This is a genomic window from Lacinutrix sp. WUR7, from assembly GCF_016864015.1.
Taxonomy (GTDB): domain Bacteria; phylum Bacteroidota; class Bacteroidia; order Flavobacteriales; family Flavobacteriaceae; genus Oceanihabitans.
This window is the reverse complement of record NZ_CP045067.1, coordinates 2,111,171-2,168,841: the sequence shown is the minus strand read 5'-3', so window position 1 is coordinate 2,168,841 and position 57,671 is coordinate 2,111,171. Positions and strand designations below refer to the sequence as shown.

General features: G+C 32.9%; 53 protein-coding genes (2 of these 53 running past the window's edge). 28 read left to right on the top strand and 25 right to left on the bottom strand.

Features of this window, described 5'->3' with window-relative positions; translation table 11 throughout:
- Positions 1-1,632 carry the 5' portion of a putative porin gene (locus FG167_RS09460; RefSeq protein WP_203458072.1) on the bottom strand. Its footprint begins 345 nt before the window's first position, so 1,632 of the gene's 1,977 nt are visible here — the first part of the coding sequence; its start codon is at positions 1,630-1,632; the stop codon falls past the left edge of the window.
- Between the two features lie 131 nt (positions 1,633-1,763).
- On the opposite strand from FG167_RS09460, the gene FG167_RS09455 reads away from it, so the two are divergent.
- The 4 genes from FG167_RS09455 (at position 1,764) to FG167_RS09440 (ending at position 8,531) form a co-directional block, all read left to right on the top strand.
- The gene (locus tag FG167_RS09455; RefSeq protein ID WP_203458071.1) at positions 1,764-2,363 is read left to right on the top strand and encodes a ribonuclease HII; all 600 of its coding nucleotides are present in this window, start codon (positions 1,764-1,766) and stop codon (positions 2,361-2,363) included.
- A gap of 149 nt (positions 2,364-2,512) precedes the next feature.
- Positions 2,513-4,948 (top strand): ribonuclease HII, encoded by a 2,436-nt coding sequence (locus tag FG167_RS09450; RefSeq protein ID WP_203458070.1) that lies wholly within the window; start codon positions 2,513-2,515, stop codon positions 4,946-4,948.
- 118 nt (positions 4,949-5,066) lie between these two features.
- The gene (locus FG167_RS09445; protein WP_203458069.1) at positions 5,067-5,708 is read left to right on the top strand and encodes a hypothetical protein; all 642 of its coding nucleotides are present in this window, start codon (positions 5,067-5,069) and stop codon (positions 5,706-5,708) included.
- 60 nt (positions 5,709-5,768) lie between these two features.
- Entirely contained in the window at positions 5,769-8,531 is a 2,763-nt protein-coding gene (locus tag FG167_RS09440; RefSeq protein ID WP_203458068.1) for a CHAT domain-containing protein, read from the top strand.
- A gap of 124 nt (positions 8,532-8,655) precedes the next feature.
- On the opposite strand, the gene FG167_RS09435 is transcribed toward FG167_RS09440, so the two are convergent.
- Entirely contained in the window at positions 8,656-9,420 is a 765-nt protein-coding gene (locus FG167_RS09435; protein ID WP_203458067.1) for a tol-pal system YbgF family protein, read from the bottom strand.
- A 5-nt stretch (positions 9,421-9,425) separates the two neighbouring features.
- Positions 9,426-9,995, bottom strand: coding sequence for a sigma-70 family RNA polymerase sigma factor (locus FG167_RS09430; RefSeq protein ID WP_203458066.1), 570 nt, complete (start codon positions 9,993-9,995; stop codon positions 9,426-9,428).
- A 305-nt stretch (positions 9,996-10,300) separates the two neighbouring features.
- Between FG167_RS09430 and FG167_RS09425 the strand changes: the two genes are divergently transcribed.
- The 10 genes from FG167_RS09425 (at position 10,301) to FG167_RS09380 (ending at position 18,764) form a co-directional block, all read left to right on the top strand.
- Complete coding sequence (locus tag FG167_RS09425) at positions 10,301-10,513, top strand: hypothetical protein (RefSeq protein ID WP_203458065.1); 213 nt, start codon at positions 10,301-10,303, stop codon at positions 10,511-10,513.
- A 113-nt stretch (positions 10,514-10,626) separates the two neighbouring features.
- Positions 10,627-11,970, top strand: coding sequence for a C13 family peptidase (locus tag FG167_RS09420; protein WP_203458064.1), 1,344 nt, complete (start codon positions 10,627-10,629; stop codon positions 11,968-11,970).
- A gap of 111 nt (positions 11,971-12,081) precedes the next feature.
- The gene (locus FG167_RS09415; RefSeq protein ID WP_203458063.1) at positions 12,082-12,906 is read left to right on the top strand and encodes a DUF4412 domain-containing protein; all 825 of its coding nucleotides are present in this window, start codon (positions 12,082-12,084) and stop codon (positions 12,904-12,906) included.
- Positions 12,907-12,966: 60 nt separating this feature from the next.
- On the top strand, positions 12,967-13,566 hold the full coding sequence (locus FG167_RS09410) for a porin family protein (protein ID WP_239004366.1): 600 nt from the start codon (positions 12,967-12,969) through the stop codon (positions 13,564-13,566).
- Positions 13,567-13,910: 344 nt separating this feature from the next.
- Complete coding sequence (locus FG167_RS09405; protein ID WP_203458062.1) at positions 13,911-14,465, top strand: hypothetical protein; 555 nt, start codon at positions 13,911-13,913, stop codon at positions 14,463-14,465.
- Positions 14,466-14,597: 132 nt separating this feature from the next.
- Positions 14,598-15,236, top strand: coding sequence for a collagen-like protein (locus FG167_RS09400; protein ID WP_203458061.1), 639 nt, complete (start codon positions 14,598-14,600; stop codon positions 15,234-15,236).
- Positions 15,237-15,336: 100 nt separating this feature from the next.
- Complete coding sequence (locus tag FG167_RS09395; protein WP_203458060.1) at positions 15,337-16,386, top strand: nucleoid-associated protein; 1,050 nt, start codon at positions 15,337-15,339, stop codon at positions 16,384-16,386.
- A gap of 211 nt (positions 16,387-16,597) precedes the next feature.
- A complete protein-coding gene (locus tag FG167_RS09390; RefSeq protein ID WP_239004365.1) occupies positions 16,598-17,296 on the top strand; it encodes a hypothetical protein in 699 nt (232 codons plus the stop codon).
- Complete coding sequence (locus FG167_RS09385) at positions 17,296-17,415, top strand: T9SS type A sorting domain-containing protein (RefSeq protein WP_203458058.1); 120 nt, start codon at positions 17,296-17,298, stop codon at positions 17,413-17,415. The genes FG167_RS09390 and FG167_RS09385 overlap by 1 nt, the downstream gene beginning before the upstream one ends.
- A 113-nt stretch (positions 17,416-17,528) precedes the next feature.
- Entirely contained in the window at positions 17,529-18,764 is a 1,236-nt protein-coding gene (locus FG167_RS09380; RefSeq protein WP_203458057.1) for an ATP-binding cassette domain-containing protein, read from the top strand.
- A 25-nt stretch (positions 18,765-18,789) separates the two neighbouring features.
- Here FG167_RS09380 and FG167_RS09375 read toward each other — a convergent pair whose 3' ends face one another.
- The gene (locus tag FG167_RS09375) at positions 18,790-20,343 is read right to left on the bottom strand and encodes a M20/M25/M40 family metallo-hydrolase (protein ID WP_203458056.1); all 1,554 of its coding nucleotides are present in this window, start codon (positions 20,341-20,343) and stop codon (positions 18,790-18,792) included.
- Between the two features lie 153 nt (positions 20,344-20,496).
- Positions 20,497-21,015, bottom strand: coding sequence for a DUF664 domain-containing protein (locus FG167_RS09370; RefSeq protein ID WP_203458055.1), 519 nt, complete (start codon positions 21,013-21,015; stop codon positions 20,497-20,499).
- Positions 21,016-21,272: 257 nt separating this feature from the next.
- Between FG167_RS09370 and FG167_RS09365 the strand changes: the two genes are divergently transcribed.
- Positions 21,273-22,025 (top strand): hypothetical protein, encoded by a 753-nt coding sequence (locus tag FG167_RS09365; protein ID WP_203458054.1) that lies wholly within the window; start codon positions 21,273-21,275, stop codon positions 22,023-22,025.
- A 147-nt stretch (positions 22,026-22,172) separates the two neighbouring features.
- Positions 22,173-22,838: a spermidine synthase gene (locus FG167_RS09360; RefSeq protein WP_203458053.1), complete on the top strand. Its 666-nt coding sequence runs from the start codon at positions 22,173-22,175 to the stop codon at positions 22,836-22,838.
- 249 nt (positions 22,839-23,087) lie between these two features.
- Here FG167_RS09360 and FG167_RS09355 read toward each other — a convergent pair whose 3' ends face one another.
- From FG167_RS09355 to FG167_RS09335, 5 genes are all read right to left on the bottom strand, one after another.
- Entirely contained in the window at positions 23,088-24,056 is a 969-nt protein-coding gene (locus tag FG167_RS09355) for an RICIN domain-containing protein (protein WP_203458052.1), read from the bottom strand.
- Positions 24,057-24,723: 667 nt separating this feature from the next.
- Positions 24,724-25,170: a peptidylprolyl isomerase gene (locus FG167_RS09350; protein ID WP_203458051.1), complete on the bottom strand. Its 447-nt coding sequence runs from the start codon at positions 25,168-25,170 to the stop codon at positions 24,724-24,726.
- A gap of 380 nt (positions 25,171-25,550) precedes the next feature.
- Positions 25,551-26,267, bottom strand: a complete 717-nt coding sequence (gene lipB, locus FG167_RS09345) for a lipoyl(octanoyl) transferase LipB (protein WP_203458050.1) — start codon at positions 26,265-26,267, stop codon at positions 25,551-25,553.
- A gap of 16 nt (positions 26,268-26,283) precedes the next feature.
- Positions 26,284-27,069, bottom strand: coding sequence for a hypothetical protein (locus FG167_RS09340; RefSeq protein WP_203458049.1), 786 nt, complete (start codon positions 27,067-27,069; stop codon positions 26,284-26,286).
- A gap of 37 nt (positions 27,070-27,106) precedes the next feature.
- On the bottom strand, positions 27,107-27,265 hold the full coding sequence (locus tag FG167_RS09335) for a YqaE/Pmp3 family membrane protein (RefSeq protein ID WP_083478318.1): 159 nt from the start codon (positions 27,263-27,265) through the stop codon (positions 27,107-27,109).
- Between the two features lie 214 nt (positions 27,266-27,479).
- Here FG167_RS09335 and lysS point away from each other — a divergent pair, with 214 nt between their 5' ends.
- A complete protein-coding gene (gene lysS, locus FG167_RS09330) occupies positions 27,480-29,174 on the top strand; it encodes a lysine--tRNA ligase (RefSeq protein ID WP_203458048.1) in 1,695 nt (564 codons plus the stop codon).
- Positions 29,175-29,277: 103 nt separating this feature from the next.
- On the opposite strand, the gene FG167_RS09325 is transcribed toward lysS, so the two are convergent.
- Positions 29,278-30,144, bottom strand: a complete 867-nt coding sequence (locus tag FG167_RS09325) for a winged helix-turn-helix domain-containing protein (protein ID WP_203458047.1) — start codon at positions 30,142-30,144, stop codon at positions 29,278-29,280.
- Between the two features lie 156 nt (positions 30,145-30,300).
- On the opposite strand from FG167_RS09325, the gene FG167_RS09320 reads away from it, so the two are divergent.
- The 5 genes from FG167_RS09320 (at position 30,301) to FG167_RS09300 (ending at position 34,975) form a co-directional block, all read left to right on the top strand.
- On the top strand, positions 30,301-31,143 hold the full coding sequence (locus FG167_RS09320) for an energy transducer TonB (RefSeq protein ID WP_203458046.1): 843 nt from the start codon (positions 30,301-30,303) through the stop codon (positions 31,141-31,143).
- A 147-nt stretch (positions 31,144-31,290) separates the two neighbouring features.
- Positions 31,291-31,815, top strand: coding sequence for a YceI family protein (locus FG167_RS09315; protein ID WP_203458045.1), 525 nt, complete (start codon positions 31,291-31,293; stop codon positions 31,813-31,815).
- 69 nt (positions 31,816-31,884) lie between these two features.
- On the top strand, positions 31,885-32,415 hold the full coding sequence (locus tag FG167_RS09310) for a YceI family protein (protein WP_203458044.1): 531 nt from the start codon (positions 31,885-31,887) through the stop codon (positions 32,413-32,415).
- 43 nt (positions 32,416-32,458) lie between these two features.
- Positions 32,459-33,619 carry a M20/M25/M40 family metallo-hydrolase gene (locus tag FG167_RS09305; RefSeq protein ID WP_203458043.1) on the top strand — a complete coding sequence of 387 codons (1,161 nt, stop codon included), beginning with the start codon at positions 32,459-32,461 and terminating at the stop codon, positions 33,617-33,619.
- Positions 33,620-33,733: 114 nt separating this feature from the next.
- The gene (locus FG167_RS09300) at positions 33,734-34,975 is read left to right on the top strand and encodes a hypothetical protein (protein WP_239004364.1); all 1,242 of its coding nucleotides are present in this window, start codon (positions 33,734-33,736) and stop codon (positions 34,973-34,975) included.
- Positions 34,976-35,158: 183 nt separating this feature from the next.
- Here FG167_RS09300 and FG167_RS09295 read toward each other — a convergent pair whose 3' ends face one another.
- From FG167_RS09295 to yiaA, 3 genes are all read right to left on the bottom strand, one after another.
- Positions 35,159-35,716: a GDYXXLXY domain-containing protein gene (locus tag FG167_RS09295; protein WP_203458042.1), complete on the bottom strand. Its 558-nt coding sequence runs from the start codon at positions 35,714-35,716 to the stop codon at positions 35,159-35,161.
- A 7-nt stretch (positions 35,717-35,723) separates the two neighbouring features.
- Positions 35,724-37,007 carry a DUF2157 domain-containing protein gene (locus FG167_RS09290; protein WP_203458041.1) on the bottom strand — a complete coding sequence of 428 codons (1,284 nt, stop codon included), beginning with the start codon at positions 37,005-37,007 and terminating at the stop codon, positions 35,724-35,726.
- 108 nt (positions 37,008-37,115) lie between these two features.
- Positions 37,116-37,601, bottom strand: a complete 486-nt coding sequence (yiaA, locus tag FG167_RS09285; RefSeq protein ID WP_203458040.1) for an inner membrane protein YiaA — start codon at positions 37,599-37,601, stop codon at positions 37,116-37,118.
- Between the two features lie 153 nt (positions 37,602-37,754).
- On the opposite strand from yiaA, the gene FG167_RS09280 reads away from it, so the two are divergent.
- The gene (locus tag FG167_RS09280) at positions 37,755-39,266 is read left to right on the top strand and encodes a hypothetical protein (RefSeq protein WP_203458039.1); all 1,512 of its coding nucleotides are present in this window, start codon (positions 37,755-37,757) and stop codon (positions 39,264-39,266) included.
- A 79-nt stretch (positions 39,267-39,345) separates the two neighbouring features.
- Positions 39,346-39,795: a hypothetical protein gene (locus FG167_RS09275; protein WP_203458038.1), complete on the top strand. Its 450-nt coding sequence runs from the start codon at positions 39,346-39,348 to the stop codon at positions 39,793-39,795.
- Between the two features lie 65 nt (positions 39,796-39,860).
- Here the strand turns inward: FG167_RS09275 and hemL are convergent, their stop codons facing one another.
- The 3 genes from hemL to FG167_RS09260 are packed head-to-tail and all read right to left on the bottom strand — an operon-like array spanning position 39,861 to position 42,841.
- A complete protein-coding gene (gene hemL / locus FG167_RS09270; protein WP_203458037.1) occupies positions 39,861-41,147 on the bottom strand; it encodes a glutamate-1-semialdehyde 2,1-aminomutase in 1,287 nt (428 codons plus the stop codon).
- A gap of 5 nt (positions 41,148-41,152) precedes the next feature.
- Positions 41,153-41,950 (bottom strand): glucosaminidase domain-containing protein, encoded by a 798-nt coding sequence (locus FG167_RS09265; protein ID WP_203458036.1) that lies wholly within the window; start codon positions 41,948-41,950, stop codon positions 41,153-41,155.
- 3 nt (positions 41,951-41,953) lie between these two features.
- Positions 41,954-42,841 carry a 1-aminocyclopropane-1-carboxylate deaminase/D-cysteine desulfhydrase gene (locus tag FG167_RS09260; RefSeq protein WP_203458035.1) on the bottom strand — a complete coding sequence of 296 codons (888 nt, stop codon included), beginning with the start codon at positions 42,839-42,841 and terminating at the stop codon, positions 41,954-41,956.
- A gap of 194 nt (positions 42,842-43,035) precedes the next feature.
- On the opposite strand from FG167_RS09260, the gene FG167_RS09255 reads away from it, so the two are divergent.
- The 4 genes from FG167_RS09255 to FG167_RS09240 all read left to right on the top strand — a co-directional run bounded on the left by FG167_RS09255 (position 43,036) and on the right by FG167_RS09240 (position 50,864).
- Positions 43,036-47,775 (top strand): GEVED domain-containing protein, encoded by a 4,740-nt coding sequence (locus FG167_RS09255; protein WP_203458034.1) that lies wholly within the window; start codon positions 43,036-43,038, stop codon positions 47,773-47,775.
- A 367-nt stretch (positions 47,776-48,142) separates the two neighbouring features.
- Positions 48,143-48,316 carry a DUF5522 domain-containing protein gene (locus FG167_RS09250; protein ID WP_203458033.1) on the top strand — a complete coding sequence of 58 codons (174 nt, stop codon included), beginning with the start codon at positions 48,143-48,145 and terminating at the stop codon, positions 48,314-48,316.
- Between the two features lie 14 nt (positions 48,317-48,330).
- On the top strand, positions 48,331-50,310 hold the full coding sequence (locus tag FG167_RS09245) for a urocanate hydratase (protein ID WP_203458032.1): 1,980 nt from the start codon (positions 48,331-48,333) through the stop codon (positions 50,308-50,310).
- A gap of 20 nt (positions 50,311-50,330) precedes the next feature.
- Positions 50,331-50,864, top strand: coding sequence for a DUF4136 domain-containing protein (locus FG167_RS09240; protein WP_203458031.1), 534 nt, complete (start codon positions 50,331-50,333; stop codon positions 50,862-50,864).
- A gap of 59 nt (positions 50,865-50,923) precedes the next feature.
- On the opposite strand, the gene FG167_RS09235 is transcribed toward FG167_RS09240, so the two are convergent.
- From FG167_RS09235 to paaZ, 8 genes are all read right to left on the bottom strand, one after another.
- Complete coding sequence (locus FG167_RS09235) at positions 50,924-51,280, bottom strand: hypothetical protein (RefSeq protein WP_203458030.1); 357 nt, start codon at positions 51,278-51,280, stop codon at positions 50,924-50,926.
- Between the two features lie 77 nt (positions 51,281-51,357).
- Positions 51,358-53,409, bottom strand: a complete 2,052-nt coding sequence (locus FG167_RS09230; RefSeq protein ID WP_203458029.1) for a thiamine pyrophosphate-dependent enzyme — start codon at positions 53,407-53,409, stop codon at positions 51,358-51,360.
- A gap of 201 nt (positions 53,410-53,610) precedes the next feature.
- Positions 53,611-54,924 (bottom strand): dihydrolipoamide acetyltransferase family protein, encoded by a 1,314-nt coding sequence (locus tag FG167_RS09225; RefSeq protein WP_203458028.1) that lies wholly within the window; start codon positions 54,922-54,924, stop codon positions 53,611-53,613.
- Between the two features lie 258 nt (positions 54,925-55,182).
- Complete coding sequence (locus tag FG167_RS09220) at positions 55,183-55,779, bottom strand: transferase hexapeptide repeat family protein (protein WP_203458027.1); 597 nt, start codon at positions 55,777-55,779, stop codon at positions 55,183-55,185.
- A gap of 1 nt (position 55,780) precedes the next feature.
- Positions 55,781-56,119 (bottom strand): n-acetylglutamate synthase, encoded by a 339-nt coding sequence (locus FG167_RS09215; RefSeq protein ID WP_203458026.1) that lies wholly within the window; start codon positions 56,117-56,119, stop codon positions 55,781-55,783.
- Positions 56,120-56,872 carry an enoyl-CoA hydratase/isomerase family protein gene (locus FG167_RS09210; RefSeq protein WP_203458025.1) on the bottom strand — a complete coding sequence of 251 codons (753 nt, stop codon included), beginning with the start codon at positions 56,870-56,872 and terminating at the stop codon, positions 56,120-56,122.
- Positions 56,873-56,921: 49 nt separating this feature from the next.
- Positions 56,922-57,206, bottom strand: a complete 285-nt coding sequence (locus FG167_RS09205; RefSeq protein ID WP_203458024.1) for a GIY-YIG nuclease family protein — start codon at positions 57,204-57,206, stop codon at positions 56,922-56,924.
- Between the two features lie 60 nt (positions 57,207-57,266).
- A protein-coding gene (gene paaZ, locus FG167_RS09200) for a phenylacetic acid degradation bifunctional protein PaaZ (RefSeq protein ID WP_203458023.1) crosses the window boundary here: on the bottom strand, positions 57,267-57,671 show its end. Its footprint extends 2,097 nt past the window's final position; 405 of the gene's 2,502 nt are visible here — the last part of the coding sequence; the start codon falls outside the window, past its right edge — the gene reads right to left on this strand; the stop codon is at positions 57,267-57,269.

Genomic DNA, 57,671 nt, shown 5'->3' with positions numbered 1-57,671 from the left:
TAAGGTATTGTTTTCGTCTTTTACGTTTTGATATAATATGGTGTTGGCTAAGCCTAGCTTTTTATAGGTGATTTCTTTTTCTACTTTTAGCTTAAAGTAATTTATGGTAGCATTGTTTTGATACGGTTTAATTAAGCTATCTGTCGGGTTACTTTTAAAGTATGTATAATTATCTATAGAAGAGAAACTCAAAGAGACATCTGCTATTTTATTGGATTGTAATTGCAATTCGATTTCTTGGGTTTGGGTATTGTTGAATTTGTTTTCCCAATTATAGTTTACATAATCGTTTTGATATAATTGGAAATTGTAATTAGGTGCTTTAGAGTTGGTATTCAACTTTGCGCTAACTACCGCATCTTCATTAATAGGATAGATTGCTTTTGCTGTTAAGAAATTACCATTAAAATCTCCAGATATGTTGGCTCCTATTTCTGCATCTAATTTAAATTTTTTAAAGTTCTTATTATACGCACCTCCTATGGCTAGTACTTGCCCTTTTATTCTGTTTGTTATTCTGTTTTCGTTTAAGATTACTACATTATCATACCCGTAATTATAATCATTATGACTTACATTAAACTGTAAGGCTCCAAGGGTTTTATTAGTATAGTTTACATGTACTTGGTTATAAAAATTTTCTAGTGTAACACGTTTTCTTAAATCAGTTGCTCTAAAGGACTCACCAAAGTAATCGGTTTCTTTATCTTGATTAAACTCAAAGAACTTATCTTCAAAAGAAATAATATGTCCGACACTTAAAGTATTTGTTGCGATGGAGTCTTTAGCTTTTGTTATACTATATTTATGATCTAAGTGAAAACGTTTTCCTTTTAAGATACTTTCGGCATCTTCAAAATTAACCTCTAAAACACCTCTATCTGAAAATTCTGGATCACCTGCTTCAAAAAAGGCGATATTATCATCTTTCAATCCGCCATTTTCTTCATTCATTAAATCTTGGGCTACAATGTGCGCATTAGCAATATATCTTTGGTCTTTGGTATTGTAACTTGTAGTAAATCTAAAATTACCAGTACTGGTTAGTATATGTTGGTATTTACCTAAAGAACGCAAGCCTTTATACGCTATAGAAATATTTAATTGCGGAGAAGTATTTACGGTAAAAAACGCATCTACTTGTTGTCCTTGCGAAAAAGCAGTCTTATAATATAGTTCTGTAAATGGTGTTGGAACACGATAATAGTTTATGTCTTCAATTTCCATATAATTAAAGTGTCTTGCTCTTGCCCCAAATAAAGGCATGAGTTTATCACTATTAAAACTATATGCAAGTCTATTATAGGTCTGACCAACATTAGAAAATGGCAACAATTCAAAGTTATCTTTTCGTAGGTAATTAAATTTATATTCCTTTTTAATGGTTAGCGTAGTATCTACATGTACGCTATCTCTTTTATGTGAGATGATTACATAGTCTTGAATTTTAGCCTTCTGGTCCTTTACCGTCTTAGACTCTGTATTAGATCTAGTAGACAAAGTATCATTAGCATTGTTTTTTTTATCAATACTTTTATTTATACTTTTTTCTATTTGTGGTTTTGGTGAAACCTGCGAATACCCAAAATGGAAAACACTTAGTAAAAAGAATATCAGAATTTTTTGCTTCATAATTATTTTTTAGACCTTGCAACAACCTAAAGCCGACTTGTCTATTTTTTGCCAAAAATAGAAAATATCTAATAGGTATGAATTACAATATTACAATTTATAACAACTTGTTATTCTTAACAATTACTTAAATGCTGAAATTAAATTACTCGAAACTAAAATTAGAATGTGGCACAGACGAAGCTGGCAGAGGCTGTTTGGCTGGTCCTGTTACTGCTGCTGCTGTAATTTTACCTGACAATTTTAAGAACAAAATACTTAATGACTCGAAACAATTAAGTGAAAAAAAACGTGATTTATTACAACCAATTATAGAAACGGAGGCTATCTGTTTTGGTTTTGCACATGTTTTTCAAGAAGAAATAGACGAAATAAACATTCTAAACGCTTCCATTTTAGCCATGCACAAATCTATTGCGGGTTTAAAAGAAACTCCGAACTTCATAATTGTAGATGGAAATAGGTTTAAACCTTATCCCGATATTCCGCATGAAACCATTATAAAAGGAGACGGGAAATTTTTAAGTATTGCTGCAGCTTCGGTTTTAGCAAAAACGTATAGAGATGCTTATATGAATACAATTCATGAAGAATTCCCGATGTATAATTGGAAACAAAACAAAGGCTATCCTACCAAAGAACATAGAGAAGCGATTAGAAAATACGGAATTACAAAGTATCACAGAAAATCTTTCCGACTATTACCCGAACAATTACGCTTAAAGGTATAAGTATTTCAAGCGAAGTTGAAGTTAAAAAAAAGCTCCCTTAATATTAAAAGGTGAGTAAAAAACTATAATCAGCTGCAGCTTCAAATACTTTAGGCACTTTAAGCACTTTTTATAAACGCATTCTTATATTTGTATAAATCCCTTTTTACATGAAAAAAACCTGGAACCTTTTTCTTATTAGTCTAATACTTATTAGTTGTAATAATACGAATACACATATTAATACTATAGATTATATTCCAGAAGATGCTTCGGTAATTATTAAGGTCAACAATTTAGAAAGCTTAAAAAGCAATTTAGAGAATAATGATTTACTCCGCAGTCTATCAAATAGCAAAACGTATACTTCATTAAGTCAAAAACTAGAGAATCTTAAATACTTAAATACTACAAATCCGCTTTTAGTTTGTTTTAATTATGACGAAAAAGACAGTCTGCAATATACCGTTATTACCAAACAAACACCAGATTTGTTTGCTGTAGATTCTTTGCAAAACATTAGTGTGGAAGCCTATTTATATCAAAGTATATCTATTAACAAAACACAAATAGACAAAAGCATTACCTACAACACCTATAAAGACAGTATTTTTATTGCTTCCTCTAGCAAAGAAATTTTAGAGACCTCGCTTATTACCACGAATAAAGACGAAGATTTAAAAGCTATATTAAAAACTAGTGATACTAAAAAACCGTTTTCTATTCTTATTAATAATAAAAATAAGCAACGAATACAATCTGTATTTACTAATGATTCTATTTCTTTTACATCCTTTACAAACTACACACTTGTGGATGCTGATATTAGCCAAGATGCTATTATATTAAACGGAATTACCAAAGCAACAGACTCTACAAAAAGCCTAATTAACATTTTTAAAAATACGATAGCTAAAGAAAATAACATTGCATCGATTGCACCAAGTAATGCCGATGGGTTTATGAGTTTTACATTTAACGATTTTTCTATTTTAAATGAAAACCTAAAACAATTCCGAAGTACAGATTCTTTAACAACAGAAACTACGCTTTTTGATAATATTGTAGAAGTTGGTATTATTTACGAAGGAAAAAACCAAAGTATTTTATTAAACTCTTTAGATGTAATTGCTACTAAGGATGCATTACTAAACGACCAAAATTTAGTAGAAACCTACAGACAAATAGAAATTTACAATTTTAGTGAAGCAGGATTATTTCGCAATACATTCTCCCCTTTAATTACTTTTAAACAAGCGAATTATTACGCCAACATCGACGACTTTTTTGTTTTCACCAGTACCAAAGAAGCCTTAGAAAACATTATTGCGAATTACCAAAACAAGACCACGTATAGCGAAAAGGAATACTACCAAAGTACCAAAGTGCATCTTACCAATGCTTCGTCTTTATTATTGATTGCAAATCCTACAGGTTTAAAGCACATTATAAATACAAATTTTAAGGAAACCCTAAATCTGAAACTAGACGATTATAAAACTTCGGCTATACAATTTGTGTACGATACCAATTTCGCACATGTAAATGCAATCATAAAAAAGAACAAGACACGAGCAAGAGAGAACTCGGTAACCGAATTATACAATATTAAGTTAGATGCAGACTTGATTAACAATCCGCAATTAGTAACCAATCACATCACCAAGCAAAAGGAAATTATAGTTCAAGACATTAACAACCATATCTATCTTATTTCTAATAGAGGAAAAGTACTTTGGAAAAAACAACTTCAAGGTCCTGTTTTAGGAGAAGTACAACAAATAGACATGTACAAAAACGGCAGACTCCAATTAGCATTTGCTACTCCTAACCGCGTTTATGTTTTAGATAGAACCGGAAAAGACGTTGCTCCTTTTCCATTAAAGTATAACGATGCTATTACGCAGCCGCTTTCGGTTTTTGATTATGACAATAACAAAAAATATCGACTACTAGTAACGCAAGGTAAAAACGTTTTAATGTATGATGCAAAAGGAAAACCGGTAAAAGGATTTAAATTTAAAGCTGCAGAAAGTACCATTAATCACCAACCGCAACATTTTAGAATTGGCCGCAAAGATTACTTAACGTTTAAAACAGACAACAAACTATATATTGTAGATCGAGTTGGTAAAACAAGAGTTACACCAAAAGGTAAATACGTCTTTTCTGATCAAGCCGTATACCTATATTATAACAAATTTACAACCACAACCAAAGATGGTAAATTGGTTAGTTTTAGCACCAACGGAACGAGTAGTACAGAAAACCTAAATCTTAGTACAAAACATCATTTGGCCACTACAACAAAAACACTTGTTGCACAAACCGAAAACAAGTTAACTATAAAAAATAAAACGTTAGATTTAGATTTTGGTAATTATGATACACCAAAGCTCTTTTATATTAACGATAAAATTTACGTTTCTACTACAGACTTGCAAACGCAGAAGGTGTATTTATATGATAGTAATGGTGTTTTACAAAACAATTTCCCTGTGTATGGAAACTCTGCAATTGCATTAGACAATTTAGACAAAGACAACAACTTAGAGTTTGTAACTAAAGGAGAGAACAACACACTTATTATTTACCAAATAAACTAACAACCAAATAGTTAAATAAAATAACCTGCATTTTTATATGTTTTTTTTGAAAAATTGTTAACTTTAGTATCTCCTTACTATTAACTAGCTACAGTGTAACCCAAAAAACATTAAAAATATGAAAACACGTTATGTAGTACTAGTGCTCTTGTCCGTTATTATGTTCACAAACAATAGTTGTGACGAAGATGACAGATTTCCGCAAGATGATCCAGAACAAGTAGAATTTACAGCTACCAATTACATTTACGAAGGCGATTTGCGTAAATACTATTTAGAAACCGAAAACACTAGGTTAAGTGCAGACATTGCTATATGGCAACAAATTCCGGATAGCGATCCTGGTTACAATGATGCGCAAGCGAGTATTACTCAAGCTAACATTGCAATTGCGAATAACAACGAAGAATCTCAATCTATTATAAGTCCGGAAAATGCCTTTTTAATTCCACCAAGAATTCCTCCTGTACCACCGGCTCCATCGCCATGTCTTTGTTTAACAGAATTCAACACTTTTAGAAATATTATTTTTCAACCAGGAACAAATATATTGAGTTTAAATATTACTTCTGTTGCAAACCAAAATACGTTGGTAAATACAAATGCTAATTCGCAAATCCATACTATAGAAAACACCAATGGTTTAGGTAAGTATCAATCCTTCGGTTTCTCTGAAGATGGCTTTACGGGAGAAGTAATGATAACTGTGGTAACAGCAAATGGAAGTTATTCTATATTGGCTAACTTGGTGAACCTATAAAAAATCATATTGTTTTAAATATTTGTAAATTAGTCTTCAATTCATTTTGAAGACTTTTTTATGAAAAAACAAATACTCCTTTTATTTTCATTTCTAGCAATAAATAATGCTATCAGCCAAAATAAAAATGATTCTATTTATATGGATAAGGTTTATTCTTTATTTCTTAAAGCAAATCAATTTATCTACACAAATGAAGACTCTACCTATTATTACTACGATCAAGTTAATAAACTAGCAAAAGAACATAAGGATATAGAATTTCTAATTGGAAGTATTAGCTCTTCCAATAAATCTGCAGGTCATTTTTATAATTTAAGAAAAATGAAAAGTAATCTAGATACACTAGATTCTATTATTCGGTTTAATAAAAACGAAATAAACAAATTTGACAGTCCGTCTTATTATATAAACACCATCCATTTAGATAAAGGAACCTATTATTATTTATTGAACGATTATGAAAAATCAAGGGAAGCATTCCTTTCTATAATTACTTCTACTGAAGCATTAAATGAAGAAGAATGGAATGTATATAATATTGATCTATTAACGAGTGCCTATAGTTTTATAGCAAAGACCTATTTTAATGATGGCAAATATGATTTAGCAAAAGAATACTACACCAAGAATATTCATATTTTAGAAACAAAAAAAGCAGACGATCTTTATAAAATAAACAGAAACTACAGCCTACTAGCCGAAGTTTTAAAAAGTCAAGAACAGTATACTTTATCTAATGCATACTTCAAAAAATCTTTAGAGCACAACTTGCTTAACAACGGAAACGCTAGTAGTATCATTACAGAAGCAAACCATTTACTAGAAAATTATTTGAGTACTTCACAAATAGATAGCGCTTCATACTATCTAAAAATAATGAAAGAGAATCTAGCAGAGAATCATCCAAGATGGTCTGTATTTCACGAAGCAAAAGCAAAAATATTAGATGCTGAAAACAATTATCTGGAAGCTGAAAAGGAACTCCGAATAGCGTTACTACTTGTAAAGCAAAAATGGCAAGACCAAGCACATAATGATGTTGCAGAAGCATATAATAAAATAGGTTTGTTACACACCAAATTTAACAGTCCCGAAAAAGCTTTAGAAAATTACAATTTGGCTTTAGAGCAATTCACTACAAACGCGAATCCTTCTACTATTAATCAGACTGCAGTTTTAAAAATTTTAAAAAACAAAGCAGAAATTTTAAATGAACTAGCGAATCCTTCCGAAAGTTTAGAAACGGTTCAGGAAGCGATACAAACCTTAGATTTATTAAAACCTAGTTTTAAAAATAATACCGATAAACTCTTTTTAATGGAAGAAGCCTTTCCTGTTTTCGAGTCTGGTTTGCAAGCGACCTACAATGTATATCAAAATACAAAACAAGATTCGCTTATAGACAATGCTTTCTTTTATTCCGAAAAAAGCAAATCCGCACTTTTACTAGAAGCGCTTTTAAGTACAAAAGCTACGGCGTTTGCTAATATTCCGAAGGAAATTATTGAGCAAGAACAAGTATTAAAATTGCAAATCAATCATATAGAAAAACAATTAAATCATTCGGAAAACAAAAAAATAGAAGATGTATTATTTGAATTAAAAAAGGAATACCGAAACCTTATAACTACCATTGAAACCAACTACAAAAGTTATTACGATTTAAAATACAACGCACAAGTAATTTCTGTTTCTCAAGTACAAGCACTGTTAAAACCAGAAGATCTATTGCTTTCTTATTTTTATGGTAACAACGCTATTTATACCATCGCAATTACTAAAAACACGAAAGACATGCAGTATTATAAACTGGATGCAAATTTAGAAAACGAGATTAATACCATCTACGAAATGCTTAACAATCCGAAATCGGATTTAGAAACCTTAAATAGCAAAACATATAGGTTATATGAAAAATTAGTGGCTCCAAGTTTGGCAAACCGAAACGCAGAAAATCTAATTATTGTTGCAGATGGATTACTGAATTACATTCCGTTTTCTAGCTTAAATACAAATGAAACGAAGACCAAATATTTAGTAGAAGACTATGCGATTAGCTATGCGAACTCTGCAACTTTATTAAAACAGCTTACCGAAAAAGAAGGAATTAATAACGAAGCACTAGCCTTTGCTCCTAGTTTTAATGCTTCGTCTTCCACACTTTTAGCATTACCAAATAACACAGAAGAAGCTACCGCAGTTTTACATTATTTTAAAGGAAAAACATTAACAAGCAACCAAGCAACCCTTGAGAATTTTAATACCGAAAGCAGCAAATACGGCATTCTTCATTTTGCAACACACGCTATTTTAGATGATGAAACTCCGGAATACTCCTATTTAGCCTTTCAACCAAATGCAACAAACACCAATTTATTATATGTAAGTGATTTGTACAATTTAAATATGAACACCAATTTAGTGACTTTAAGTGCTTGCGAAAGCGGTATTGGAAATCTGAAACGCGGTGAAGGTTTTATGAGTCTAGCTCGCGGATTTTACTTTAGTGGTGCTTCCAGTATCTCTAGTACATTGTGGAAAATTAACGATGCTTCCGCTTTACATATTATGGATGCTTTTTACAAAAACTTATCTAAAAAGGAAACCAAAGACATTGCCTTACAAAAAGCACAAGTCGCTTTTTTAAATACCAACAAACAGAATGATTTGGTTCATCCTTATTATTGGTCTGGATTTGTAATTTCTGGAAATACTGCTGCTTTAGCTTCTAGTAGTAATTTAATCTGGTATCTATTGGGTACCGTTGTTTTTATTTTAATTGGAGGAATACTTAGGAAACGTAGAAAATCAAGAATATAAAAAATGTGGATTCGGCATCTCGTAAGGAATGACAAAGAGCGAACAAACCATATTGAAACTATTTATTAGCACAACTTCTCGATACTATTCCAATAAAAAATTGAAAACCCTCGAAGTGACATAACTATTGAAGTTCTTTTAATAGCGTTTGTGCCTTCTCTTTATTATAATCAAAATTAGCAACTAGATTTTCCAGATACTTTTTAGCTTCTGTTTTATTTTCTTCTTTTAAAGAGATCAATGCCAAGTACCATGTAGATTCTGCAACAAAGTTTTTATTTTCGGTAACTACTTTTGTAAATAAGTCTTTTGCATTTTTAGTGTCTTCTACATTTAAATATGCTTGCGCTTTATAAAAACGGAAGTACTCTTTTGTTGCTTCAGCAGGAATGGCATCAAATTTTTCTATGGCAGTTTTATAGTCTTTACTTTCGTATGCTACAAAAGCTTCACGCTCTAGAGAATTTTCGGTATCCCCTCGAGTAATGGTATACACGGTATTTGGGTAAGCACTAAAATTAGCATCATACATACTAGAATAGTCGGTACCAAAAAACGAATGATAACCAAACCATCCCATTAACAATGCAATAGATGCTGCAATGGCAAAGTATTTATAATTAAAAATAGTAGGATTGGGTTTTGTAGTTTCGGTATTAAAATGTTCTATCCTGGTCGTTTTTTTTGCAGACAAGTCTTTTTCAAAACCTTGAAGTTTTGCTTTTAAAGTATCTATTTCATTACTTTTAATTACTGCTTTTAAGTTTTGTTCAAATAAAAACTGTGCTTTAAATTCGGCATCATTTTCTAATAAATCTTCAAACACCTTTTCCTGAGCAGCAGTTAAGCTGTTAGAAAAATAATGATATAGTAGGTCTTGATTATCCATTGCTATTATTCTTTTGTATTAATTCTTTCTTTTAGGGTTTTCATGCATCTGGATTTTGCGCTTTTCACTACGTTTTCACTTGTGTAATTTCCAGCTTCTATAATGTCTTTAATGGTAAAACCTCTATAATAAAATAAGGTTAAAAGTTCTTGACATTTCTTTCCAAGAGTAACAAAATACTTTTTTAATAAAATTTGTTCTGTGGTTAGTTCTTGTTGTTCCATTTCTAATTCTGAATCTACAAGTTCTTCCTTTTCTCTAACAATAGACAAATCAAAATCTGGATTTATGGTCTTATTGTTTTTCTTCATTTTATCAAAAATTAAATACTTACCAATGCTAAATAAATACGTAGAAATGCTACTAGTAAACTCTTGTACCTTGCCTTGCATGACATTATTATAAAATATAATGTATGCATCTTGATAGACATCTATATTATCCTCTTGAGATAAGTTATACTTTTTAGCAAAATTTAAAAACTTGTCTCTGTTGTCTTCGTATATATTTTTAAACAACAAATCTGAGCCTTCCTTTAAATCTTCAATAGTAATATTATTTTGAACTCTATGCATTTAATGTAACTAAGTATAAAAGGTTAACACGCTACTGCTAATTTAACTTTTTTTAGGCATAACCTATTAATCTTCTACCACATATATCTTTTTACTGTTTTTTATTTAAATATGTTAACCTTAAGATACCGTTTATATTAAACCATACTATTAATCATAAAATCATAAATATTATGGCAACAAAACAATTTACAGTAAACTAATACAGAGCAGCTTTAGGCTATCAAACTGCCGCAACTTGGGGAAATATTAGTATAAAAATTCAAGGATACATAACTTGTTATGGTAGTGACCACAGATTTATTATGTATTTCTTGCATGAAACAAGTCAAGTGCCACAACCAACCTATGTTCCTGTAAATAAAGTTGGCGCAATCTTTTTACCTTTTAAAGACATGCCTATTTATTTAGACATGGTAAGAAATGAAAAACCTATTTATGCCTATTTAAATTCTAGCAAACCAGAGTGGAATAGTATAAAAACAGCTTCTGAGCCTGTAGGAGAAGAAGAAAGCTAAAACATATAATGTTTATAACCGAAGTGAATATGCTTCGGTTTTTTTTTGCTGTTATGTTAACCTATTAAAGACAAACACATAAAAAGCAGTATTAATCTTTAAACTTAATAATCATGAAAAAATTAAAATTTTTATTCCTGTTACTATTAGCGCTAAGCTTTTCTTGTGTGACAGATGATAATGAATCTGAAAATCAAGAGCAAGAACAAGAAATTGTTGGTTACTCTAATATTAAAAAAGATTCTTGGCGTAATCAAATTGGACAAGAATTTGAAGTAGAAGGTATTCTTATTGTAGAAAACCAAGCAGCAAAATTACTGGTTAGTCAAAATGATTACTATGTTGACGGACTTATAGACGAGCGAAATTATATTCATATCAATATGGATTCCGACTTAGAAAATGAATTAAACCTTAATGAGTACTACGGAAAAAAAGTTAAAATTACGGGTACTTTAGAGGTAAGTAATAATGAAAGCTATCTGTCTACTTCACAAATCCTAGGAGACATTTCATTAGCCACCTTATTAATAAATAACCTTTCCGGAATACAAATTTTAAGTCCGACAGTGTTTATTTCTAGACCAGAATTTTATAATGTATGTATAAGATATCCGCAATTATGTGAATTTGATTTTTCGCAAGAAAACAAAACAGCACTTATTTATAGTGGCGGAATTAACGATGGCTATGCCTACATGCGTTATTGGAACGATGTGAAATTCATGTACTCTATTTTATTAGATAAAGGTTATCCCGAAGACAACATTCGTGTAGTATATAAAAATGGTATTGGCGAGGATAGTGACATTCCTGTACATTATGCCGCAAATCAAACAGGCTTAAATAATGCATTTTCGTATTTAGGAAACAGAATGAATTCCAATACCAAATTCTTTTTAATGATGAATAATCACGGAGGCGGTAACGACACCTACAATCCAAGCTATGGAAACTCTGGAGTTATAGATAGTAATGGCGATGATAATAGAGCTGGTATTAATGACAATGTAGACGAACAGTTTTTTTACTATAATTCTTCTACCGCATTGACAGATGACTTTTTAGCTAGTAAAATTAATGCCTTACCAATGAATTCTATGATTGCTGTAGTAAAACCATGTTATAGTGGTGGTGTTATTTGGGATTTTAAAGGACCAAATAGGGTTATCATGACCTCTGGAACAGAATTTCAAGTTACCTATTCACATACTTCTGGTATGTTTGGCGAATTTACCTATCATTTTTTTGCTGCTGTCACTGGAAAAGATCCCATTACAGGAAACACGGTTAATGCCGATTTAAATGCTGACGGAAAAATTTCTATGTACGAAGCGCAAGTATATATTCTTGCTAATGACGCTAGAAATGAACAACCACAATATGAAGATGATAATGATGGTGTTGGTACTTCTTCTCCAAGTGCTTCTGGTGTTGGTGCTTCCACATTCTTATAAAACCAAATTGCTAAAATTAAAACCGAAGCTAGTCTTCGGTTTTTTTTATACCAAATGTTAACCTCTTATAAAGTTCCCTATTAATAAGGTGTAATCTTAAAACATGTTATCATGAAATTTTTAAAACTAGCACTAATAATCTTAAGTCTAAGTCTATCTACAAATACGCAAGCACAGCTTTTAAAAAAATTCGGCAATGCAGCTGAACGCGCTGCAGAACGAACTTTAGAAAAGAAAGTAGATGAGAAAACCACCAGAGAAACCGAAAAAACATTCGACTCTACTTTTAATAGAAAGAAGCAAAATAAAAAAGAACAACGCCAAACGAGTAATCGTTCTTCTTCAGAAATACAGAAAGCCTATGTATTTACACACAAGTTTGTAATGCAAGTTGAAAGTGATAAGCACCATACAAACATCCATTATTTTTTAAATAATGACGATAATTATATTGGTAGCAGTATGGATTTAGAAAACAACAATACCAAAATGATTACTGTGATGGATATGTCTGAAAAAAGAGCAATCATGTTTATGGAAATAAATGATGAGAAAAAACAAATGTCTATTCCTTTAGATTTTGATAATATGACAGAGGATGCTATGGAAGAGCAAGAAGTAAAAATTACACCAACCGGAAAAACAAAAACCATCCTTAATTATACCTGTCATGAATATGAGGTAGAAGGTAAAGACTATCATGGAAACATTTGGGTAACCCAAGATGCTGGAGTTTCTTTCTCCAAATCATTCTACAAAGCAAAAGCTAAAAAAGGTCTAAACCAATCTTGGATGTCGATGATTAATGGTTTAACCATGGAAATGCATATCACAAATACTTCCAAAAGAAAAGAACAAATTATGGTAATGAAATGTATTGCACTAGAAAAAAGCAAGCTTACCATAAATGGTAGTGATTATAAAAAAATGATGTAAAGTTGTTAACCTTTTTCTGGTATTTACATTAATAATTATAATCCAAAAAAAAAGTATTAAATGAATTATTTAAAAACAATTAACTACTACAAAAACGACCATAACATGACGTCAAGTAAAAATGTACAATTAACAAACAACCCTTTTATGAAAACAAAAAACATCGTATTTCTATTCACATTATTCTTTTTATTCGCAACACAAATACAAGCGCAAATCTCTATAGGTGGCGGATTGGGTTATAACGAAAAAATTTCTGGTCCCGGATTTACATTAAAAGGCGTTTTTACTATTACCGATAACATTGCGATTTCTCCTAGTGCTTCTTATTTTTTCGGGAATCAAGTATATGGTTATAAACGCAGTTTACTTGCTGGTGATGTAAATGCACATTACTATTTTAATATCCTTGAAAATAAATTAAAAGTATACCCTGTTGCTGGAATAAACTTTTCTAGTTACAAAACAGGAAACTCCTATTATAATGACTTATTTGACTATGAAACAAAACAAGTAACAGATAATGCTTTAGGTGCTAATATAGGAGCTGGTGCAACCTACCAATTTACCGAAAAACTAAAAGTCTATCTAGAACCAAAGTTTGTAATTAGTGACTACAGTCAAGTAGTTATAAATGCTGGGGTTTTATTAAATCTTTAAAAAGAAAAACGAACTAATCTACATATAACAATACCTGCTATTATCTATTTATTTTATTTGAATTAGTCTACCAATGCAAAAGCTTCAGAATAATCTTCTGAAGCTTTTTTTATTAAACGGTTAACCTTTCGTAAAAAAAAACATTAACACGTATAGGTGCTACTAAGGAAACAAAAAATCTATAGTATTTTTTTTGGGTTACTATAGACAAGCAGGAAACTGCTGCATTAAAAGTCGGAGGAAAAATACTTCGACTTTTTTTTAAAGTGATGTTAACCTTTTTAAAACCCTTCCATTAAACAGTAAATAAATATTAATCAATAAAATTTAAAATTATGAAACGTATGAAAACAACAATTTCAAAATCTAAGTATTTTCTTTTAGCACTTTTAGTAGCTTTTAGTTTTTCTTGTTCACCAGAAGATGGTGAAGACGGTGCAGATGGCGCTATAGGTGCAACTGGCACCAATGGGGAAGATGGAAATGCCAATGTAGAAACATACACCTATGACATTTCTGCCTTAACTGGGACGACTATAAACATTTCCACAGCGCAACTAACCCAAGATGTTTTAGATAACGATGGTGTTTTCGTCTACATTCAACGTAACAGTAATTATTACCCAATACCTGGCACTAGTTTTAACGACGAGATTAAAACCATTTTAATAAACGGAGCTATAGAACTAACTTTTTACGATAGAATAACCGGTGCTTCTGTTTCTATTCCTGCAAATCGTTATACTTTACTTAAAATGGTTATTATAGAATCTAATAACACAACAACCGGTAGAACTAGCGCGACCGCAAAACAACAAGCATTAAACGATTTAAACCAAGCTGGAGTAGACCCTACAGATTACTATGCTGTATGCGATTATTACGGAATTGCTTACTAAACTACATCTTTAAAATATTTAAAACCGGAGTAAAAACTTCGGTTTTTTTTTGTCTTCATGTTAACCTTTTATAAAACATAGCATTAAACGAGAAACAATTATTAATCAATAAAATTTAAAATTATGAAACGTATGAAAACCACAATTACAAAAACTAAGTATTTTCTTTTAGCATTATTAGTAGCTTTTAGCTTTTCTTGTTCACCAGAAGATGGTGATGATGGCATGGACGGACAAGATGGTGCTATAGGACTAACAGGACCTGCTGGTTTAAATGGCACTAACGGTGTAGATGGCGCAGACGGTACTAATGGTACAAATGGAGAAGACGGAGAAGATGGCAATGCTAATGTAATAACCTCCGATTGGTTTGGACCAGATGGTCAAACCTTTATCAGTAATGGGTATACTTCTTACGCAGAGTTTAATGCTAGTGCACCAGAAATAACTAGTGATATATATAATAGTGGCGTTGTATTAGTATATGCGAAATTCAATAATTTTGTTCCCGAAGTTTGGCCTACTGGAACTATTACTCCTTTACCTGTGACTATTAGTGGTGGAACCACAGATCATATATTTACTTATTATCCAGAATTATCTAACATTAAAATTCGATTACGAAGAGAAGGTCCAGAACCTACTTGGACTATTTCTTCAACAGCGCTTTTTAGATATATAATAATCCCTAGTAGTTCAACAAAAACGAATTTAGATTATTCAAAAATGTCTTATGAAGAAGTTATCGATATACTAGGTTTAGATTACTAAAATTTAAAATACAAATATTTAAAACCGAAGTAAAAAGCTTCGGTTTTTTTATGCCTTTTTGCTAGTAAATGATTAGTATTGTAGTCTCAAAATGAACACCATGATTACACGTAAACTCGCAACCATTTCAAAATTTATTATTCATAAAGTTGGTAATAAACATAACGACACTAAAAATGCTTTTTCAGATAAAGAAGTCCATTTTGATGAACAAAGTTATGAGCTTATGCTTCCGTTTTTGCTAAGACCTTTCGGTAATGTGGTACAAAGTTATCGTTTTAACCATCATGCAAATGTAGAACTTAATGAAATCAATTCGTATGCAAAAAGTATTTTCACCGATGATGATGCCTTTGTAGAAACTTCTAAAAATATAGTAAAACATTTGTTTGAACAAAGTGATTCTGCTCAAATAAAAACAGGAGATGTTTTAGTTGCGCTATTTGAAGGTATAGAATACAAAGAAATGGTTACTAATGCTATTGGTATTTTTAAAATTGAAAACAAAACCAATTTCTTTCAAACCTATTTAGAAGACAATAGTTATGATGTTTTAGTACAACAAGGGATTTCATCTAAAAAAGTGGACAAAGGTTGTTTGATTTTAAATCAGACAGATATGGAAGGAAACATTATTTTAAGTGTAGATAATAATAGTTATGACGCCCAATATTGGTTAGACAAGTTCTTAAATATTAAGTATGCAGATGATATGAATAACCATACACATAACTATTTAGATATGTGTAGTGAGTTTTCTACCGAAATTTTAAAAAACAGTTTTGGCGAACAAGAACGAAACATATTTTTAGCAAAAACCATTGACTATTTTAAAGAGAATGAAACGATAAACGTTGAAAATTTTAAAGAAGAAGTTTTTAAAGACGAAAACCACATTCAACTTTTTGAAGATTTTAAAAAGGAATACGAAGAAGAACAAAAGGTATTACTGCGTAACCAATTTGATTTAGCCGAAGCGGTTGTTAAAAAGGATAAAAAGAAAATTAAAACAGAGATTAAACTAGATACTAATATCCAGATTAAACTAGATATTGATGCTCCAGATGCTGCCGAAGAATTTCTAGAACGTGGTTATGACGATGAAAAGAAGATGTATTACTACAAGGTATTTTTTAATGCCGAAGGGTAAACCAAAGACTTACATCTCCAACTAAGAAAAGCTTCTTTTCCTACAATAAAAAAATTATCTTTATAAGATAATGGTAATATGAAAGTGACTGTATCATGATTTCTTTAATGGATATTAGTGATAAAGGGTATTGTATTACGAGTTGTAGCACATTTGAATGAACATTTCAATTAACATAAAATCATTCTTGGTTCTGACAATCGGATTTATCTTGTTCGCAGTAATTGGAACAATAAGTCATGAATATGGACATATAATTGTAGCAAAATCCTTTGGATATGAAACTACGCTACATTATGGAAGTATGAATTATTTGCCAAAAGGATATTTAGAGGACGAAGATGTAATAGCTGTTAGAGATTTCACAAAAGATTATGCGAATATTGAATATGATTCTTGGCCAAATAGTATTAAAGAAAAAGTAGAAGAATACAATAATGTTTTACAGAAACGTTATTGGAGTGAAAAATCAAATAGTGGTTTACTCGTTACAGTTGGAGGTCCTTTACAAACAACTTTGACAGGAACTATTGGATTATTAATTTTAATATGGCGTAGGAAATCTATTTACAAAAACGGATTGAAAGCTTTAGATTGGATTGCTATTTTCCTTTCTTTATTCTGGTTACGAGAAATATTTAATCTTATAACTTCAATTGGTGGAGAATTAATTTCGCCAAACGGAACTTGGTTCGGTGGAGATGAGTTACATATTTCACAAAGTTTAAATTTATGGTCAGGAACAATGCCATTAATTTTAGCTACTATAGGAACTGTAATTGCTATTTATGTAGTTTTTCGAATAATACCTAAAAAGATACGTCTGACTTTTATTTTAAGCGGATTTATTGGTGGAATTGCGGGATTTATTTTGTGGATGAATATAATCGGACCAAAAATATTACCGTAATGAATAAAAAAAAACGTGCCACAACAAATAATAAAAAAATCGATATTCAAAATTTAACTAACGGAATTTATTTTTTGAAATTTGAAAATGGAAATACTTTAAAATTCATAAAGCAATAAAAAAAGCTTGCTTACACCATCTATAATAACCTATTAGTTCTAGCCTAAATAAAAATCCCATACACCTAACCGTTAGCGACAATACAACAACACCTCTCTAAATGCAAGGAAACATGCAACAAACACAAAATCATTACGCAATAGAATACACCAAACTTTCACCACAAGACAATTGGTTATCTCCATTACTTTATGGTGCATATAATTTGCCTGGATTAAAAGGAAAGAAAGGTGTTTTATTTTCAAATGCTATTTTAGAAAAACATATTCAAGAGGAAGAAAAATATGATATTTTTAAGTTAACATCAGGAAAAAACAGAAGTCTTAGAACATTATCTACTGGTGAGCAAAAAAAAGCATTACTGACTTATTTGCTACAACAAAAACCAGATTTTATAGTATTAAATAATCCTTATGAAACCTTAGACATCGCTTCTGTTGCTTTATTAAAACAGCAATTAATTTCGGTGTCTAAAGAAATGCCTATCGTATTTATTTTTAATAGACAGGAAGATTTACTTCCAATAATCACACATGTAATTACATTTGAAAAAGATGCACTTAAAGCAGTGGCACCAATTGCAGCATATCCTTTTAAAAAAAGTGATTTTGTTTTTGATAAAGAAATCCCCCAACCAATAACAACCTATACAAATATTCCTGAAGTATTGGTAGACCTGAAGCATATACATGTAAGTTATGACGATCGTCCCATTCTACAAGATATTAACTGGACCATTAAAAAAAAGGAATTTTGGCAGTTAATAGGTCCCAACGGATCTGGAAAAACCACCTTACTATCCATGATTTATGGGAACAACACCAAGGCTTATGGTCAAGAAGTATATCTCTTTGGCAAGAAAAAAGGCTCTGGTGAAAGTGTTTGGGATATAAAACAGAAAATTGGATATATTAGTCCTTCGATGTTAGAATTGTTTCATCGAAACCATACCGTAGAACAAATGATTATTTCGGGATTTTTTGATAGTATCGGACTATATCAAACACCAACTACGTTACAAGTACGTACTGCAGCGATGTGGATGGAAGTTTTAAATTTAAGTAAAGAAAAAAACACCTCTTTTCTTAAATTATCACCAGCTATACAACGATTGGTATTAATAGCCCGAGCTATGATTAAACATCCTCCTTTACTTATTTTAGACGAACCATTAATTCATGTAGATGATGAAGGCACCGCACTCATTATTGCATTAATAAACAAAATTGCAAAGGAAAGTGAGACCAGTATTCTGTTTGTTTCACATCGTCATGAGGCTAATATTCAGCCAGATTTCACCTATACACTTTGCCCCTCTCCCAGTGGTTCTATAGGCATACAGAAATAACCTATAGAAATAACTTATAGGTTCGTTAATCTTCTCTTGGCAACCTAGAATCTTCCTGAGCAATTTGATAAACCAATGCTGCAATTACCGTAGCATTAATCTTCATATCGCGTTCGGGAACATATTCGAGAGCATCCAAATTAGTGTGGTGTGTTACTGTACTATAATTTAATTTATCTTGGATTATCTGAAACCCAGGAATTTTGTAATAATCAAAAACATCATGATCTGTAAAATCTGTATTTTGAATGGTTAGATTATTAACATCTAAATACGCATAGGGTTCTAACATCGCTTCAAAAATAGGTCTTACCGCTTCGTTTCCTTGCAAATAAATACCTCGCATTTGACCAGCACCATTATCCATATTTATATAGGCCGAAATTTTTTCAAACTCTTTTTTCCGAGTAGTTTCTTTTACTTTACCGAAGTGTTTTTCGGCATAGGCCATAGAACCTACAAATGCTTGCTCCTCGCCACCCCATAACGCAATTCGTATGGTTCGTTTTGGTTTTAATCCGGAAGCTTTAATAATACGCATAACCTCCATCATTACTGCAGAACCTGCACCATTATCTGTAGCTCCAGATGCAGGATGCCAAGAATCAAAATGAGCACCAATCATCACCACTTCATCTTTTAATTTTGGATCTGAACCCATGATTTCCGCAAAAATATTCACGTTATTTTCTGGTCTTAGATAAAGTTCAGAATCTAAATGGAATTTAATCTTAGGGTTCATACCTCTTCCTATTAGGCGCTTTAATTTCCCGAAACTCTCTGGAGAAATCGCAAAATAAGGTATTGGTTTCGCATCGCTTTCTCTAAAATTATAAGTACCACTAGGATGAATAATACCAGGGAAAAAAGGTGTCGTTCCAAAAATACTTAGTGCGCCTTCTGCTTTTAAAAAAGCAAAAAAGGCATCATCTTTTCTTACCATACTATCGAATATAACAGCCAAATTTCCAATTAAATCCATATCTCCAGCATTATGACTTAAAGCATTCTTTGGTGCAGGTTCTATAGATTTTTCAGCTTCTTCAATTTGTTCTTTAGTAAAGCGTGTAGAAAGTGGATCGAATAGCATATTTTGTTCTGGAGCAGCTCCTATAAGTATGGTTTTTCCTTGTATTTTCCCGCTCCATTGTTTTTTAACTTTGTCTAAATCGGCATGACTTTCAATCCAAATCAAATCCCCTATTTGTACACCATTAGAACTTTCTGTCCACGCATAAGGATAAGCTTGTATTTTCATATAAGTAGGTGCAGTCATTTCTACATTAAATGATTTCACTTCCCAACCCATACAATCATCACAATAATTTTCGTAATACACCTTATCGATTCCCCAATTCTCCATGGTTTTTTTTGCCCATTCTGCTGCAGTAAAATATTGATCTGTACCTGCTAAACGAGGACCATAAACATCGGACAAGTCAGAAACAATACGCATGACTTGTGATTTCTGAAAGCCTTCCGTATTTATTTTTGAAAGCGCTTGAGATTTTGTTTGACTCCTTGTAGAAAATCCTATACAAAGGAAAGCTGTAATAATAATTTTAGACACTATTTTCATAACAAGAATTATATTTGACTGATTTACAACGCCTTAAATTAATAAAGAATAATGACAGCACAAAAAAATTACGGAATTAATGTACAACGGAAAAATATTTCGTCTTGCTTAATTTCTGATTTTCCTGTACAAAACTAACTAAGCATCAGGTCTTTATTTTGGGAATCTTGCGGAAATCAATCTTATTTGTCCCAAATGGTGCGCCTGATGTTCCATTACATGAAACCAAGACCAATGATTCTTTTTAGTCCACCAATCATCATTTCTCTCCTTGAATTCTTTTAATGTTCTTTTTCGTACTTTTTTATACATATCTAAATAATACTTTATTGGTTTGTCTTTAAGTATTTCTTTCGTTTTATCCAGATCGAGACTTATTTCGAGTAGTTCCTTTTCTTCTAATTTGTATGCATTAAACACATCTTCTCCAAATGAATATTTTTGATAGGCTGCCTCTACAGCTGTGATATGTAAAATAATCGCTCCTATCGAATTTGCCTTTTCATCAAACTGAAAGTCGGTTTCCAAGGCATTAAGTCCGCGTGTAGATGAAACAATATCGTCTTTTAAATATTCTAACATATAGACCATAACTCCTATTTGTGTGTCATATCCTTTTTCTCTATTGATTTCTTGAGCGCACAAAGAGTTGGTAGATAACAAGATTAGCATGTATACTAATAGCTTTTAAATAATATTTTCATAAGTACAAATGGTGGATTAGTTTGGTTTAAAATAGGATTACCTTATTGGGCAATCTCACTTTCTAGAAACGGGTTCCACTATAATTTATTGCTACTTTCTTTTTATCCAATGACCTGCATCTCTATTGCTTGTATAATTGCTTCAGAATTTATTCTAGTTCGTTGATTTTTTTTTAACTTAGTTCTAACCAAGGTAACTTACCTTATACAAATACGTTACGCCATATGAAAACAAACTTTTCATTAACATTTATATTCTTGCTTGGAATACTAACGTCTTGTTATTCTCAATCAGAAAAAGCAGTAAAAAAGGATACTATAGCAGCACCTTTTTGGACTTTAGAAAAAGCAAAAAAAATGGCATCCGACTTCAATTCTCCAGCAAAATGGGATACTAAAACCCTTGAAATGGAAATTGAAAATCTAGAAGCATATCCGCCAATGGACTTCCCGCTGTATACCTCTCCTTTTCCAACGCCAGATTATGAATCACCAGGTAACGGAAATGGTTCCATTGAAATAGAAATTGGTGGTAAAAAAATAATTGGACAAACGGTCATCATTGGCAGAGGTGAACACAGCGAATATCTATTCCAAAATTTAAACGATGCATATATAACGTATTTTACAATTTTGACAATAGCAGACGGCATGGATACCGAAAACCCTGTTTTAGCAACCTCTAGAAACCATCCACATTACTTATCACAAGGAAGTTTGAACACATCTAGCAAAAGCAGAGTGGACTGGGTAGCCACACAATTTGCCGATAAAAACGCATACGGAATAGTTAACACTCGTATTTTTGATTTACGAATTGGACGTTTGATATTGGTTGCACCTCAAAAGGATGGCTCTATTCGATTTTATCAAACGGAAGCGCCAACGATGAATGCAGAGGAACGAGAAAAATTTATTGAAAATTTAAAAACGGAACCAAAAGTTATAGAATTTTTCAATAATGAAAACAACATATAATAAATTACTTTTTGAAATATCACATCTAATTTAGTGCTAGTCCTAGTTTATACCGAAATGCTCAGGGACTTTCTATCTGTGATTTATTTACTAACTTCGTCCCCTCCCCAACGAACTAACGACACACAATACGTTGGTGGTTATTATATGAAACGAATTTTAAGCTATTTATGGCCTTTTACAAGTTATCTCGATTCCGACTTTAACGGAAAAATGGAAGTAACTTGGATCAATGGGAAGAAAGTACTTGACGGTCAAAACTCAAATTATTCGTACGGCTCCTTACAGCGCATTTTAAACTATAGTTTATCTAAAGTTTATAATCCTTCTATATCAGATTCTCTTTTATTAGGACTTGGAGGAGGTTGTGTAATTGAAAGTTTAAGGAACAATTTTGAATATAATGGCCAAATTACTGCCATTGAAATAGATCCAACAATTATTAATATTGCGACTAAAGAATTTAATATTTCGGAAAGTGATGGGCTAAAAATAATAAAAATGGATGCTTTTAATTACGTTGCCCAATGTAAAAGCCAATATGACCTAATAATTATTGACTTATTTATTGACAGTAAAGTTCCTGAACAGTTTTATTCTTTCCCGTTTTGGGAAACGATAATCCCTTTAATTAATCCAGACGGGTATGTGATTTTTAATGCCGGAATTAAACTTGCAAACAATGACATCATTGATGAAATATCAGCAAATTTCAAAAAGTATATAAAATTCACTAAATATGAGCTGGTAGATGGAACCAATACGATACTAATTGGAAAGAAACTACCACCAACAAAAAACAAACAACTTTAAAACCACTGTTAATTTAATAGTCAACAAACTTCTTATCTATAGCACTCAGAAAAGGAGCCTCAACGTTAAAACATTTGAGATAGAATCTGGCTTATCCACAAGGTGTTCGATGAATAAGAAAGAAAAAGAACATATTTCTATATTCGATCCCAGAAACTGGACATTCACTAACAAAATACCAACTCAAAAGCTAGCGAATTATTTCTTTCTAGTTGCTTCATGCGAATTCATTTAAAAAAATAAATTTGATTAATCCTTATCCTTAAAAGGATCTTCGGGTGTTTGCGTGAGTACTTTAATGCATTTCTTAGCACTCGATGAATTAAAGTTCCATTTATTTCTTTTTGTTACTACAAAACAATACTCTGGAAAATTCCCTGCAGCTCCTGACAACTCTTTAACATAAGTATATTCTCTAGTGTTAGGCATAAGATTAGATTCAATTTCTGTGGCATCTCCATTAGCCAAAGAAAATAGAACTTTATATCCTACCGCATCATTATTAGTATCATTCCATCTAATCGTAAGATGTAGTTTACTATTTTTCCAGAACTTATATATAGGAGGATTTACAATATTAAAGTCCTGTAAAGTAATATTCAATAATTCTGGAGGTTCTGGTGTAACTGGTAGTATTTTCCATTTCTGAATATCTGCACCAGATCGCTTTGCTAAAACAAGATCTCCTCCTGACTTAAGACTACCTGGCTGAAGAGCAACCTTTTCTCCAGAATGTTCCGTTAAAATAAGATAGGTATTTAACTCATTAAGTACAGGAGATAACTCCCATATTTGTTTTTTATCACTGGAATTAATATTAGTAACATCTAGCGAATTAAAAGCTGAACTCTCTGGACTGGCATTAAATCCCTCTTCGATTGTAATATTGTATTTTTTCAATGCTATATTTAAGGAATTAGAAGTATTATCTATAGAAGGATTATCTTCGATTGCCTTTTGAGGTGCACCAGCAGCACTTGATTTATTATTTGATTTATTTGTTGGTTCCTTCGGAAGCACTTTAAGACCTTCTTTTTTTGCAGTAATAAATCGCCCAGATCCATTAGCATTAAACTCCATTATTCTAAAATGTTGACTATCTAAATTTGCAGGAAGATTCAACTTGGTAATTTTAAATATTTGTGCCTTTGAATGATTAAGATCGAATTGCCAAACTTTATTTCCATTAATGGATTGACCTCCTTTTACATCTATCACAAAGCCAGTTACTGAATTTTGAATGTAGCATGGAACATTTTGCTCCTGAGCCGAAACATAAGTAAACCCAGAAAGGAAACAAAACAACGATAGCAGCAATTTCTTGGTATTGGAATAAAAGTACGTCTTCAAAATATTAACAGAATAATGAAATATAGAGTAAACCATGATTACATATAGTTTGATTACTTTTCTAATATAATCAAAATACACTGAGAATCAGCACATTACATTATAAAAATGTTTGTTTTTTGTTTTTACTATTAGGTTAAAAGCACTTTCTATACTAAAGACAAGTGATTGCAAATGGCTATGATTGAATGGCTATATTGGATAGAAAAATGGATTTTATTCTAAAATTAATGCATAATTATATTTTACAAAAGGCGCAAATAACCCATTGCTAGTTCTGTATGTACTCGAAAATTCTACAGGGTTTTCTTATAGTTACATTTTTATTTTGCACAAAAAGTATAGATTACCTATAATCGAATAAGAATGGAAGAAAAAAGAAACTAAGCTTTAAGTTTAATTCTTCTCTGATATTTTTGTTTTTAAGCCAAAAAATCAAAGAAAAATGGTTTTCAAAAAATCATACAAAAAAAAGAAACCCTTACTAAACATGTTTAGCAAGGGTTTCTGGTATTTCAAAAATAAGCAACTTATTTTATTTTGCAACTTCTGCATCTTTGATTTCAACTACTTCAAGATCAAAAATAAGATCTTTACCAGCTAAAGGATGATTTCCGTCTACAACAATACTATCCTCTTTCACTTCAATGACACGTAAATTTCTTTCCTGTCCTTCTGGAGATTTAGAAACTAATCCCATACCAACTTCAGGTTTCATATCTTGAGGAAGATCTGCTTTATTCACTTCTTGTTTTAACTGCTCATGAATTTCTCCATATGCTTCCTCTTTAGGAATGGTAATGGTTTTCTTTTCATTTAACTTCATGTCCAATACTCCTTTTTCAAAACCAGGAATTAATTGTCCTTGTCCTAAAGTAAATTCTAATGGCTCTCTTCCTTCTGAAGAATCAAAAATTTGTCCGTCAGATAATTTACCTGTATAATTTACTTTTACTGTGTTGTTTTCTTTTACTTGACTCATATTATTTCATTTTACAAAATGGGCTTTGCATAATTCTTACGCAGTAACCATTTTATTTTAAACTTTCTCTAGCCGTAATTGCCAAAACCAAGCCAAGAACCTGAAAAACCAAAATGAAAACGTAACCGTTACAAACAGAAGCCCTTAAAAAACAGGTCGTATCCCTTTAAAAACAACACGAGACAACTTTACAAACCGCTTTTAAAGGAATCGATCACAAAATAATATAGTCTGCAAATATGTCAGTTAATCTAAAATATTTTGATGACAGACACCAAATAAGTACCACGAACCTTAGCTATTGTAATTCAGAAAACAAAAAGCCGAAGTATATACTTCGGCTTTGGTTTTATAATAACACTATATTCTAAAAGGAATTTCTACATACTACTTACTGAAGATTTCATCTCTGCTTCAAAAAGCGTTGTAAAATGTTTCAATAGTTTTCCTTTTACTTCTTCTATATCTACTTCTTTTTTACCTAGTTCTACGTTAAGAGAAGTAACCGCTTTACCACGAATACCACAAGGGATCATATTATCGAAATAACCAAGATTGGCATTTACGTTTAATGCAAAACCATGCATGGTTACCCAACGCGAAGCACGAACGCCCATAGCACAAATTTTTCGAGCAAACGGTGTTCCTACATCTAGCCAAACTCCGGTTTCTCCAGGACTACGTTCTGCTTTTATACCATATTCTTCTAAAGTGAGAATAATCATTTCTTCTAAAAAACGAAGGTATTTATGGATATCGGTAAAAAAGTTATCTAAATCTAAAATAGGATAACCAACAATTTGTCCGGGTCCATGATAGGTAATATCTCCTCCTCTATTTACTTTATAAAAGCTTGCACCTTTTTCGGCAAGCTGTTCTTCGTTTACTAATAGGTTAGACATGTCTCCACTTTTACCTAAAGTATATACGTGTGGATGTTCCACTAATAAGAAATAGTTAGAAGTAGGCAAATCCAATTCTTGCCTTCTATTTTTTATTTTAGCATCAACAACCGATTTAAACAAAGTCTCTTGATAATCCCAAGTGTCTTTATAATCTTGTAATCCTAAATCTTGTAATTCTACGGTTTTATTCAAAACTAATATCCTTCTTTTAATCTTCTAATTCTACATTTAAAGCCATCTCTTCTGGCGACTTTATCATTTCAATAAAGTTCATTTTTAAGGTAACCGATTTTTTATCTTCGCTAATCACGGCGTTTTTATTGGTTACCGACTTTATTTTTTTGGGGAAATTATACACCAAGGTATACGTCATGGCTTCAAACACGTCTTTAGAATCTCCCATTTCGTTTATTTCGGCATCGAGAGTTTCTATGTCACGAGAAGCTATCTCATAATCTTCTTTTATAAATCGAGAAAATGTTTTTCCGTCGTAGGTAAAATCTACATACTCAAAAACACTTTCGGATGCTTTAGCGACAGCACTTTCTCCCATTTTACCAAATTGCGAATTGTTTTCGGAATTCATCTTTTTGGCTTCTTCAATTTTTGCTAAAGCTTCTGGTAATTCTTTTAGATTCGTAAATGTAGAACCAAAGCCTAAATCGAAAACACCTGCTTCTTCATCCATTTTCATTTTAATGACAATGTTTTCTAAATTCTTTAGTTTCGCTTGTTCTTCTTGTGGAAGCGTAGCAATGCTATCTGCTTTTTCTACTAGCATATCTTTAAAGTACATGACGCTATCTAGCTTTATTTTCTCTTTACCTTCGTCTTTTTTACCACCACCCATTTCTTCCATGGTTTTCATCACTTGGCTCATATCATAACGCATGATAAATTCTCCAGAACCATCTGGATTAAAGCTTATTTCTTCGGTAAAATTACAACTGGTTAATAAAAAAACGCTTGCAATTGCTAGTAAAAATTGTTTCATTCTTAAAGAATTAAAGATAGCAACAAAGGTACGTATTTTATCTTTCCGGATTATTTAAAATTACTAATGCTGCAATCACACCAGGAACCCATCCGCAGATCCATAATATAAAAACAATTAGTATGGATCCGCAGCCTTTATCTAAGACGGCTAAAGGTGGACATAAAATTGAAAGTAAGACTCTCCAAAAACTCATTTGATTTGATTTTAATTGATTGATGTACTTATTGGACGTAATTGTTTCTGATTTGTTACACTTTGCATTAGGGATGGAGCGCATGTTGGAGCTCCTTGCAAAGAGCGACTAGCGAAAGCCCAGCTTTTTTACAAAAAAAGAATGCCCAAAAAAGCATTTTCTAATTACTAGCTTTAATGTATCTTTGTGGCTTCTTAAAAAACATAAAAATTACATGTCGCAATTATCTGAACAAGAATTAGTACGAAGAGATAAGTTAGCCAAATTACGCGAATTAGGCATTAACCCATATCCAGCAGATTTATATCCTTTAACCCATCTTTCTAGTAAGATAAAGAAGGATTTTAAAGAAGGGGAAAAGGTAAATATCGCTGGACGATTAATGTCAAGACGTATTCAAGGTAATGCGAGTTTTGCCGAACTTCAAGATAGTGAAGGCAGAATACAAGTATATTTTAATAGAGATGAAATTTGTGCTGGTGAAGACAAAAGCAAGTACAATGAGGTATATAAAAAATTACTAGATATTGGTGATTTTATTGGTATTGAAGGGGAATTATTCACTACTAAAGTAGGACAAAAAAGTGTTAGAGTTACCAACTTTACGCTTTTAAGTAAGTCTTTAAAACCGTTACCATTACCAAAGGAAGATGCAGAAGGAAATTTACACGATGCCTTTAATGATCCGGAATTACGTTACAGACAACGTTATGCCGATTTAGTAGTAAACCCAAAAGTAAAAGAGGTTTTTGTTAAAAGAACCAAACTTTTTAATGCGATGCGTTCTTTCTTTAATGACGCTGGTTATTTTGAAGTAGAAACGCCAATCTTACAACCAATTCCTGGAGGAGCAGCTGCACGACCTTTTACTACGCATCACAACTCTTTAGACATTCCGTTATACATGCGAATTGCAAATGAGTTATACCTAAAACGTTTAATTGTTGGTGGTTTTGATGGTGTGTATGAGTTTTCTAAAAACTTTAGAAATGAAGGAATGGACAGAACGCACAATCCGGAATTTACTGCAATGGAGATTTATGTGTCTTATAAAGATTACAACTGGATGATGGATTTCTGTGAGCGCTTATTAGAATATTGTGCTATTGCCGTAAACGGAACTTCTAAAGCTACTTTTGGAGAACATGAAATAGATTTTAAAGCGCCTTATGCTAGAGTAACGATGGCCGATTCTATTAAGCATTTTACTGGTTTTGATATTTCGGATAAAACTGAAGATGAAATTAGAGAAGCTGCAAAAGGAATGGGAATTGCTGTAGATGCAACCATGGGTAAAGGAAAGCTTATTGATGAAATTTTTGGTGAAAAGTGTGAAGGTAACTATATACAGCCAACCTATATTACAGACTACCCAAAAGAGATGAGTCCGTTATGTAAAGAACATAGAGATAATCCGGAATTAACGGAACGTTTTGAATTAATGGTTTGTGGTAAAGAAATTGCAAATGCATATTCAGAATTAAATGACCCAATAGATCAACGCGAACGTTTTGAGCACCAATTAAAATTGGCTGCAAAAGGAGATGATGAAGCTACCGAATTTATAGATCATGACTTTTTACGTGCTTTAGAATATGGTATGCCTCCAACTTCTGGAATGGGAATTGGTATGGATCGATTAATCATGTTTTTAACCAATAACCAAAGTATACAGGAAGTTTTATTCTTTCCGCAAATGCGACCAGAGAAAAAAGCATTAGCAATTAGTGACGAAGCAAAAGATGTTTTAAAAATATTAAAAGCTTCTGAAAAATTAGCCCTTAACGATTTAAAAGGAAAGTCTGGTTTATCGAATAAAAAATGGGATAAAACTATAAAAGAACTGACTAAAAACAACCTAGCCAAAGTGGATAAAACGGAAGAAGGTTTGTTTGTTGCTGTGGTATAATTTATCATTTCCGCGAAGGCGGAAATCTCATTATAAAAAAAGGAACTACAAATTGTAGTTCCTTTTTTTGTTATATACTTTTAAATCCCGTTGTCAGTTTGGTTTATATTTTCATCTCCAACTTATAACCAACACCATGTACATTAACAATATTTATAGCAGGATCTTCTTTTAGTTTGTTTCTAAGTTTAGAAATATAAGTATCTAAACTTCTACCAACGATAACACCTTTGTCTTCCCAAACTTTTTTAGTGAGTTCTTCGCGTTTTATAATTTGATTTGGTTGTGCTACAAAAAGTTCTAGTAATTCACATTCTTTTTTAGAAAGGCTAATTTCGGTAGCTTCTTTAATCAGTTTGTTTTGTTCTGGATAAAACTTAAACCTTCCTAAAGAAGTATAATCTACATCTACCGGTTCGGTTTTTTTCTTGTTTCTCCTTGTCAGTGCAAATACCACAAGCAGTACTAAAAACACTAAAAAAAGCACATATAAAATTTTGGTTTGTGTTTTATTCTGTTCGGTAATTCCTGTAAACTGTACCGTAACTTGGTAGCATGCTTTTTTTAATTCGCGACCAGCACAAGGAATAATGCCTTGCTCTGCATTTTGTTGCATGGCATAACTGTAGGCTACTTGCAGGTCTTCACATTGGGTTACTTCGGTTATATAATGTTGTGGTAAATCTGCTTTTTCAAAACTACGCTTCATAATAGCTACCAAACTATCTGGTTGAATGGCCAAAGTATTTTCAAAAGTTACTTGGTATTTATTTTCATTTAATGCAATTACCGGAGACACCACTGAAGTAGAATCACCATTAGTCAGTAATAACTGGTGTCCAACTTCTCGCAAAGACACTTTTACTATTTCCGAAAAATGATCATTAGTATCTTTATTACAAGATATCATGCAAATAAAAAGTGCAATAAAAAGGAAACGCTTCCATAAAGGTGTGATTGTATTATTCATAATTATTGGTAAATAACATACAATTTCAGGACTTTTTACAATAGTTGACACTTCTTTTACATTCTTTTGACATATTTTACCTAGTAGGGCTCTTAGATTTGTAACATCAAAACGAACAGAAATGTAATCTATTTATTAATCATTAAATTTACAGATATGAAAAAGAGTATTCTAATTTTTGCAATAGTGTTAATCGCACTTAGTCTAACCGCTTTTAATATAATAAACGGTAAAGATTCCAAATCAGAAAAAACAGAAGCTACAAAAAACAAGGAACTAGCATTAAATACCAATGCTGTTTACGAAGCTCCAATTGGTCCCATTTTAAAAACGGATTCCATTAAAACAAAACCAGAAGTTTTTGAAGATTTTATTTATGATGTTGGTCCGAGGTTTGCTCCAATGAAAAAAAGTGATCTTGAAAAAGCAACTTCATTAGATGCCTTTTTTACGTGGGAAGAATTACGTGCTATCTCAAAAATTAAATTTGTTGAAATTATAGTTATTGAAAACGAAAGACAAACTCAAAAAAGAGAGATTAGCTACACAAAAGACTTTACGGAAGCCCAATTAAAATTACTACAATCTTTTGATTACACTTCACACTTTAATCTTAGAATAGAGTATTTAGAAAAAAACTCAGTAGGCCAATTAGAACATAAATTTAACTCACCACACATAACTATTGTTCCAGAAAAGCAAGCAGTTTATATGGATGGTAAAGATGCACTAAAAAAATACTTAAAAGAAAGTAGCAGCGAAGTTAGAAAAGATGTAGATCCAGAAAAGCTGCAGGCTGCAAAACTACATTTTATAATAACGAAACTAGGAACCATTGAAAATGTAAAACTAGACAGAACATCCAACTATCCTTTGGTAGATAAAACGATGATAGATTTAATTAAAAATTTATCTGGAAAATGGAAACCTGCCGAAAATGAAAAAGGGGAAAAAATGGATCAAGAAATGGTGGTCTCTTTTGGATTAATGGGCTGTTAGATTTATAAAATAAAAGCATGTAAAAAGGAGCTACTTTATTGTAGTTCCTTTTTTTATGCCTTGATGTCAAGCAAAAGAAATCTCAACCTTTTTTAGTATATTTATACCGTTCTCCCTAAAGCAACAACTAGAATTAAAACTTTAAAAATGAAAAAGTTATCCATTGTACTAGTGCTTTTATTTTTGTTTCCAATTGCATTTGAAGCGCAAAATGTAAATACGGAAAAATCTGAAGTTCATTTTAAAATCAACAATCTTGTTTTTAGCAATGTTAAAGGTGCTTTTAAAGAAATGACTGGAACGCTAGATATAAATTCTGAAAACTTAAGTGCTTCCTCTATTAATGTTTGTCTTGCTGCAAAATCTGTAAATACAGGAAACGAAAAGAGAGATGCCGATTTACGTTCGGAAGATTTTTTTTATGTAGATAATAATCCTAGTATCTGTTTTGTTTCTTCTAAAATTTCGAGATCAGAAACAGGTTATACAACCACAGGAAAACTAACCATGCTTGGCGTAAGTCGGGATGTTAGTATTCCGTTTACATATAAGGACAATACCTTTATTGGTGCATTTAAAATTAACCGAACAGATTACCATCTTGCTGAAAATGCAAATCCTTTTGTTATTGGAGAAATGGTGAAACTAACAATAACCTGCGTTGTTCATTAGAATCCATTTTATTTATGCCTTTGAAATTTTTATAAACTTACTTCGACTATACCTATATAATTAGAAAATATGAAAAATATTATATTCCTATTCGCTTCACTATTTATCTGTAGTACTTCTACAATTAAAGCACAGCAGACTATAAATAAAGAAGCATCTAAAATCGACTTTCATATTACTGGAGGAGGTATTTTTAAAGTAAAAGGAACTTTCACTGGAATGCAAGGGGACTTTAATTTAGACTCTTCTATGCCAGAAAATGCCAATTTTGATATTTGTATAGATGCTGCAACCATATATACAAAAAACAAGAAACGAGATACCCATTTGCGTACTTCAGATTTCTTTGACGTTGAAAAATATCCGAATATTTGCTTTCAATCCACCGTAGTTACAAAATCTTCTGATGGATATATTACCACAGGAAACTTAACGATTCACGGAGTTACTAAAGAAGTTGATATTCCGTTTACCTTTTCAGGAGACACCTTTACAGGGGAATTAGTAATAAATAGATTTGATTACGAAATAGGTGAAACGTTTGGCACCATGCGAGTTGGTACAGAAGCAACAGTTACCATAACTTGTGTAGTAAATTAATAACCTCTATTTTTATAAAATATATCTACTTATCCAAATAAAAATGAAACCTACATTTATTAAAACTATTATACTATTCTTTTTAAGCGTTACTATGTATTCTCAAACATACAACACATATTTCCAAAGTGTAGTAGACAATGTTTCAGCTTCTAATATTCTTGCTGACTTAACCAGTTTTGAAAGTTTTGGCGTAAAAGATGTTGGTTCTACTAATTTAACAACTGCCCAAAACTGGATTACTGCACGTTATGCTTCTTTAGGATATACTGATATTGTTTTACAGCCTTTCACCTATTCTTCTGGGACAAGCAATAACATTATTGTTACTAAAACAGGAACGGTTTACCCAAACACCTATATTATTATTGATGCTCATTACGACACCATTAATGGTCCTGGAACAAATGACAATGGTAGTGGTACCACATTATTATTAGAAATAGCGAGGTTACTAAAAGACATAGACACAGAATACTCTATAAAATTAATACATTTTAGTGGAGAAGAAGATGGATTAATTGGTAGTGAGTATTATGTAGATAATACAGTAAATCCTCAAAACTTAGATATTCGTTTGATCTTTAATATTGATCAAGTTGGTGGTGTTAATGGCGAAACAAATAACACAATTACATGCGAAGAAGACAGAAGTAATCCGCCTTCTAACAACAGTGCTTCATCTGCAATGACAGCAATTTTAGCCAATTGTATAGAATTTTACTCTAGTTTAGATACAGATATTTCTTATGCGTATGCTTCCGATTATATTCCTTTTGAAAATAATGGAGAAATAATAACTGGTTTATACGAATATAACGAATCCTCACATCCACACTCACCAACCGATGTATTAGCAAATATGGATCCTGCATTTTTAACCGAAGTTACAAAAGGCGCTTTAGGTGCATTGTTAGAATATGCTGCAAGTACTAATCCGTTAAGCAGTAATGAAAACACAAAAGATGCTATAAAAATATATCCAAATCCGAGTAATAATGGTATTGTAAATCTTAATCTTCTAAATAGCAATAATTCTAATAATTCCATAACCATTTATGATGTTTTAGGAAAATCGGTCTTCACAAAAAACAACTTACAAGCAGTGGAAACATTAAATTTAAAAAGATTACAAAAGGGAATTTACTTGGCGGTTATTAAATCTGATAACAAAACAGTTACAAAAAAATTGATACTTAATTAACAAAAGACCCTCTCACTACCTACTATATTAATAAGATTATTGAATTTTTATTCACTTTTTATTAATTTTCATATACATTTTATTACTTTCACATCTCTTTTAAAATTTTAAATCATGAAGAAAGTAATTTTCGCCTTATGTATTGCATGCACATTCGTCTCTTGTTTTAATGATCCAGATGATGAGTTTATCGCGCAATGCACAACGCCAACCAATGTTTTATCCAATGACGTTTCGCATGAAAGTGCAACTATTACTTGGGAGAACAGTAATACCAACGCAACGTATACTTTAGAATATGGAGTTTCCGGTTTTGTTTTAGGTTTGGGCGAAACGATAACAACCACAACAGCAACTACTACTTTAACGAACTTAGAAGCAAACACAACCTATGATGTTTATATTCAATCTATTTGTAGTGATAATGTAAGTATACAAACAGAGGTTATCAGTTTTACTACATTAGCACCTATTGTAAGTACACAATTTGAAAATAATCTTTCCGATTTGAATTTATTTTCAGGAAATATTGCGGATTTAATCCCTAGTCCTTACGCTTTTGAATATGACTTAACAACACCGTTATTTACTGACTACGCACATAAACAACGTATAATAGCTTTACCTTCTGGTGAAACCATGCAATATGTGGATGATGGATTACCAACATTTCCAGACGATACCGTGATAGCAAAAACGTTTTACTATTTTAATAATGAACGTGATGAAACCTTAGGAAAGCAAATTATGGAAACCAGAATTTTAATAAAACAAAATGGCGCTTGGGTTACTGGAAATTACAAATGGAATGAATCACAAACCGAAGCTACTTTAGATGCAAACGGAAGCGTTGTCCCTTATAGCTATGTGGATAATTCTGGAGATACACAGAATATAAATTATAAAATTCCTTCTAGCGCAGATTGTACGCAGTGTCATAGTATTAACACAGACATTGTACCTATAGGACCAAAATTACGTTCAATGCATTTTAATAATCAGCTACAACATTTTATTGATAATAATTACATTTCAAACCTTACAGATCCTTCAACTGTTAGTGTTTTGCCTAATTGGGAAAACAGAGATGATTATTCTTTAGCTGAAAGAACTAGAGCATATTTTGATGTAAATTGTGCACATTGTCACCAACCGGGAGGAAGTTGTGATACCGAATCTAGTTTAGATTTTAGATATGAAACTCCTTTTGGAGACACCGATATTAACACGTTTAAATTTACCATTCTAGCAAGAACTCAAAATTATATAGACACGTACTCTATGCCATTAATTGGTACAACAATGGTGCATGATGAGGGTTATTCCTTGATTGAAGAATATATCGATTCTCTATAATTTACATAAAAAAAAGCACTAAAAAAGGCTCTCGTTTCTACGAAAGCCTTTTTTATTTCTATTCGTTTCACATCTATAATTTCTTCTGCATTCATGGTTTTGTTTTCACCAAAAAACAGAAAAGAATTACAGATCCTTTTTTTTAAACTAGATCGCTGCTATTTAATATTATCCAATACCATTTTACTTTACCACATAATCAGCTATAGGAATGTCATTTATAAAAACATTCTCTAAAACAGAAGCACCATCCTTAACAAAAACTAAAGCATAGGTATTATTTGGCAAGCTATCACGTTGTGCTTTTCTATGTGCAATTTCGGCATCTTTAGCCTTAGTTTCTTTCATATAAAAACGATCAAAAGGCAAATGAATACGCAGTACATCTTGGTATTCATCATACACATTCACTTTTGCTATAATATATTCGGATGTTGTTTCTAAAGGCCTTTTACTTACTTGGTCTATTTCTGCAAACCCTAGGCTATCCGTTTTTAGATAGATAAAAACATCTTGTTGTGGTTCCCAAATAGAATCTGTTGTTGGGTATGCATTTATATCATAACGCAGTGTTATATATTTTCCACGGAAAGGATCTGTGGGATCAATAGGCTGCGTTTTAAATTTATAGGCTGTGCCTTCTTTTAACGTGTTTTCTTGATTAAGAATCATTTGAGCAGGCACAAATAATTGTATCAGTGCTACTAGTACGAATAAAATAAATAGGTGAATTGTTTTCATGTGTACCTTATTTTTTAAGTATTTGTTTTTGCTTTTTAAGCATCCAATAATTGGTTATAAAAAATCCGAAACCAACAGTTACAAACAATAATCCTCTTACTACAAAAGACATGTTTGTATCAAAAAATCTACAAACTACTAAACTGGTTATGATGAATAACCCGTAATTTAAAACCCCAAAATGAAAGCGGTCTGCTCCTATTTTTATGGTTATTAATCCTAAGACAAATAGTAAAACGTTCACCAAAATGGTTGGTATGGTTTCCGAAGAAAATCCGAAGAAAAAGAGTATGCTAAAAAAGATAAAGACATATTGAAATAAATGAAATTCTTTAATCCATTGCTTGTAATACGAATAGCCTATAACTACAAGGGCTCCTAAAAATAAAGCAATAGCAATGTAAAACTCATTCGAAAAGAAAACCACTTCTCGTATTAAATCTTCCCAAATCCATGTAAAGCTCGTCCATAACAAAATAACAATGGTTCCTATAGAACCAATAATAAGATAGCCATTACGCCTTAATTGCTGCGCATAGAAAAAAGGGATTTTCCCAATATTGTATAACAATCCGAAAAGAATCATATACAACAAGAAACCAATACTATAATTTGTTTCTACAAATGCACCAAGAACAATCGTTGCGCTTAAAGGAATAAACCAATTAAAAATAGAGGTAATATTTGCTTTCGGATTTTGTTTCAACAGCATATAGTAGTGTGGCAAAACCAAAGCAATCATTAGAATGTATAACCAAGGAGAACTTTCTGAAGAGGGATAGCCATAACCACTCTCACAGGCAAAATAGGTTGCAAAAACAATATGTAATATTGCTAAAACATGTGATTTCAGCAAATAAATTACAGGTAAACAAAGTAGCATCCAAGTCAATAAAAAGCTACTTAAATCTCCTGGTAGATGATAAATCTGACTCACCAAAGCGATACTAGCACCAACAGCGAAAAAGAGAAAGGTTCCGGAAGCTTCTTTCCATGTTTGGCTTTTCTTTTTTAGGATAGAATAGCCAACAAAAAGTTGTCCGATAACCAAAGGTAGAAAAGCAAATACTGTTTTAATAGCTCTTGAAAATTGATCCCAATTATGAGCAAGTATTAAAATAATACCTAGCCCTACTAATAAGGATCCAAATACGCCAAAAACAACAAATAGTTTATTAGGTGTGATTTCTTCCTTAGATCTATAATACGATTCGATTTTTAAAGCGACTTCTTTAGAAATTACTTCATTTTTAATCAAATCGGGTAATTCTTTTATAAATTTTGAGTGCATGACTGTAGAATTTAAAGTTTAAAGATAGTGATAGTTCTTTGGTTTAAAACCTCGCAAAACGAATTGCGAGGCTTTGGGTTTATAAAAACCAATCATCAAAACAAAGTTTTAAATCTCTTCTGTTTCGCTGTTATTATCTATAAAAGCAACATCTCTTGTGTTTTTCTGTACTGCAATTGCTGCGAACAAACTCAAAACAAAGGACATGGCATAAAAGCCTTTTTCACTAAGTTCTAAATCGGCATTCCATAAACCTACCACTAATAATGTAATAGACACAATAGTTGTAAACCAACTGATACTGTAATACATTTCGGTGACCTGAATGTTTTCCATTTTGTCTCGAACTGCTTTTTGAACAGAAATAACCGAGAACAAACCAAAAAGTAAAACGGTAAAATAATAGCCTTTTTCGTTTAATTCCATTCCTGCATTCCATAAACCTATGCAATAAGCAACTACGCCGACTAATAAAACAGACCAGGATGCACCAATAAATGCATTGGTTGGTTTTTGATCGAATACCTTTGCTTCTTTTTTAATCTTCTTCTTGTTTTTTGTTTCATTTCCTGAAACGGTTGTTTGATAATCCATATTATTTTGTTTTAAATGATTATTGGGACAAATATGTAACACTTCAGAAATACTCCAAACACAAAATTTCAGTAATACTGACGATATTTTCATATAAAAAATAAACCTATTCATTATATTTAGTACTTTAATAAAAATAATACTGACGATTAAATGACTAATTTAAACACGATCATTTCTACTTTTTCTTCCGAAGAACAGCAACGATTCCTTATATATCTTAAGAAAAAGAACAAAAGAAACGATATCAAAAATGTGGAATTATTTAAGTTAATTGCGAAGAATACGCTTTCGTCTGATGCTATTTTTACAAGCCTTTATAATACATCTAACAAAAATGCATATCACGCATTACGAAAAAGGCTTTACTTATCGATCATTGATTTTATTGCAAACACCAATCTAGAGGAAGAGAATTCGATTGACATGCAAATCATAAAATTCATTCTTGCTTCGCGAAACTTCTTTTTAATGAAAGAGGCCAAGGTTGCCTATCACATTTTAGACAAAGCGGAAACCCTTGCAACAGAACATCATTTATTCGCGATACTAAATGAGATTTACAGTATAAAAATTCAGTACGCATTTACAAATCCATCCTTAGATATGGAGCAGCTGATTTTAAAATACAATAGCAATCAAAAAAAACATTATTTAGAAGATCAACTCAATATTGTCTATGCAAAAATCCGACAAGCATTGAATAATATTTCCTATAAAAAAGAAATTGTAGATTTTGAAACCTTATTGAATGATACACTAAAAGAACATCATATTAATATACATGATTCCATTTCTTTTAAATCCCTATACCAATTAATGCATATTGTAAGTATTTCAGCTTTTGTTACTAAAGATTATTTAAAAATCGAATCTTTCTTAATGAAAACCTACGCTATTATAAAGCTTCGTAAAACAAATGAGAAAGAATTATTCTATCATATTCAAGTGGTTTATATGATTGCAAATGCGTTATTCCGAAATAAAAAATTCAAACAATCGAAGGCACATCTAGAAGTCATGCATAATCTGATGCTGGCTAATAAGAAAAAACACTACAACACCTTTATATTAAAACACGATTTACTACTAGCTCTAAACTTAAACTACTCCAATAAACAAAAAGAAGCAATATCGTATTTGGCACCTTATCTTCATTCAAAGCATACAGATACCGAAACAGTATTAGATATAAGATTAAGCTTAATTATGTTTTACATTCAAAACGAGAACCTAACGAAAGCAAAGCAAGTTTTTTCTAAATTTTACCACACCGACAAATACTATATAGAAAAAGCCGGAATAGAATGGACTATCAAAAAGAACCTTACCGAATTATTATTACAAGTAGAGCTTGGTGATATTGACATTATAGAATCTAGACTTCAAAGTTTTAAAAGGCAATACAATACCTATTTAAAAGAGATCAATCAAGAACGTGTGACTACGTATTTAGGTTTTGTTGAAAAATTCTACAAGCAACCAGAGATTATTACAACAGAGAAATTCAAGAATTTGGTAGAAGATTCTTTTGAATGGATTCCTGCAAAACAAGAAGACATTTTTGGAATAAGCTTCTATGCTTGGCTAAAAAGCAAGATGGAAAAAAGCCCTTTATTTCAAACTACGCTACGCTTAATTGAACAAGCACAATTAGTTAATTAGTTGTTAAAAATATTTCTATCATTAAACTATTTTAGTTTTCCGAAGTCCTAGAAGCAAATAACAATTAAAACAGAAACAAATGAAAAAATTATTAATTATAGCATTAGCCTTAGTAACTATACAAGTTAGTGCGCAAGAGAAAATGGAGAGAAAGCACAAAGGAGCAGATTTCAGTCCGCAAGAAATGGCAGAATTACGAACTAAAAAAATGACTTTAGATTTAGATCTAACAGCTGCACAACAAAAAGAAATTGGAGCTATTAATTTAGAAAACGCTATTGCCAGAAAAGCAAAAATGGAAGCTAGAAAAGATAGAAAAAAATCGGAAGAAAAACCTAGTAAAGAAGAAATGCTTAAAATGAAAAACGAGCATTTAGACGCACAGATAGCAAATAAGAAAAAAATGAAAAGCATTTTAAATGCAGACCAATATGCTAAATGGGAAAAGCAAGGTGACAAAAGAAACCATAAAGAAGGAAAAAGAAAAGGCAAAAAAGGAGAGCGTGACAGCAAACCTAGTAAAGAGTAGTATAGTTAGTTTTTAGTTTTTTTTTAAAGCACCTTAAAAGAGAAATCTTTAAGGTGCTTTTTATTTTATAATGTTTTAGCAACTGCGTCCACAGCACGAATTGTTTTATCTAAATCTTCATACGTTAAAGCATCTGTAATAAACCAAGTTTCAAAAGCACTTGGCGCAATGTAAACACCTTCATTTAACATTCCATGAAAGAACTTTTTAAAAGTTTCGTTATTTCCTTCGGCAGAAGTTTCAAAATCTAATACTTCACCAGCTGCAAAATGCACAGAAATCATAGAACCTATTCTATTTATGGTATGTGTAATATTATTTTGGCTTAATACTTCAGCAATACCTTTATGCAAATATTCTGTTTTTTCCGCTAGACGATTATAAATAACTGCATCTCCATTTAATTCTTGTAGCATCGCCAAACCAGCAGCCATAGCTAGAGGATTACCACTTAAAGTTCCTGCTTGATACACAGGACCAATAGGTGCTAAATAACTCATAATTTCTTTATTAGCAGCAAATGCACCAACTGGCAATCCGCCGCCAATTACTTTTCCAAAACAAACAATATCTGCTTTCACATCATATAGTTCTTGTGCACCACCTTTTGCGAGTCGGAAACCGGTCATAACCTCATCAAAAATCAAAAGAATATTATTAGCAGTACAAAGCGTTCTTAACTCCTGTAAAAAATTATTCTTTGGAGGAATACAGCCCATATTCCCAGCAACAGGCTCTAAAATAACACAAGCTATTTCTCCTTTATTTACTTCTATAATTTGAGCAACATTTGCAATATCATTGTAAGTCGCTAACAAAGTATCTTTCGCGGTACCTGCAGTAACTCCGGGACTATTTGGCGACCCAAAAGTAACAGCACCACTTCCTGCTTGTATTAAAAACGAATCACTATGTCCGTGATAACAACCTGCAAATTTTATAATTTTATCTTTTCCTGTAAAACCACGAGCAAGACGCACTGCACTCATGCAAGCTTCTGTTCCGGAATTCACAAAACGAATCATTTCTATATTTGGCACCATAGAAACCGCTAATTCTGCAATTTGCGTTTCAATCTCTGTTGGTGTTCCAAAAGAAGTTCCTTTTTTGGTTTTCTCTACAACTGCATCTACAACAGGCTGAAAAGCGTGACCAAGTATCATTGGCCCCCAAGAGTTTATATAATCGATATACTGGTTATTGTCTTCATCTATTAAGTAAGCTCCTTTTGCTTCTTTAATAAATATAGGTGTTCCTCCTACAGCATTGAATGCTCTTACAGGAGAATTCACTCCCCCAGGAATCACTTTTTCTGCTTGTGCAAATAATGCACTACTACGTGTATAATTCATGAAATTTAATAATCTTTTGGCATTGGTTTTACAAAGAGTACCTGACCTACAAACAAGCTGGTATCTTCTAAACCATTTAATTCTTGAAGTTCTTTAACTGTAATTTTATATTTTTTTGAAACAGAATACATGGTATCTCCTTTTGCCACTGTATGCTTATCATTATTATCTGCTTGCTTCCCTAATACTTCTGCATCGAATCTATGTAATTGGTAACGTTCAATTAAACTAATTAATTTAACAGGATACTTTCTATCTGTAGCATACCCTGCAGCGCGTAGTCCTTTTGCCCAAGATTCATAATCATCTTTTTCAAAATCAAACAATTTGCTATAACGACTTCTACCGGTTAAGAAAAGCGAATGATCTCTAAAGGAATATTTAGAGTTGTTATATTTACGAAAACATTCCTGTGACGCATCATCATCGTGATAAATTTTCGCACCAGTCCAATCGTGACATTTAATTCCGAAGTGATTATTAGCCTCTACAGAAAGTCTTCCCTTACCAGAAGCAGATTCTAAAATACCTTGTGCTAAAGTAATACTCGCAGGAATACCATATTTACGCATTTCATCTTGTGCTATATCACTATAAATGGCAACATACTCTTCGGTAGAGTTTGCATAAACTTCAGGAGTATTTGGTGCAATTTCAGGAGTAGTTACATTTTCTTGTTCTGGTTCTTTTTCAGAACTTTTAACCACTACAACTCTTTTATTTCTTTTTGTAACTGTTTTTTTACTTGTCCCACAACTAAACATCAATAACGATATACAGCTTGCAATAATTATTTTCTTCATCTTTTATACAATCAATGGTAAATTCTTCTTTTTTAAAACGGCATTCATTCCTTCAATGCCTTGTAACCCTCCAGTATGGATGACTAATATTTTGGAATGCTTCGGAAAAAATCCTTTTGCTATCAAATCTTGAATTCCAAATAGCATTTTTCCTGTATAAACAGGATCTAAAGGAATATTGTATTCCTTAGTAAACACATTAATAAACGTAATTAAGTTGGCTTTTATTTTTGCATAACCTCCAAAATGATAATCCGTTATTAACTCCCAATTTGTTCCGTTGGTAAATTTAGTGATTTCTTCTTGTAAAAAGTCTCCTTTTAATGCTGGAAATCCCAGAATTTTTTGATGCGGAAAACTCGCGTTAATAATTCCAGATATAGTTCCACCAGTTCCTACAGGACAACATATATAATCGTACACTTCGTCACCTTTTTCTATAATCTCTTCACAACCTTTAACAGCTAAAGCATTTGTTCCCCCTTCAGGAATTAAATAAAAGTCTCCAAAAGCATCTTTTAATTCCTCTATAAATAAATCAGAAGTCTTACTTCTAAACGCTTCACGAGAAACGAAATGAAATTGCATGCCTTGTTGTTTAGCAAAACTCAAGGTAGAATTTTCGTTCACCTTACTCGCTAACTCTTCACCACGAATAACGCCAACCGTATCAAAACCATATTCTTTGCCCACCGCAGCAACAGCAGCAATATGATTTGAAAAAGCACCCCCAAAAGTCAGTAAGGTAGTTTTCTTCTGATTTTTAGCTTCTATGATATTATACTTCAGCTTATTTAATTTATTTCCTGAAATAAAAGCATGATTCATATACGTTTTTCTCACAAAAACCTGATGATCAGCACTTACATTAATTTCAACAGTCAAACCCATCGTTTCAACGAAAAATTATTTATTATTAATAATATTAAACTATTTTAGATAAAAATGTTAATACACAACATTATTTTTAAATAAAATGTTAAATTAGACATTAATTACTTGTTTTAAATTTAGATCCCCAAATCTACAATTTGCTTCTTTATAATGTCTTTTTGACGTAAACTTATGTTCCAAATTTACAGTTTATGATGAAAAAATTACACTTACGCAATGCTTTACAATATTGCAAAAAAAAGCAATTTAAGACTAAATTCCCTATTCTTTATTTATTTGTTTTATGCACCACGTATTGTTTTGGACAAACAAACAATTGTTCAAGCACATTTGTAATTCCTGTAAACAATTCTTGCATTACAACAAGTTATAATGTTGAGACTGCATTTACAGATTCAATGGCAGACCCAAGTTGTGGAGTCTCCCAAAGAGATGGTTGGGGAACATTTACAACTGGAGCTAGCACATCTCTAATTGACATAATAGGAACAAGCAACAGGAGGTTAGGAATCGCGATTTACAGTGGTACTTGCGGTTCTTTAACCGAAATAGCATGCACAAGCCCCAATACTGCAAATACTAGTTTAGCAAACATTACCGTTTCCCCTAATACTACATATTTTCTTCGTTTAATGAGAACAAATAATACTGGAGGAAATAATATGAATGGCACAATTTGTATTGTTGACGCAACCGCTACTTGCACACCAACAAACAATTATTCAGCATCATATTATATTAGTGGTGTTACAACCGCTGGAGGTGTCTCAAACATTAATAATACAGGGACAGGTTTTTCTGGTTATACCGACTATACATCGCATTTTGCCAGTCAATTCCCCGGATTCAGCTTTACACTATCAGCAACGCATCCCTCTAGCACATACGGCTATAATGTATGGATAGATTGGAATGGTAATGGAAACTTTAATGATCTTGGCGAAAATGTAATATCTACAGGATATCTAGCCACTCCTGCTACTTTAGGAACTATAACAATCCCTGGAGCTCAAGCAGCTGGCAATTATAGAATGCGCATAAGAAATGCGTACCTTAGCAATCCTGCTCCTGCTTGTGGTTCTTTTAATTATGGAGAAGCAGAAGACTATACGATTACGGTTCTAGCCTTACTCCCTTGCTCTGGCACACCAACCGGAGGAACTTTAACCGTTAGCCCTGCATCTGGTAATCCAGGTTCTACTTATGGTGTTACAGTAACCGGATACACAACAGGTACTGCTCTTTCTTATCAATGGCAATACAGTGATACTGGTGGTGCTCCTTGGACAAACCAAGGTACATCTACCAGTTCGTATGCTCCACTTACAGGTATGCTAGCTCCAGCTCTTGGAATAGTTAGAACTTGGAATTTAGTAGTAACTTGTACAAGTTCTGGCTTATCTACTTCTTCTTCAACAGGCACATTTACTTCAGAAATTACACCTTGTACACCTGTATCTACAAATTCTTCAAATTATATTGATGATTTCTCTACAACAAATGGTATAACAAATATTACAAATAACAATACGGGTTACACCACTGGTGGTTATGCAGATTACACCTCTATGACAGCTTCCCAAGCACCAGGTGGTAATATTACATTTTCTGCTGATTTTATATATGGATTTTCAGGAATGGGAGTAGGAATTTGGGTAGATTGGAATAACGATGGCGATTTTAATGATCTAAACGAACAAATCTACGATTCAGCTAGCTATATAACCAATCTTAATTTTAATTACACCATACCCGGAGTCGCTGCAGGAACTTATAGATTTCGAATTTTAGCAGATTACTGGGAAACCTCACCTGACCCATGTGCTTTTGATACCTTTGGACCTTCTGGTGAAGCTGAAGATTATTTAATTACGATTACACCGTTAAACTGTACGGATGACCCAACTAGCTTGACAGGAACCGCTACATCTTCTACTACCGGAACGTTTAGCTGGACAGGTTCTTCTCCAGCACCTGCAAATGGTTATGAGTATATCGTTTCCACGGATAATTCAACGAACACTCCTGCTGGAGATATAACAGGCACAACAACAGGAACAACTATAAATCTAACTGGTTTATCCTCAGGAACTACTTACTATATATTTGTAAGAGGCCTTTGTAATGCTGTAGATTTTGGTATTTGGACCCCCACAACATTTACTACTGGTTGTACAAATATAATAACAACACCAACTGTTTGTCCTATAATTGCTGGCGAACAAGGAGTAGACCCTTTTTCCGCAGACCCATTTGACCCAGACCCTAGCTTTAGTTTAGATTGCTCTAGCCCTACACTTACATTACAAGCACATTCCACAATAAGAGAAACAGACAGTTATGCCGTAGAACAAATAACTTATGTTGCACCTGTCTATGATTTTCCAATACTATTTGGCGGATCCCAAGTTATATCTACAGATGATGTATGGGCAGATGACACAACAGGTATTGGTTTTGATTTTAATTTTTACGGACAATGTTATGATGAAGTTTTAGTAGGTGCTAATGGTATAGTTACCTTCGACTTAGTAAATAATACACCTGGTACTTTTTGTCCATGGTCATTTAGCACAAACATACCAGACGGAGCGAACTTATTCGAACAAACTATTTTTGGAGTCTATCATGATATTGACCCATCAGGGATGACAAACACACCAATAAGAAGCAGAACAGTAGGTACTGCTCCATGTAGACAGTTTCAAGTTTCATGGGACAACATCCCCATGTTTACCGATCCTTCTACTTTTTACACAGGAATGATTATACTTCATGAAACCACTAATATAATTGAAGTATTTATAGAAGAAAAAAAGATTGAAAACAGTGGGACTTCTACATGGAATGATGGTAATGCCATCGTAGGCTTACAAGGAGATGTATCTAATGGTGAATATGCTGCAGCACCTTGTAGAAATGGCTTAGATGCAAATTGGGAAACAACCAACGAAGCATGGCGTTTTGTACCAAATGGAGCTATTATCACACCAAGTTCTGTAGAATGGTTTTCTGCAAGCACAGGAACTACTGTTCTTGGAACAAATTCCACATTAACAGTAAACACACCAGACACGTATACAGCTGAAGTATCCTATACCATCTGTGGTAATACCGTTACTTTAATAGATGATGTTGTTGTAGATCAATCTAGTAAAACATGGAACGGTTCTATTGATACAAATTGGTATGTTCATGATAACTGGACACCTTCTGGGGTACCAACCCTTAGTGATTGTGTTCTTATTCCAGACATAGCCCTATCAAATAATCGCTCACCAATTGCAGATAACACCAACATCCCTATAGGTGCTCCAATTCCTCCAACTTTGGCTTCTGCATTAAATTTAACCGTAGATACTAATGGTTATGTTGAAATTCTGTCTGGCACAAATTTACAAGTTATGGATTGGATTCATTTGGATGGAATTATAGACATAAGAGACTCTGGAAGTTTAATTCAAGTTTATGAATCTGGACCTAATATAAACGACAACACAGGTAATGGAATTATCAATATGCAACGCACAGTACCTAACGGCGTAAATTCATACGATTATATTTATTGGAGTTCACCAACCGATGAAGACTTTAATGTTACCGATATTTCAGCAGCAACAGGAGAACTAATTTACGAGTGGAATCCAACATTAAATGGAGTTACACACGGTGATTGGATTGCTGCTTCTGGAAACATGAGTAAAGGTAAAGGGTATATTGTAAGAGGCTTAGTTCCTGATACTGGCGTACCAACCAATACAACCGAATTTTCCGGAAAACCACAAAATGGTGTGATTACGGTTCCTATAAACCGAGGCACACATACAAGTGGACCTTATACATCTTCTGGAGATTTTCAAGCTACTAACGAAGATGATAATTGGAACTTAATTGGTAATCCTTACCCTTCTGCAATATCTTATGCCGACTTTATAGCTGCAAACCCTAATATAGATGGTACTATTTATTTTTGGACACATCAAACTGCTCCAAGCTATCAAGATAGTCCGTTTTATTATGATTTTATCTATAATTATAGTGACGAATATATTGACAACAATTTTACCGGTTCTAATCCAGCTACTTTTGGTGGTGACATTGCTGCAGGACAAGCTTTCTTCGTATTAATGTTAGATAATGCAACGCAAAATGAAGAGGTTATTTTTAATAACAGCATGCGTAATGAAACATTAATTAATAGTAATTTCTATAGAACAAATGAATCCTCTGCGAGACAATCTTCAGACATAGAACGCCATAGAATTTGGCTAGACCTTATTTCTCCAAATGAAATAGGAACCTCTATTTTAGTTGGTTATATTGAAGGAGCTACCAATGATAATGACAGATTATATGATGGTTATGAATTTGCTGGAGGAACTATTAGTTTTTATTCCTTAATTGAAGAAGAAAGAATGTCCATACAGGGTAAAGCGCTTCCTTTTCAAGATACAGACACGGTACCTTTAGGAATAGTAATTCCTGAAAACGGAAATTATTCTATTGCTATAAATACGCTAGATGGTTTATTTCAAGACACCAACCAAGCCATTTTTATAGAAGACACCTATACCAATACCATACATAATTTACGTGTTAATCCGTATAGCTTTAATATAAATACTGGTACGTATAATGATAGATTCATATTAAGATATACCGATAATGCTTTAAGCATCGAGGATTATGAATTATCTGGATTAGAAATTATAGCTCCTAATAATTCCTTTATAAAAGTAAAATCCGGAAACGATAACATTAGCACAGTCATAGTTTATGATCTTTTAGGAAGAGTTCTAATTAACAAAACAGAAATTAATGCTTCAGAGATTCGTTTTAATAATCATAATTTCTCGGAAGGCGCTTATATCGTTAAAGCAATACTTTCTAACGGAAAACAAAAAATACAGAAAGTGGTTTTAAAACCTTAATAATACTTTACAAAATTCCAAAAAGACCTTGATTTTAAATAATTAAGGTCTTTTTCATTTATATAAGCTTCTCTTTCAAATGAAATATTTCTATACGCTTCCTCCCAATTTCTACACGAAATCCATCGAACCAAAAACTCTAAAAAATACAAGAAATAAAAAGAAATAATAAACAACTCTAATTGTTGTCTTAAATGAATTTGCTCATGGTTAATTAATGTTTTATTCCGCTTTAAACTTCTATATTTTAGAAACACAAAAGGAAAAATAGAAATTCCCGTGTACCCTTTAGGAACTAAATATTTAGAAATAAAAATCATATTTTATACCATTCAAAAATCAATCCAAATTACATTATATTTGTGATATGAAGAAATTTATACCTCTTGAAGAAGGCGACTACTACCTAACACCCGAAGGTTACAAGTGTTTCACAGAGCAATACCATTTAAAACGTGGATACTGTTGCGAAAGTGGTTGCAGACATTGTCCTTACGGTTTTAACGCTTCGACTTCACGAAAAACAATAAAAAAAAAGTAAAGCCGGTTACCATTATGACATTCAAAAATCAAATATTAGAAGGCATTCCAGAAATATTACCACAGCCAAAAGCATACGAAGCAGATATAAATCATGCACCAAAGCGCAAAGCTATTTTATCTGCGGAAGAAAAAAAACTAGCACTTCGTAATGCGCTACGTTATTTTAATAAAAAACATCATGCAGAATTACTTCCTGAGTTTAAAAATGAATTAGAAACCTACGGAAGAATTTACATGTATCGTCTGCGTCCAGATTACAAAATGTACGCTAGACCTATAGAGGAATATCCTGCTCAAACAAAGCAAGCTGCGGCTATTATGTTGATGATTCAGAATAATTTAGATTATGCCGTTGCACAACATCCTCACGAATTAATTACCTATGGAGGTAATGGCGCTGTATTTTCTAATTGGGCTCAATACCGATTAACCATGAAGTATTTGGCAGAAATGAATGACGAGCAAACACTAGCTATGTACTCTGGCCATCCTATGGGATTATTTCCTAGTCATAAAAATGCACCACGTGTTGTAGTGACTAACGGAATGATGATTCCTAATTATTCTAAACCGGATGATTGGGAAAAATTTAATGCACTTGGTGTTACGCAATACGGACAAATGACTGCTGGAAGTTTCATGTATATTGGACCGCAAGGAATTGTACACGGAACGACAATTACCGTTTTAAATGGTTTTAGAAAAATAAAAAAGGAACCACAAGGAAATCTTTTTGTAACCTCAGGTTTAGGAGGCATGTCTGGTGCGCAACCAAAGGCAGGAAACATTGCTGGCTGTATTACCGTTTGTGCAGAAGTGAATCCTAAAATCACACAAGTACGATTAGGTCAAGGTTGGATAGACGAAAAAATCACCGATTTAGACGAACTAGTTACTCGTGTTAATAAAGCGAAAGCCGAAAAAGAAACCGTTTCCATAGCATACTTAGGAAACATTGTAGATGTCTGGGAGAAATTTGATGAAGCAAACATTCATATCGATTTAGGAAGCGATCAAACATCACTTCATAATCCGTGGGCAGGAGGTTACTATCCTGTAGATATTTCTTTTGAAGATGCCAATGAAATGATGTCTAATAATCCGGAACAGTTTAAAATAGAAGTCCAAAAAACACTTTGTCGCCATACAGAAGCAATAAATAAACACACTGCAAAAGGGACTTATTTCTTTGATTATGGAAATGCTTTTCTTTTAGAAGCTTCACGCGCTGGAGCTGATATTATGGCAGAAAATGGCATCGACTTTAGATACCCAAGTTACGTGCAAGATATCATGGGACCTATGTGTTTCGATTATGGTTTTGGACCATTTCGTTGGGTTTGCGCTTCTGGGAAACCCGAAGATTTAGCAAAAACAGACGCTATTGCTTGTTCGGTGCTAGAGGAAATAAAAAAGAATTCGCCAGAAGAAATTCAACAACAAATGGCAGATAACATCCAATGGATTAAAGGTGCACAAGAAAACAAATTAGTGGTAGGCTCACAAGCAAGAATACTTTATGCAGATGCAGAAGGACGCATGAAAATTGCACAAGCTTTTAATGATGCTATTGCTAAAGAAGAAATAGGTTATGTCGTTTTAGGTCGTGATCATCATGATGTTTCTGGAACAGATTCACCATATAGAGAAACAAGTAACATTTATGATGGCTCCCGATTTACAGCAGATATGGCGATACAAAATGTGATTGGAGATAGCTTTAGAGGAGCAACTTGGGTAAGCATTCACAATGGTGGTGGTGTTGGCTGGGGCGAAGTTATAAATGGCGGATTTGGTATGGTTCTTGATGGTAGTACAGAAGCATCTAAACGTTTAAAATCCATGCTGTTCTGGGACGTAAACAACGGAATTTCAAGACGAAGTTGGGCACGAAATTCAGGAGCAGAATTTGCTATTAAACGAGCAATGGAAGTAGAACCAAACTTAAAAGTTACACTTCCTAATCATGTAGACGATGCTTTATTGAATTAGTCAAATTAAAAAAAGCTCTTATGAAAAATCTATTTACCATCACATCCTTGCTACTTTTATTTGTAGTGACTACCTCTTGCAGTTCGGTTAGAGTTGCAACAGATTATGACAAACAAGCAAATTTCAATGATTTTAAAACCTTTGCTTTCTACAAAACAGGCATTGACAAAGCAGAAATTAATGATCTAGACAAACGTAGAATTTTACGTGCTATTGAAACAGAATTATTAGCGAAAGGTTTTACTAAATCGGAAAACCCAGATTTGCTAGTTAGTATTTTTACAAAATCTAGAGAAAAAGTAAACGTCTATAACAACGGCTATGGGCGTTATGGTTATGGTTGGGGATGGAGTCCTTGGTACTGGAATAATTACAATACAGTAACCACTTCTACCGAAGGCATACTTTATATTGACTTAATCGATGCTAGTAAAAAAGAATTAGTGTGGCAAGGACAAGGAACTGGCTATCTATCGCAAAACAAAAAAGAAGAACGAATACAAGAATTTGTTGCCAAAATCATGGAAAAATATCCTCCAGGTTTACAACAATAATAAATAAAAAAGCCACTCTAGATATAGAGCGGCTTTTTTATTTCAATTATTAAAACAAACTATTTTTTAGACGCTTCTAAGTCTTTTAAATAAGCTTGCATTTGTTTTTCTGTTAATATCTCTTTCAATTTAGCTAGTGTTTTTTCTTGTAAAAACATCTTTGCTTCTTGTACGCTAGCAATATCATCATTTCCAGCTAAACCGTTTAAGTTTTGATTTTGATCAACAAACACTTTAAAAGTAGCACTTTGCTGCTCTCCAGATAATGTGACTAATTGATGTAACTCATACGTTTGCTGTTTAGCTTTAACTTCAGGAACGTCTGACGCAGTTGCTCTAGCATTCTGTGCTTGTGTTTGTTGCATACCAACAAAAAATATAGCGATTAAGCTTAAAAGTGAGATGTACTTTTTCATATTTTATTTAATTATTAATTTAAGAGTTCAATATACAAAATAAATTGAAAATCAGAATACATTTAATTTATACCTTTTTAATAATTGATTAATGTATTTATTTTAACCTTTACTTTTTCAGTAGAAGGAATCATGGTTTGCTCTAAAGTTGCATTTAAAGGAATTGCTGGCATATTCTCACTACCAATGGTCATTACTGGCGCATCTAAATACTTAAAACATTCTTCTTGTATCTTTCCAGACAAGGCTCTTGCAAAACTATTATTAGAAGGTTCTTCAGTTACCACTAGACATTTCCCTGTTTTCTTCACCGATTTCATTATGGTATCTTCATCCAGAGGAAACAATGTTCGTAAATCAATTACTTCAATTTGGTCCTGCATTCCTAATTCTTCAGATGCATTCATTGCCCAATGCACGCCCATTCCGTAAGTAACAATGGTTAATGTTTCTACATTTTCTTGTTTCCAAATTTCTTGTAAAACCCACGCTTTACCAAAAGGCAATACATAATCTTCACTTGGTTCCACAGATGTTGCACCTTGCGTTCCTGGAACTTTAGACCAATACAACCCTTTATGTTCTAAAATCACTACAGGGTTTGGATCATAATATGCCGCTTTCATCAAACCTTTTAAATCGGCGCCATTACTTGGATACGCTATTTTAATACCACGAATATTAGTAATCACACTTTCTACGGAAGACGAATGATAAGGTCCTCCACTTCCATAAGCACCAATTGGCACTCTAAGAATCATACTTACGGGCCATTTTCCGTTAGATAAATAACAACTTCTACTTACTTCTGTAAATAATTGATTTAGTCCAGGCCAAATATAATCGGCAAACTGCACCTCAACAATTGGTTTCAATCCAACCGCACTCATACCCACAGTAGATCCAACAATAAATGCTTCTTGAATTGCGGTATTAAAAACGCGATCGTCTCCAAATTTTTGCGCTAAGGTTGCAGCTTCTCTAAAAACACCTCCAAGTCTCCCTCCTACATCTTGTCCGTACAACAAGCATTCTTTATGCTTTTTCATCAGTTCTTCTACGGCAAATAAAGCACAATCCACCATCACTACTTTATCTGCTCCTTCTGGCGCTCGAGTTCCCTTTTCTTCGGTAATTGGTGTTGGTACAAAATCGTTTGTAAATAAATCTTCTGGTTTCGGATCTTCGGCTAATAATGCTTTTTCGAAGTCTGCTTGTACTTTCGCTTTCGCGGAATTTTCTATAGTTTCAATTTCTATTTCCGTAAACCCAGCTGCTACTAATTGTTGCTTTAAAACTGGATACGGATCACGAGAACGTGCTTCTTCTAAATCATCGCGATACCATTCCATTCTTACACCAGAAGTATGGTGATTTAATAACGGTACTTTAGCATGCACCAAAAATGGTCTTCTTTCTTTACGAATAGTTTCTATTACTTTTTCAACAGCTTCATAGCTTTCCGTAAAATTGGCACCATCAATAGAAATAGCCTCTAAACCTTTAAATCCTTGTGCATACTCAAAAGCATTTTGCGCTCTTGTTTCTGCTGCATTTGCTGAAATATCCCAACCGTTATCTTGTACTAGATATAAGATTGGCATTTGCTTTAAAGCTGCCATTTGGAAAGCTTCTGCGATTTCCCCTTCGGTAACGGAAGCATCTCCTAAAGAACATACTACAAAAGGTAAATCTTTAAGCGTTTTATCATCTAATCCTTGTAATTCTTTATACTGCATCCCCATGGCAACTCCTGTTGCTGGAATAGTTTGCATTCCTGTTGCAGAAGATTGATGCGGAATTTTTGGCTTATCATCATCCTTTAAACTTGGATGCGAATAGTACGTTCTTCCACCAGAAAACGGATCGTCTTTTTTAGCTAATAGTTGCAACATTAAATCATAAGGTTCTAAACCAAACGATAATAACATGGCATCATCTCTATAATACGGAAACGCATAATCTTGAGGTAATAACTGCATTCCTAAAGCAATCTGAATCGCTTCGTGTCCGCGAGATGTTGCATGAACATATTTTGAAACTTGCTTAAAATTAGCTTCGTATAATTCTGTCATAGCTTTCGCTGTACAGAGTTTTAAAAATCCTTTTTTTAGTATGTCTTTTTTCATCTTTAGTGACCGCGAAAGCGGTTCTCTTTTTAATCTACTTGATGGATTCTGCATTCCGTGCAGAATTACAAATTGTTATTTTTTACTTTTGTCCGTTTGAGTGAAATTGTTTTTTTTTCAATTTTTTATCGAGAACTGTTAAAGGCTTCTCGATACAATTCCGATTTGCAAAATCGGAATCACTCGAAGTGACAGTACTTTTTAAATTTCTCTATCTACATCAAATTGCTCAAAATAGTCTGCAACTCTTCGCACAAAACTTCCCCCTAAAAAGCCATCGACAACGCGATGATCGAAAGAAAGCGATAAGTACATCATACTACGAATAGCGATTTCATCTCCTTTTTCAGTAGTGATAACTTCTGGTCTTTTTTTTATAATTCCTAATGCTAAGATGGCAACTTCTGGCTGGTTAATGATTGGCGTTCCCATCACACTTCCAAAAGTTCCTACGTTAGAAATAGTGAACGTGCTACCTTTAATATCGTCTCCTGCTAAATTGTTTTCTCTAGCTTTTCCAGCTAGACCATTTACAATACTGGCAATCTCTATTAAATTTTTAGTATCTGCATTTTTTACCACAGGAACGATTAAGTTTCCGCTTGGTAATGCCGTTGCCATACCAATATTTATATCTTCCTTTACAATAATATTATTACCATCTACGGAAGCATTAATGTTGGGAAAATCTTTAACCGCTTTTGCTACGGCTTCTACAAATAGTGGCGTGAAGGTTAAACGTTGTCCATGCTTTTCTTGAAAAGCGACTTTATTTACATTTCTCCAATTCACCATATTGGTCATGTCTGCTTCTACATAAGCAGTAACGTGTGGCGAAGTATGTTTGGAATAGACCATGTGATCTGCAATCATTTGGCGCATTCTGTCCATTTCGATGACTTTTCCTTTGCCTTTATCGAAATTTAATTGGGGAATTCTATATGCTGTTGGATCTTTTTCTGCTACTGGTTGAGCAAACTTGTATGGTCGTCCTTCTTCTATATATTGAAACACATCGCTTTTGCGTAATCGGCCTTCGTTTCCTGTTGCAGGAATTCGTGCTAATTCTTCAAAACTAATGTGATGCTCTTTTGCTATTTTAATTACTAATGGCGAAAAGAAGGTGTTTGAGTTGTTTACTGAAAATGAGTTAGATGGAGATTCTTTGGCTACACTCGGACTGACAGTACGTTTCTTTTTTACTTCTTTCTTTTTCTGAGGCTCTTCGACTGCGCTCAGAGTGACATCTTTCTTTTCTGAAGATTTTACTTCTTCTGAAACTTCTAAAATAGCCATAACTCCTCCTACAGGAACAACATCTTTTGCTTGAAACATCATTTTAACTAATGTTCCCGCTGCTGGAGCTGGCACTTCGTTATCTACCTTATCGGTAGCTACTTCTAGAAGAATATCTCCTTCTTCAAAAGAATCTCCTTCTGCAACTAACCAATTAATAATGGTTCCTTCTGTAATACTTTCGCCCATTTTGGGCATCTTTAATTCGTAATTAGACATGGTCTTTTTTCTTTTATTTTATAGATTCCGCATCACGTGCAGAATGACAAAACGTATTAACTAGCGTTTGTTAGTTTATTCTATCTTTATTTTTACCGCAATTTGCGTTAGCGATTGAAATGGCATCCTTTTTTATGTCAGTTCGAGTGAAATTGCTTTTTGCAATTTTGTATCGAGAACAAGAAAAAAAGATATAGTGTAAAGCGCGACCCTTGTGGTAACGCCCAACTTTAATAAATTCACGTTAGACTAACCCAACTATTTCTTTAAAAAATCGCGAAGGGTATCATAAGCTCCTTCTTGTATTTTCATGTTTTCGGGCACTTCCCGCAATGGCTCAACTGCTTTTAAACTCTCGTGGCAATCTGCTGGTAATTGCTGGTATAATTGTGTGCCTTTAGTTTTCCAAGCGATCATCTCATCACTAACCTGCTTGATGACTTTTGCAGGATTACCAACAACCAAACTTCGGTTCGGGATTTTAGTTTCGGCTTTTACAAATGCCATGGCACCAACTATGGATTCGTCACCAATTTCGGCATCGTCCATGATTACAGTGTTCATTCCTATCAAGCAATTTCTACCCAAATTTGCGCCGTGAATAATCGCTCCATGACCAACATGTGCACTTTCTTTAAGCGTAATAGATTTTCCAGGAAACATGTGCACCGTGCAATTTTCTTGCACGTTTACGCCATCTTCTAAAATGATTTGTCCCCAATCGCCACGAATGGCTGCTCCCGGACCAACATAACAATTTTTGCCAATAATGACATTTCCTGTTACTGCCGCAAGCGGATGCACGAAACTGGATTCGTGTACAACCGGTGTGTAGCCTTTAAAACTGTAAATCATATTATAATTCTTCTATTATTGATTTGCCTTTACTTTTATCTCCTGAGGTCCATTGCCATTCTTCATGCAATCTAATTTTTCCATTGGAACCCATTTCTGGAATAGATTTGCATACGCCTGTCATTAAATCGCCATTCGTATTCACCTGATGGTATCTCATATTTATTTCTCCATCTTTGGAAACTAAACCTATAAGATGCCCTTCTATAATTTGGCCTCCAGAATATGTTGCTGTTACTATATTTTTTGTTTGCTTATAATGAAAAATAGTCTCTTCTGAAGTCTCACCATTACTAGTGTTCTTTACAGCTTTAAATTTTTTATCATTATAATGAAACATCTATTTAAATCCTTTTAATTTTTCTTTTGTAAAATCACTTAATACCAATTTACCACTTGTTGCTGCGCGTTCTGCTAGTAACGCATCCCAATGATCTGTTCCTTGCCAGAATACTTTTTTCATTTCTAGCATCGCTTCTGTATTATAAGTACATAAGTGTTCTGCGGTTGTTTTTACAGCTTCATCTAATTCTTTGGTGCTTTCATACACTTGCGTGAATAAACCTTTTTGTTTTGCCCATTCTGCTGGATAAAATGTATTTGCGTCAATTGCTATTTGCGACATGGCGCTTAATCCCATTTTACGCTCGATTGCTGGTCCGACTACAAATGGTCCAATTCCAATATTTAACTCGGACAACTTAATAGCGGCAAATTTAGATGCCATACAATAATCGGTTGCAGCAGCTAGTCCAACACCACCACCAACGGTTTTTCCTTGAATGCGACCGATAATAAATTTCGGACATTTGCGCATCGCGTTAATCACGTTTGCAAATCCGGAAAAGAATACTTTTCCCGTGGCTGCATCATTGATGTTTATTAGTTCTTCGAAGCTTGCTCCTGCGCAAAAAGTTCTGTCTCGGCCACTTTTAAGAACCACTACTTTAATAGCGTCGTTAGTTCCAGCGTCTGTAATGGTTTGCGCTAGTTTTGCTAAAACATCTCCAGGCAAGGAATTGTGTGCAGGATGGAAAAACTCGATGTATCCTACTTCGTTTTCTATGTTTATTGTTACGTATGGTGTGTTCATCGCTTTAGCGTTCCCACGAAAGTGGGAATCTCGTTTTATTTATTACTATTTATAAATTTTTATACAAATCCTTCCAATCGGGATTCGTTTTTTTTATTAAGTCTATTTTCCAAGACCTCTTCCATTTCTTCATTTGCTTTTCTCTTAATTTAGCTTCTACTTCCGTTTTATGTTCTTCAAAATAAACCAGTTTATCTAAATTATATCTTGCAGAAAACGTTGTTGGATGTACCTTATTTTTATGTTGATACATTCTTTTTTTTAAGTCTCCTGTTTTTCCAATGTACAAAACACCTTCTCGTTTGTTCGTAATTATGTATACATTGTGTTTCAAGTTTCAAACTTTGATTAATGAGACACCCGATTTCTCGAGTGCTTCGAGCAATTCAATTTACTATAGTAAATTGAATTGCTCAAAGTGATGATTCAAGTGTTTTCTCTCTAACAAATACGATTCGTATTTATTTAATTCTCCGAAAACCAAATTCTTTAATTTAGCTTCTGGATTTTCTTTAAAATAGGCTAAGTATTTTTCTCTTTGTGCTTTAAATTTTTCGATTGCAGTTTCTAAATCTGGATGTTTTAAATCATCTAAAGTATCTTTTTCTAGATGCGGAAACTGTGATTTGAGTGGAAACTTGTCATAGTTCCATAAACTATTATGTACTTTATCTAAAATCTTTTCTGGTGTTGCTATTTCAAAATCTTGAATTTCTCCGGATGCGATTTTATAAGTATACTCCAAATGCTCCATCATGTGCTGTGGCGTCATAATTCCCCATTGTGGTTTTGCATCTTC

Coding starts and splice junctions, on each gene's coding strand:
- FG167_RS09455 (WP_203458071.1), top strand. CDS start 1,764: ATGCTGAAATTAAATTACTCGAAACTAAAATTAGAATGTGGCACAGAC.
- FG167_RS09450 (WP_203458070.1), top strand. CDS start 2,513: ATGAAAAAAACCTGGAACCTTTTTCTTATTAGTCTAATACTTATTAGT.
- FG167_RS09445 (WP_203458069.1), top strand. CDS start 5,067: ATGAAAACACGTTATGTAGTACTAGTGCTCTTGTCCGTTATTATGTTC.
- FG167_RS09440 (WP_203458068.1), top strand. CDS start 5,769: ATGAAAAAACAAATACTCCTTTTATTTTCATTTCTAGCAATAAATAAT.
- FG167_RS09435 (WP_203458067.1), bottom strand. CDS start 9,420: ATGGATAATCAAGACCTACTATATCATTATTTTTCTAACAGCTTAACT.
- FG167_RS09430 (WP_203458066.1), bottom strand. CDS start 9,995: ATGCATAGAGTTCAAAATAATATTACTATTGAAGATTTAAAGGAAGGC.
- FG167_RS09425 (WP_203458065.1), top strand. CDS start 10,301: ATGTATTTCTTGCATGAAACAAGTCAAGTGCCACAACCAACCTATGTT.
- FG167_RS09420 (WP_203458064.1), top strand. CDS start 10,627: ATGAAAAAATTAAAATTTTTATTCCTGTTACTATTAGCGCTAAGCTTT.
- FG167_RS09415 (WP_203458063.1), top strand. CDS start 12,082: ATGAAATTTTTAAAACTAGCACTAATAATCTTAAGTCTAAGTCTATCT.
- FG167_RS09410 (WP_239004366.1), top strand. CDS start 12,967: ATGAATTATTTAAAAACAATTAACTACTACAAAAACGACCATAACATG.
- FG167_RS09405 (WP_203458062.1), top strand. CDS start 13,911: ATGAAAACAACAATTTCAAAATCTAAGTATTTTCTTTTAGCACTTTTA.
- FG167_RS09400 (WP_203458061.1), top strand. CDS start 14,598: ATGAAAACCACAATTACAAAAACTAAGTATTTTCTTTTAGCATTATTA.
- FG167_RS09395 (WP_203458060.1), top strand. CDS start 15,337: ATGATTACACGTAAACTCGCAACCATTTCAAAATTTATTATTCATAAA.
- FG167_RS09385 (WP_203458058.1), top strand. CDS start 17,296: ATGAATAAAAAAAAACGTGCCACAACAAATAATAAAAAAATCGATATT.
- FG167_RS09380 (WP_203458057.1), top strand. CDS start 17,529: ATGCAACAAACACAAAATCATTACGCAATAGAATACACCAAACTTTCA.
- FG167_RS09375 (WP_203458056.1), bottom strand. CDS start 20,343: ATGAAAATAGTGTCTAAAATTATTATTACAGCTTTCCTTTGTATAGGA.
- FG167_RS09370 (WP_203458055.1), bottom strand. CDS start 21,015: ATGCTAATCTTGTTATCTACCAACTCTTTGTGCGCTCAAGAAATCAAT.
- FG167_RS09365 (WP_203458054.1), top strand. CDS start 21,273: ATGAAAACAAACTTTTCATTAACATTTATATTCTTGCTTGGAATACTA.
- FG167_RS09360 (WP_203458053.1), top strand. CDS start 22,173: ATGAAACGAATTTTAAGCTATTTATGGCCTTTTACAAGTTATCTCGAT.
- FG167_RS09350 (WP_203458051.1), bottom strand. CDS start 25,170: ATGAGTCAAGTAAAAGAAAACAACACAGTAAAAGTAAATTATACAGGT.
- FG167_RS09340 (WP_203458049.1), bottom strand. CDS start 27,069: ATGAAACAATTTTTACTAGCAATTGCAAGCGTTTTTTTATTAACCAGT.
- FG167_RS09335 (WP_083478318.1), bottom strand. CDS start 27,265: ATGAGTTTTTGGAGAGTCTTACTTTCAATTTTATGTCCACCTTTAGCC.
- lysS (WP_203458048.1), top strand. CDS start 27,480: ATGTCGCAATTATCTGAACAAGAATTAGTACGAAGAGATAAGTTAGCC.
- FG167_RS09325 (WP_203458047.1), bottom strand. CDS start 30,144: ATGAATAATACAATCACACCTTTATGGAAGCGTTTCCTTTTTATTGCA.
- FG167_RS09320 (WP_203458046.1), top strand. CDS start 30,301: ATGAAAAAGAGTATTCTAATTTTTGCAATAGTGTTAATCGCACTTAGT.
- FG167_RS09315 (WP_203458045.1), top strand. CDS start 31,291: ATGAAAAAGTTATCCATTGTACTAGTGCTTTTATTTTTGTTTCCAATT.
- FG167_RS09310 (WP_203458044.1), top strand. CDS start 31,885: ATGAAAAATATTATATTCCTATTCGCTTCACTATTTATCTGTAGTACT.
- FG167_RS09305 (WP_203458043.1), top strand. CDS start 32,459: ATGAAACCTACATTTATTAAAACTATTATACTATTCTTTTTAAGCGTT.
- FG167_RS09300 (WP_239004364.1), top strand. CDS start 33,734: ATGAAGAAAGTAATTTTCGCCTTATGTATTGCATGCACATTCGTCTCT.
- FG167_RS09295 (WP_203458042.1), bottom strand. CDS start 35,716: ATGAAAACAATTCACCTATTTATTTTATTCGTACTAGTAGCACTGATA.
- FG167_RS09290 (WP_203458041.1), bottom strand. CDS start 37,007: ATGCACTCAAAATTTATAAAAGAATTACCCGATTTGATTAAAAATGAA.
- yiaA (WP_203458040.1), bottom strand. CDS start 37,601: ATGGATTATCAAACAACCGTTTCAGGAAATGAAACAAAAAACAAGAAG.
- FG167_RS09280 (WP_203458039.1), top strand. CDS start 37,755: ATGACTAATTTAAACACGATCATTTCTACTTTTTCTTCCGAAGAACAG.
- FG167_RS09275 (WP_203458038.1), top strand. CDS start 39,346: ATGAAAAAATTATTAATTATAGCATTAGCCTTAGTAACTATACAAGTT.
- hemL (WP_203458037.1), bottom strand. CDS start 41,147: ATGAATTATACACGTAGTAGTGCATTATTTGCACAAGCAGAAAAAGTG.
- FG167_RS09265 (WP_203458036.1), bottom strand. CDS start 41,950: ATGAAGAAAATAATTATTGCAAGCTGTATATCGTTATTGATGTTTAGT.
- FG167_RS09260 (WP_203458035.1), bottom strand. CDS start 42,841: ATGGGTTTGACTGTTGAAATTAATGTAAGTGCTGATCATCAGGTTTTT.
- FG167_RS09255 (WP_203458034.1), top strand. CDS start 43,036: ATGATGAAAAAATTACACTTACGCAATGCTTTACAATATTGCAAAAAA.
- FG167_RS09250 (WP_203458033.1), top strand. CDS start 48,143: ATGAAGAAATTTATACCTCTTGAAGAAGGCGACTACTACCTAACACCC.
- FG167_RS09245 (WP_203458032.1), top strand. CDS start 48,331: ATGACATTCAAAAATCAAATATTAGAAGGCATTCCAGAAATATTACCA.
- FG167_RS09240 (WP_203458031.1), top strand. CDS start 50,331: ATGAAAAATCTATTTACCATCACATCCTTGCTACTTTTATTTGTAGTG.
- FG167_RS09235 (WP_203458030.1), bottom strand. CDS start 51,280: ATGAAAAAGTACATCTCACTTTTAAGCTTAATCGCTATATTTTTTGTT.
- FG167_RS09230 (WP_203458029.1), bottom strand. CDS start 53,409: ATGAAAAAAGACATACTAAAAAAAGGATTTTTAAAACTCTGTACAGCG.
- FG167_RS09225 (WP_203458028.1), bottom strand. CDS start 54,924: ATGTCTAATTACGAATTAAAGATGCCCAAAATGGGCGAAAGTATTACA.
- FG167_RS09220 (WP_203458027.1), bottom strand. CDS start 55,779: ATGATTTACAGTTTTAAAGGCTACACACCGGTTGTACACGAATCCAGT.
- FG167_RS09215 (WP_203458026.1), bottom strand. CDS start 56,119: ATGTTTCATTATAATGATAAAAAATTTAAAGCTGTAAAGAACACTAGT.
- FG167_RS09210 (WP_203458025.1), bottom strand. CDS start 56,872: ATGAACACACCATACGTAACAATAAACATAGAAAACGAAGTAGGATAC.